Genomic DNA, 44017 nt, shown 5'->3' with positions numbered 1-44017 from the left:
TTGGCTTGTATACTTTGTTGCCGATTCTTGATTTAGAGTGACTAGATCTTTAAATCGTCGCCGCGTCTACAAACCAAGTCATTCTCGCTGAACCTAGCAACTCGAGGTTACTTGGGTATAGTCTAAGAATGTTAGAAATGAAGGTGGTGGAAACCGGGGAACGAGACATCGAGTCGGTTCGCCGGTATTGGGGATAAACAAAAGCCCGCAGTATGACCAACGGGCTTAATGTCTGGGTCTGTAGACTGTTTAAACAGCTTCCTCAAACTGTTTGTCATCTTCCTCTTCAAGTTGCTGAATATGTCGATTTGCTTGCTGAAGCTGGTACATCTGCGCGTATCGTCCATTGTGTTTTAACAGCGCTTTGTGCGTGCCACTTTCAACCAAATCGCCATGATGCAAAACGATAATCTGATCGGCATCTAAAATAGTCGATAATCGGTGCGCAATGACGACAAGCGTCATATCTTGGCGCAGAACTTCTAAGCTTTTTTGAATCAGAGCTTCAGTACCCGAATCGATGTTCGCGGTTGCCTCATCCAAGATAAGGATTTTTGGTTTAGCCACCAAAACACGCGCCAGCGCAAGCAACTGCTTTTGACCTGCAGAAAGATTCGTTTCGCCTTGTCCAAGTTGTGTGTCTAGACCATTCGGATAACGACGAATTTGTTCTGCCAATCCTACCTTTTCTAGTGCATCCCAAACTTGAGTATCTTCGACCGCTCTACCTAAAGAAATATTTTCTTTTACGCTAGCAGGTAAAATATGCGGGTCTTGTTGAACCATGGCAACGTCTTTACGAAGTACGTCTTTTCCTAGGGACTTTAATGGGCGACCATCGATGCGTAACTCACCGATGTTCGTTGGATAAAAGCCCATCAGTAGTGATGCGAGGGTACTTTTACCACTGCCGGTATGACCAACAAGAGCGATAAAGTCTTGGTGAGCAGCTTTGAGAGAAATGTCTTTCAACACGTCTTGTTTGCCATCGTAGCTGAAAGTGAGGTTGCTCAATTCGATTGCACCCGTTTGGAGTGGGCGGTGATCGTCACCATAGGTTTGTTCTTTCGCATCCATCAACTCGAACACTCGCTCACTCGATACTAATGCTTGCTGAAGTAATGCCAACTGCTGAGTCATTTCAATCAAAGGTTCAGTTACGCGCGCTAAGTAGCTTATGAAGGCATAAAGAACGCCGACACCAATCATTTCTACGCCATTAAAACCAAAGATAGCAACGAGTGAGAGTAGTGCAAGACCCGCGAGTAAATCCATGAGCGGACGCAGTAGGAAGCCGTTCAAACGAATAACTTTCTTTGATGCGACTAAATGATCTGCGGTGAGCCCGTTGAATTGCTTGTTGAATCGTTCTTCTTGCTGCATCAACTGCACTACACTCATGCCTTGAATAGACTCACTCAAGTTGGCGTTAATGTCTGTCAGTAAATCACGCATGTTGCGGTAGCTTTCGGTACTTAGTTTTTTGAACAGGTACATGAAGCCGATAACGATAGGTAGGAGCACTAACACCACGATCGTCAGTTTCCAGCTCATGTAAAACATAACCCCAAGCATTACCAAGATCATCACCGCGTTCTTCACTACCGTCGCGATTAGCAGTTCGTAAAACTGTTGCAGCGATTCCGTGTCGTTGGTGATTCTTGAAACCAACTTACCAGCAGGAGTGTAATCAAACTCGGACAAGGGTTGCTTGATGACGCCAGCGAAAACTTGTTTGCGAATCGTTTTTATTGTGTTGGTCGCCACAATGCTGAACTGCAGCGATTGGAAATATTGAAACGTCGCTGAAATAAGCTGTAATGCGATGTAGCCCGCTGCCAATGAAATCAAAATATCTCGTGAATAATCACCTTTCGCGATGTGTTCATCAATAAAGTATTGAACGAGCCAAGGTCCACCCGCGCTGGCTAACGCGGCTATAAACAGCAGTGCTAAGCCTTTTAACATCGGCTTTGGTTGCGACAATGGGTAAGACAATAACCGTTTAAACGTTGTTGATTGCTTCATTATTCGTCCTCCATTGCTTGTTCTAGTTTTTGATATTGGTACATCTCTGCGTACCAACCTTGCCGCTCAAGAAGCGAGCGATGTTGACCACGTTCTGCGATGTGACCGTGGTTGAGTACGACAATCTCTTCGGCTGCCTCTAACGCAGTGAGGCGATGAGCGATGACGATTAACGCCTGTTCACGGTAATGCGTCTCTAGGTTCTTTAGTATTTGATGCTCTGTACGCCCATCAACGGCAGATAGAGCGTCATCTAAGACCAGCACTTGTGCATTGAGCAACATGGCACGAGCAATAGCGATACGTTGTTTCTGACCTCCAGAGAGGGTAATGCCTTTTTCGCCCACTTCTGTTTGATAGCCTTCAGGAAACTTCTCAATATCGTCGTGGATACAAGCTAGTTTCGCCGCACGATAAACGTCTTCTTTTGATGCGTCAGGGTTACCTAGAGCGATGTTGTCGAAGATAGATTTAGAGAACAAGAACGGGCTTTGATTGACCACGGCAAAGCGGTTTCGCCATTCTGGTAAGAGTGCGTTTTTGATTTTGATATCACCAAATTGAATCGTACCGTTGTCCATGTCATGTTGACGAAGCAGTAGGGTTAGCAAGGTTGATTTGCCACTACCGACAGGACCTGCAATGCCGAGCATTTTTCCAGGCTCCAAAGTGATGTGAACATCGGTGAGCGCAGCGGGCAGATCTTTTGACCAGTGGAACTCATTAATCTTGATCTGCAAAGGTAATGGATCCGTGCCTAATGGTGTATCGCCACTGATGATTTCTGGCTTCTCATCAAATATTTCTTGTAGGCGATTCCACGCAGCAGAGCCTCGTTCCAGAATATTGAACAAGAACGCGAATGCCAACATCGGCCAGATCATAAGACCTAAGTACATGGTAAATGCGGTCAAATCCCCAAGTGTAATATCACCTTGGTCAACTAAATACGCACCTGATGCCACGCTTAGGAAGAAAGACATGCCAATGGTCAATTGGATTGCTGGGTCAAAACGTGCGTCAACGCGAGCTACCGCGATATTCTTCTCGCCAGTATCATCGACGACATCTTCAAAACGCTTTTGCTCTTGGTTTTCTAACCCAAAAGCTCGCAGCATACGTACGCCATTCAATGATTCTTGAGTCATGTCTGACATTGTGGAGAAAGCTTCTTGTGCGATCTTAAAACGCTTATGCAGAATGCGAACAATGAAAAAGATGATGATCGCGAGGAATGGCATCGGTAAAAGAGCCATTAACGTCAGCTTCCAACTGATTTGTGTCACCATAATAATGAAAACAGCAATACCCGTAATCACCGAATCTGCCGCGGTTAATACGCCTTCACCGGCTGTCATCACGACGTTGCGCACGTCATTGGTGCCACGAGCCATCAGGTCGCCAGTTTTGTATCTTTCGAAGAATCGAGGAGGTTGCGTGGATATATGGCGGTAGAGTCGGTTACGTAAAATAGTGCCTAATTCCCAACTCGCGCCAAATAACCAGATACGCCACAGAATTCGACAGCCATATATCGCAAAAAATAACGCAATAAGCCCGGTTAACCACATCAGTAAGGTGCTGGTTTCTAGCGTGTTATCAACCACACCATCGACAATAATGCCGACTGCTTTAGGGGGAACAAGTTGAAGGGCTGAAATGACGGCAAACAATAGGATTGACCCCACATATTGTTTCCATTTGAGTTGGAAGTACCAACGCAGCTGCCAGAATATTCTCATTTCGCCTCCTGCTTAAATTATTGAATTTGTTATAGAACTATTATTGAGCGAATTAATGAGTTTACAAGCGGAATTTTTGAGCGAAATGAAAAACAATACAATGTGTCGATTTGGAAGGAACAGTGTGGTTTGCTGCCTTATGTATCGCTGAAAGGTGTGGATGTAACGAGATAATGTGAATTTATTGTTAAATTGGAGTTTTGAAGGGTTTTGGGTTGTTAGGGGATAAAAGCTTCAAAAGTGATACTCTTGAAGCTCATTCCGAATGGTTTTAGCAGTCTCTAGTTTGAATTCCGTATTTTATTTGACCACCTGATGTTTTCGGGTAGTAAACCTCAACATAACAAAGATGAGAGATATCTACGGGCTTATTAGCAAAGCCAATCAAGAAGTAAGGTTCGTTTTCATCATCCACGCCATACCATCGATTGATAGTTAATTGAGGGTCAAAACCAGCGAGTTCTTGTGCAGGTATTACGTTCTTTATGTATCCGTAATAGCCAATTAAATCCTTAACACCATCGCTATCCAAGTCAATATTCTTGACCTCTCCACCATCGACTTGTTCTTGAGATTGCATGACTGCTTTCGCATAAACTTGATTGTTTGCGGTCATCAAAGCTTCTCTTGCGCCATGCAAGACCGCAATACGGGCGTCTTTTTGGATGTCTAAAAATTTTGGAAACGCCACAACACTTACTATTCCCAGAATGACGATACAAATCACCAATTCTATCAGAGTAAAACCTTTGGAATTACGCACAGCCAACCTCCGAATTTGCTTTTATAGACTGCTATTCTGGAACAAAATTATGGCTGGAAAGGTATTGAAAAAGAATGAAGTTATGCGATGAGTAGTCATGTTCTTATATATAAAACAAATTGCTCATTTTTTTAACTTGAAGTGTGTTTGTTTTTACATAAAAAGTTATTGAGATATCAGTAAGAAAAAGCCCCATTTCAGCTAAAATGAGGCTCGGTAAATCAGGTCGTTATGATGGATTCGTTGCGGTCTGTGAGCCTTGTTTGAAAACAAAACGCCAAATGAAAAGAACTACGGCTATGTAAGCTAGACCAACGCCAAGCGCTTGCCAGTGCATGCCGTTATACATCGCGATTGGCATCAAAGATATGATGAAGATGTCAGTGATTGAGCCTGGGACATAAGCGATGGCGTAATCATCAAGTACCTTGCTACGCATCTTTGGATCGACAATACGCAGTAGGGCAATACCCATTGCAACCGTACCCGTCAGCCAACCCCAAGAGAAGATGCCTTTTTCAAACCAATCGTCTCCCATGATGCGTGGAGCCACCCAAAAGATTAACCAAAGTGTGAAACATACGCCGCCAAGAGCTAGTACTACCATAGGCATTAAGTATTGAGCCAAGACGGTAATCTTGATTGCAGAGATACCGAAGATAATCAAATAGTCGGTGCTGATGCCCGCTGCATGTTTGAACGCGCCATCACAAAGGTAACGTGACGCTTTGGTCTGCTTTGCGACAATTCGAACCAACATACCGCCAAGGAACCCGGTTACAAACGTTGGGATCTGCACCTTATCGTGGAAGGAAGATAAATAGTTAGCAGCAACATAGGAGAACGCCGTTACTACAACCACCAATGCGGCGTGAATCGCAAAAGAATCAACCGACAGGGAAGACATAGTGTCTTTCATTACCGGTTCTTGATCATCAGGTTTAACAAGGCCTTTGCGTTCGTGTTCGTCCATGCTGTCGAATGTCGTAAAGCTACGAATCCAACCCATCTTCAATGCGAATTGCAGCATGAGCATGCCGACAGAAATCGAAATGAAGATACCCACGGTTGCGAAGGTTAAACCTAGTGTGAAGCCATCTTCCCAACCAAGCCCCGTGAATATTTCGCCAACAACAGAAGCTGAACCGTGACCGCCCATAAAGCCTGCAGACATTGTTACGCCAAAGGCTGGATTAATCTCTGGCCAGAAGAAGGTAGTGATCGCGAGACCAAACATTGCTGCAAATAACCACTGTGAAACAGAAGCGATTTGGTTGAATGCCCACAATGAGCCAGCGCGCTGTGCGACGGTCTTAGGTGATGGGACATCAGTTGCCAGACCTAACGCAGAAAAAAGTGCAGCAGTTAATAGGCTTGCGTTAGCGGTAAATGTATCGGTCCACGGCAGTATGTTTAGCAGGGCTGGTCCAAAAATCAGACCGAATAATCCCGCGAGAACCGCCGATGGAATGTACATACGTTGTAGTAGTGGCGTGTGAACGCGAATGACTTTTGCCAAAATCAATAGTAAGCCAGCAATGGCTAAGTCAGTCAGCATTAGACCTTTAGGCATTTTATCCTCCAGTAAATGCAGTCAAGGGGTAGCGTCCTTGTGACCAACCTTGATTGAAAAATCGCTCCCAACGAAAAAAGTCACATACGTGACCAAAAGTGTTGAGAAATCAATGTCGTTTTCATAAGCAAAGGAATGTGCTTATGCAGTTTGAAATGAGTGCAAATGTCGTGATTACACACGAACTTGGAGAGAAATTAGATTAAATTTCTCGATGTTATTTTGATAGTTCACTCAGGAAAGGCGGCAATCCTAGTCACTTTGTCAGGGCAATGCAATTGATGGGAATCAATAAATTATGTTCATCAAATGAGCGTTCTGTACTAACAGTATGAAAAATAAAGATAATTAATGAGAAATAATATTTGTTATATCGACAATAAAAACTAATTGCTTGGTTAAATTACAGCCGTTTTGTCTGTTTGTATTATTGGCTCACATGAGAAAGAACAAAATCGACGAAGGTGCGATTTTTAAGGGAAAGCTGTTTTGAACGGTAAAGCAGGTGGATCGGCTTTGGCTTGGGAATGTGTGAATGGAGAATTTCTACCAACGCGCCAGACTGGATTTCTTGTTCAACTAAGATCTTTGGTTGTAGAAGAACACCAGAGCCTTTTAACGCGGCAAACTTAAGCACATCACCATTATTAGACGTTAATCGGGTGTTGCTGTTTCCAAAGGTATTAGATGGCATGTTCACCACTTGTTGGCTTTCTCCTTGGTGATACTGAAATCCCAAACAATGATGATGTTCAAGGTCATCAAGCGATTGGATAGGGGCATGTTGCTCAAGGTAAGAGGGTGAGGCGCAGTAAGTCATGTCGTATTCCCCGAGTTTTCTTGCAACTAACGATGAATCGACCAACTCACCAATGCGAATAATCACGTCTGCTTCGCTTCGATATGGGTCAATCAAACTGTTATCCAACATTAACTCAACGTTCAGTTCGGGAAATTCTGCTAAGAAGTCAGCCACGATGGGCGCAATCACCCTTTTACCATAGGTAACTGGGCAGTTAACTTTTACTGTTCCAGTTGGGCGGTTGATCAGCGTCTGGATTAGGTTCTCAGCGTTGGTGATGTCTTCAATAATGCGGTGGCACTCTTGATAGTAGAGTCTGCCAGCTTCGGTCAAGGACTGTTTGCGCGTGGTGCGATGAATCAGCTGCGTACCTAAGTTTTGCTCAAGAAAGCTCACGTGTTTGCCAACCATGGTCGGTGAAATGTCAAAGTGGTGTGCGGCGTTACGAAAGCTGCCATGTTCGATCACGTAAGCGAAAACCTTCATGCTTGTTAATTTATCCATTACACACCCAGAGTTGATAAAGAAATAACTAAAGCAGAGTTTATCAATCATATGAGGTTAATTACAGTGGACGTATGATTAAGAGTGGAGAAAGAGATCCATCATGAGCAAGACGATTTTTGTTACCGCCGAACTGAAAATGAATGCCGATAAACCAAGACAACAAGTGGTTGAGGTCATTGAACAATTTTGCCTTGATATGCAGAGCGAAGCTGGGTGTTTGCAAGCGAATGCGACCTACGATTCGAAAGAACCACTGCGTGTGATTCTTTGGGAGCAATATGAAAACCGCGCCGCGATTGAAGCGCATTTTGCTATGCCGCATACACAAGCGTTTATTGCGGCTGAAATGGCGGAGTTAGTTCAAGCATTCGAAACTCAAGCTCAATAGGAGACGTGAACATGAAATGGGGCATTTTAGGCACAAGCTTTATCTCAGGTGTCATGGCAGAGGCAATCCAAGGCGATGACAAGAGTAAGCTCTACGCAGTTGCTGGACGTTCGGAACGGAACTTGAATGCATTTGCTGAGCAATATGGCATCGAGAATACCTTCACCGATTACGATGCGTTGATTGCCGATGAACAAGTCGACATTATTTACATCGCACTGCCAAATCACCTTCATCATGACTTTATCGTCAAAGCGGCAGAGCAGGGTAAAGCGATTCTTTGTGAGAAGTCACTTTCGGTAGATATGGAAAAAACTGAGCTGGCTCTAAAGGCAGTCGAATCGCACAAGGTATTCTTTGCTGAAGGCTTGATGTACTTGCATCATCCGTTGATCAGCGAGTTACTTTCGGTGCTTAAATCGAGAGAGATCGGTGAACTTCGCTCCATCCATACTTCTTATATTGCGTCGATTGCGCAGTTTGTTAATCCAGACAGCAAAGGCGCTTTGTATAATTTAGGTTGCTACCCAATATCATTGGTGCACTTGGTGGTGAAAACCATGTTGGGTGAACAAGCCTTTGGAAACCGCTCTATGACGGCGATTGGTCGACGAGGTAACGATGGGAATATCTGTGAATCGAGCTTGATGATGCAATTCGGTGAGCAACAAACGGCGAGCGTGCATACCGCCGAAGATCACGGATTGAAACACCAATTCACCATTCTGGGTAGCAAAGGCTGTATTACGTTAGACTCGAACCCATGGCTACCAACGCAAGATAACCAGTTTAGTGTGGAAATTTACGAGACGTCGAAGCGTGAAGTGTTTGTACCGGCAGCTGGGGACGCTTTCTTCTATCAAGTGCGCACTATTCGCCAAGCGGTTGAGGAGGGGCGTACCTCGTTAGAAAACCCTTGTGCAACATGGGAAGACTCTCACCGCATTATGCAGATACTGACTGAGTGGGAATCACTGGCTTCAAAGTAAGTCTGTACTTGAACCAATGAACATAAAAACGGCGCACTAAATCCAATGATCAGTGCGCCGTTTGTATTTTGGGTTTAATCTCGGTTAAATGCGATTATCGCCGGTGCTGAACGCAATAACTTGGCTGATTTCAGACAGGCTTCTACCACTTTCTTGTTGCCATTGCACAAACGCTTTGTTGGTGGCGTCGAGCGACTTTTTAGTGTCTTTGCCACCTTCAATGATCTTGCAATTACGCAGGTAAGCCTCGACGTCGCTAGACAAGATAAAGGTATCAACGCCCATTTGGCGAAGTGTGTAAGGACCGGTATTTCCACCTAGGCGATTACCGTGTTTCTTCAAATATGCCCATAGGTCGGTGATTTTCTCTTGCGGCCAATCGGCAACCATTTTGCCAAACGAGCCGTATTCGATTTTTGCTTCGTGGATCATACGAGCATTAGCAGGGATCGACATGACTTTAGTGAGATGGCGAATGATGCGTTTGTCGGTTGCTTTGGTTTCCCATTGCTCGTCTGACAGCATTAACAAGGGCTCAATCTTAAATCCGAAGAATACTTCTTCGAAGTTCGGCCACTTGTTGCGAACCACGCTCCACGAAATCCCACTTTGGAATACCTTCATCGAAAAAGCGGCCAGCCAACGGTCATCGGGAATCGCTGCCAATTCTTCTTTGCTTAGTGGATGAGACAAAAGCGCTTCAAGTTGATCTTCACCACCTTTACGCTCAGCAGCGCGCTGATAAATCGCGTCAAATTTTTCGATACTCATAAAAGAAGTTAGTCCTAGTTTATGTCGATATTTGCGAAACATACTACGCTTAAGTGGCTGAATCGTAAATTGATGGAGTGTCACAAATGAAGAAGGTCACATTAACGTTTGTCGGGGAAGGTTCGGATCGTATTGCAGAAAAATTCTATGCGTGGATGACGGACGGTGGGTTGGAAGACAGCATGATTGAGAATTTATCTGACCGTGAAATCTCAGTGGTCGGCATCAGTGATATGGATAATGAAACGCGTGATGTGGTGATCAATACGGAAATGAACTAAGTCAGCAAGTAGAATCAGACAAAACAAAGCCCTTCTCATGAAGGGCTTTGTTGCGTTTATAAGCATGGGAGCTTAGTTGTTTACCAGCGTCAGACCGCTTGGGAGTGCATCACCAAAGATACGCTTCGATTCGCTCTCAGATAGCTCTTTGACTTCTTCAACCAGTGATACCCAAGATTCAGGCACCTTACTTTGCTTCAACTTAGCCAGTACCTGCTCACGGTAGTCGTCAGAGATATCGAATAGGCGGTCGCCCGTCTTACGACAAATCATCACGGCTGCGAAAGCGATCATTGGCTCTTTCTGCCAGTTCTGCTCTAATAGCTTAGGCAACCATTGTTCCGCTTGTTCACGAGGAATTACGTTATGCTGGCTGCCATACAAAGGCGTACGCGATGCCAAACGACCCATTGCCCACCAGTGCGCTTGTTCGAATTGGTTATGGTTGATGGCTTTGCTCAAGAACCACGTAGCCAATAGAACTTTGTCTTCGACTTCTAGGTGTTCAAGCGATGCCGCTAATCGAACCATGGATTCATAACCCATGTCTTGCGCCGCTTTGGCTGATTGTGGGTTTTTCATCGCGCCAGGGTGTAGGTATTTCGCGATGTCCGCCAAGATAGTCTCTTGCTGCTCTTGGCTTAAACCACCTGCGATACGACGCCAGAATACCCACCAGTCAGTCCAACCTTGATGGTTCTTAAACTGAATGTTTTGTTGGTAGAGACCCCAAACTTGCTCAATGCGCCATGAGTCGGTTGGATCGCCAAAGCCCGGACGCAGTGCAAAACCTGCTAAACGAAGCCAGTTTTTCTCGTGCTGTTCAGAGCGGCGGCGACGCTTACGACCTTGAGCAAAGGTATCAAAAAGTTGACGTAGGGTAGTGAAATCCCACTCGTCACGTTTGCCCAGTTTCTTCTCAAGATCTTTGGCTAAGGTTTTGATCTCTTTGCTTTCTGCGCTTTTCTTGTTACCGCTGTAAAGGCGAGCGATCAGCTCCTTACATTCGTTCAGTTTAGGGTGAAGCTTAACTTGCTCGCTGTCGTCGGTTTGCTTGTTACGAACTTCGAACTCCAGCTCCCAACGTTTGCTGTCATCTTCTGCGCTGACACATTCCATCTTAAGCGTGCCGACTTCGGTCAACTGACACGCCAGTTGCACTTCTACGCGCTCTTTCTGGTTGGCTTGCAGTTCAGCGCCTTCACCTTCAAGGGTGGTGATATAAGGTGGCAGAGGAGCAAATAAGTCGGGGTCAACGTCCACCATCACGCCGTTTTGAATAGCGGTGTTATTGGTTAAGGTGTCGTGGGTAGAAGTCAGCAGGTTAAAGCGAACAGGTTCACCTAGAGTAAGCGAGAAACGACGACCACTTAAGCGGATCTCGTGACCTTCTTCTGTGCCTTTTGCAAGCAAACAGAGCGCTTTGCCCATCTTGTTCTTCTCTTGAAGATGCAAGAAGTAAGAACGCGCTGCACCACCACCAATTTTTAGCTGTGCACCACGACGTGCTTTACCAAACGCAACAGCACCTAGTGCAACAGACCAATCTGGATGTGGGTTATCTAATACCGTAACCGGAGCACCACGCCAATCGGACAGTAGGGTAGTGACTCGCTCAGTCACAAGTTCACTATTGAACACACCACCGTTAAGTAGCAAACCGACTGGAATGGCATTTTGTTTGTCGTCTTCAAGGTCAAGAGCGGCACGGGACACTTGCTGATGCTGAGTTAAGAACTCGGCAACGTGTTTGCTCACTGCTGGGTCAGCGACGTATGGAAGACCAAACTCAACAACGGCGCTGCGGCGTTTGTCTGGCACTTCACTGAAATCAGAAAGCGGGAAGAAGCCATCTAAAGCGATTTGGTGCACTTCTTGTTTGCTCAGCCCAATACTCTTTGTTCCGCCAAGAAGTTTCGAGCCGCTGCCCAGCATGGTGATCTTCACTTCTTCAGGTGCACTCGCTGAAAGTAGGTTCTCTTTCGCCTTACGAGTTTGCTGAATCAGCTTAGTCAGGCTTGCAGCAGTGAGCTTCTTACTTTGGTTGAAGCGGCTCTCTGCAAGGTGTGCTAATGCTAAGTCGAGGTTATCACCACCAAGCATCAAGTGCTCGCCAACACCAATACGATCAAGGGCTAGTTCATCTTGAGAAGAGAAACTGGCTTCAATCAAGCTCAAGTCGGTAGTACCACCGCCCACATCACACACCAGAATCAGCGGTAACTCTTTGAGTTCATCAGCTGCGGTTTGCTGGTGGCGTGCGTACCAGTCGTAACATACGGCTTGCGGTTCTTCGAGCAGGACGATTTTTTTCAAACCTGCCAACTCAGCGGCTTCAAGCGTGAGCTTACGAGCGGTTTCATCGAACGATGCTGGAACGGTCACAACCACATCTTGGTCTTCTAGCTTATTGCTAGGGTGACGGTAGTTCCATGCTTGACGAATGTGGTTGAGGTAGCTTGCGCTGGCAATAACGGGTGAGACTTTATCTACGTCTTGCGCACCAGCCCAAGGAAGAATGTCAGAGCTACGATCCACTGCTTGGTGCGATAACCAGCTTTTAGCACTGGATACCTGACGTCCTTCCACCTTTGCGCCTAATTCACGAGCCCATTCACCCACGATCACATTACTAATGTCGCCGGAAACAGGTTCGTTTTCCCAAGGGAGTGTCAGGTCAGAAGGGGAGATTTGACCAACCGCAGGATGGTAGCGGAAAGAGGGCAGCAGTGGCTTACGAACCACTTCACCCGGACCAATCAATTGGTCGATGTCGAATAGGGATACTTCGGATTGTTCAAGGTTGTCGGTTATTTCACAATACGCCACCACAGTGTTTGTGGTGCCAAGGTCAATACCAACAAGAAAACGAGGAGATGCCATACAAACCTTCGTGTATTTAAAAACGGCACCCGATTGGATGCCGTTTGATTTTCTATTTATTCTTCTTCGTTTGAGTCGCTTTTCGCGTCTTCGCGCACATCGAACTCAACATGCCATTTTTGACCGTTATCAGCGGCAATGGCTTCTAAGTAAAGCGTACCAAGCTCTGTCACGCGAGAGGCTAGGGTTACCGGAACCACTTCACCTTCACGACGACCTTCAGATACTGGCAGCGTTACTTGGATTTCTGGAAGCTCTTCAAGCTCTTCTGGTGCCCAGTAGTCTAGGTGGGTACCCGCTAGGTCATCACGACGAACCGTTGAGCCGAAGAATTGGAAGTTAACTGGCTGACCGATGATCAAACCAAACTCTTGGCTTGGTACGTCAACGCTTGAACCTTCTTCCATACCAAATGGCGCAACACAAAGTGCTTCCATTGGAGGCGCCATACCCGGAATCGCTGGCATTGCACTTTCGATACCCACGTAGTACGCCGAAGCAATACCACCACGGATGCGAACGCCTTGACCACGACGTACAGAGCCGTAGTAAGCCGCACCGCTAGCAACCGCAAGGTCGAGATCCACACCTGTTAGGCGTTTTGCCATTTCTGCATCTGCTTCAATTAGCCATTCGTTGATCGTGTCTTCTAGACGAGTTGCTAGAAGTTTCGATTTCAGAACACCACCGTTGAATAGGATTGCGGTTGGCTTGATGAAGTCAGCCGATTGCGCGGCATCCGTACCTGGCATACCAGGCATGTTAGCGAATGGATTGAAATCTTGAGCTGCTGCTTCTGCGCCATTTCCTGAAGCAGAAAGGGCATTAGCTTGCTTAGACAAGAATGCAGCAATGTGACGAGTGATGCCTGCATCTTGTGCGTAAGGCAGACCCATTTGCGTTAGTGCACCACGGTTACGTTGAACAGGGTGGTCAGTAATCGCAACTTGAGGGAAGAAGCCGTCAACCAGTGTTTGTTGTACTTCTTCTTGAGTCAGTTCTGTTTTCAGCGTTGCGCCAAGCAGTTTAGAACCACGGCTTGGTACTACGATTGGCACTGACTGAAGTTCGCTGTCGTTCAATAGCGCTTCTTTCGCGTCACGACATGCGTGCGTCATTGCCTGAACTTGCCATGGTTGTAGCTCTTTGCCTTCTTGCGCTAGCTTCATCTTCAAGCGGTACGCAAGTGCAAGGTCCATGTTGTCACCGCCAAGTAGGATGTGTTCACCTACCGCGATACGGTTCAGAGTTAGGTTGCCGTCGTCTTCAGTTACTTCAACCAAAGAAAGGTCAGTCGTACCACCACCGATATCTACTACAAGTACGATGTCGCCAACTTCAACTTCGTCGCGCCATTTGTCGTCGCTGTTATCAATCCAGTTGTAAAGCGCAGCTTGTGGCTCTTCTAGAAGCGTTAGGTGCACGAAACCAACGTTGCGTGCTGCTTCGGCTGTTAGATCACGAGCAGCAGGATCGAAAGAAGCAGGAACCGTAATAGTCACGTCTTGATCGGCAAGGTTGTGATTTGGATTGGTGTGATTCCAAGCGTCTTTTAGGTGCTCTAGGTAAAGCTCTGTCGCGCGAAGAGGGGATACTTTTTCTACTTCTTCTGGGCTACCCGCTGGTAGGAATGCATCACGACGGTTCACACCAGCGTGGCAAAGCCAAGATTTCGCACTTGCAACAAGACGAATTGGTGTTTTTGAACCTAGGTTACGTGCAATAGCACCGACCAGAGCTTTTGGCTCGCTAGACCACGGAAGAACGCGTGATTGCGGGTTCATTTCGTGCTCGTGCGGCTGGTAAAGGAAAGAGCCTAATTGGCTGCGAGTCTCTACCGTGCCCGGCGCAGTAAGTTGCGGGATAGGCATTACTTCAACGCGAGCGTCTTCGTCGTGTGTATCAACAAAAGACATGACACAGTGTGTTGTACCTAAGTCGATACCAACACTGAATTTTGGCGTCTGTTGAGTTTCAACAGACGCTTCTTGAGAATGGTTTTCTTGGTTCATGTGTTCCATTACAGCTCAACCTCAGCTGGAGCGATCACAGATGCATCGTAGTTCTCAGCCAGTTTAGGCAACGTCATTGATGTTGCTTTCCAACCTTTGTGAACTAGCGTGCCGTTGAATGGCGCGCTGCCTGTTACGTTGCCAGTTAGGCGGATTTCTTGTGGGTTGAAGCCTTCTTCAACCGTAATGCGAGTTTCTTCGTCTTCGTTACGAACGTGCGCTAGCGTCACGTAGTCGTTCAGCACTTTCTGACCGCCAGTATGGATTACGCGAGCGGCTGCGCCGACTTCTTCATCAGAGAATGATGTTAGGTCTTCTTTTAGGAAGTCAATCAGACGAGCTTCTTGTTGCATGATAGAAAGCAGCTGCATTGCAGAGTCCGTTGACGCTGTCGCAAGTTTTGATTCAACTTCTACAACACGCTCTACGACTTTCTCAACTTCCACTACTTTTTCTACTTCAACGATCTTCTCAACTGGTTTCTCAACCTCGACGATTTTCTCGACTGGTTTTTCTACCACTTTCTCAATCACTTTAGATTTACGAGATACTGCGATCAGAAGAAGCAAAACGCTCGAAGCCGCTAGACCTGCGTGAAGCATATCGAACGTTTGAGGAATTAGGTTCAAATCAATGTTCATGACATTTTTCTCTTTCTATTGATTTATTGGCGCTTAGTATTGGCTCACACATGTTTACTAAAGAGATCGGCTTTGCGACCTGCACCAAGTTTAGACATTAAAATGATGGTGGATGGTAGCATATTCAAGGCTTAAGACTGTAATAATTCGTGAATATACCGCATGATTAGCATGAAAAATCAACGATTAGATGGGGACGCAAACGTTGTTGCTTGATGTTTACCCACATGTGGCGCAGTATTTCCATCATTATCGAAGCATGACACGCAAAAAACGTGGAACAGTAAATGACATATAGCACGGCTCAACAGAGCATTTTCAAACGGTACTCTGCTTCTATTGTAGCTTTTATTGCAGTCGTTATTGTCACTGCGGGCATGGTTGGTGTCGCTTATAAAATACAACAGCGTTACACCATGACCATTTTCGATACCCTGGCAGATCGCCAAGCGGAATCTCTTAAACTGGCAGTAGAAAACGATCTTGAGTTCATCGGCGCTGGTGCAAACTTTTTCCATTCCGTTGATAAGTCATACTGGACACAATTTCCTTACTACGCAAAACAAGTCGTCGAAAGTTCACAGAGCTTGGTTGGCTTGCAATGGATGCAACGTGTTGAACCAAGTGAGCTCGACGTCTATTTGGCGAAAACTCGTCAAATTTTCCCTGATTTTGACATCTTTACAGTACCGAAAGATGGTGAGAAGACGTTTGGTTACATCTTGAAAGACCAAGCTCCTGCATACATAGCGACTGATATTTATCCAAGAACTGAAACTAACTTGTCTTTGCTTGGCTTTTATTCTTCACGTTTGCGTTTCGAACTGATCCTAGATGACATTATTACCCACGATCGAGCCAATATTTCAGACAAAGTCCGATTACTTCAAGACGGATACGACAAGTCATTAGAGAAAAGTGGTCTGTTGGTTTACCACCCGGTATTTAGCTATGACAAACACGAGCTACTTGGTGTCGTTGTTGGGGTAGTGCGCAGTACTGTCTATTTTGATCAATTGATTACCAAAACCGCGACGGAATTGGATATGTCTGTAAAAGTTGAAGACAAGGGCTTTGATGCTTACGACGACCCTCTATTGTTCAAAAGCTCAAACTGGGATGAGCTGCACGGCAAAGTTATTAGTCGCACGATTCAACTGCCAAATCGCGAATGGCGTGTTGAGTTTAAGCTGTCTGAATCCGTTTCGGCGTGGGAGCGTTCTGTCCTTTATGGGACCGGTATTGCGGGTTTAGTCATTGCTATCTTGATCAGCTATATCGTCAATCTTCAATCACGTGAAAAAGAACGTCTTGCGGTGATGCTTGATAACAAAACGGTTGAGCTAAAACGCATGGCGGAGTTGGATCCATTGACCCAATTACTTAACCGACGCGTATTTAACGATAACTTACTGCACTACATTAATAGTGGCGTTGAGTTTTCTTTAGTGGGTTTCGATATTGACCGCTTTAAAGTGATTAACGATAAGTACGGACATTTAGCCGGAGATGAAGCGTTATTGCACGTAACCAAGCTTGTGAATGCTAACTTGCTCGATGGTGATCGTTTCTACCGAGCAGGTGGCGATGAGTTCTGCATTTTATCTAGAGTGACGGACAAGGAAGAACTAGCCGCCTATCTGGAGAAGTTACGCGGTATTGTCGCAAGCTCGCCATTTGAATATGAAAGTACACCAATCATTTGTTCTTTGAGCATTGGCGCTGCGGTACATAACGACGAAGATCCTGAGAGCTTATTCCATAAAATGGACGTGCAACTTTACCAAAGTAAGAAAAATGGTCGAAACTCTGTATCGATCGGCGATTAATTCAGCGAGCAAATTCGAGTTTTGAGATTCGTTACGGTAGAATCTCACGCTTTCAAATTTACGTTAGGAATCAAGACAAACTATGAACCATAACCGTATCGTCTGCTTCGATTTAGAAATGTGCTGCTGGAATGAAAACGGCGTGGGTCGTACAGGCGAGATCATTGAAGTTGGTTTGGCGGAAATAGATTTGTCGAAAGGTGAAATCGTTAAGCGCGCGCAATACTACGTGAAACCTGAGCATGATGAAGTGTCCCTGTTTTGTGCAGAGTTAACTGGCATCACACCACGTAAGATTGAAAAGCAAGGTCGACCATTAGAAGAAGTGCTTAAGTCGATGCTAAAGAACTTTGGTGGTCGTAATAAGATCTATGCTTCATGGGGGCGCGATGACCTTATCTTGCTCGAAGAATGCCAACAAAAGGGCATTGACGCGCCATTTACCGAGTTCATCAACTTAGCGACGTTGTACCGAATCCAAAACCGTCTTAAAGATAAGCGCATTGGTCATAAAGCGGCGCAAGAAGCAAAAGGCATTGAGTGGGAAGGTCGCCAGCACTCGGGCTATGTTGACGCTTACAACTTGGCGAAACTAGCACTGACCATGCTATAAGTTTCTGTTTTCATAAATCTTTCATTGGATTTCAGTCTGCTCGTCATAAGCCAGTACTAAGTTAGTTTTAAATAACAACAATGTTGGCTAGTCTCTTGCGGAGATGACGATGTTTGACTCGACCTAATCCAGACTAGAGACACAAAAAACGCGCTCATGTAGCGCGTTTTTTATTGGTTCTTACTGTTTATGGAGACTGGGCTTCACTGAGATTGCAATTTCGCTCGAATAAAATCGCTGTGGTCTACATAGAGCAGCTCCGCTGTTTTGCGAATTACGGCATCTTCCAATGGGTCAATTTCACCGTCAGCGTACGCCACTTCCCACATACTCTTGATCAGTTCATAGCGGGTTTCTTGTGAAAGCTCACGCAGTTGGGACGTAAAGTCATAAAGGGAAGTCGACTCACTCGATCTGTTTTGAGCCTGATTTAGTAGGGTGTCGGTCTCTTCTTCTGTTAGGGAAAGCAATTTCATGATCAAAGAGCGTTTGGTTGCTTGCTCTCTTTCATCGATTTGATGGTCCGCACCAGCTACTTCACAAAGCAAACATGCTATCGCCATATTGGGTGACAGTGTGTTGGATTGGCTAAGGTCCGAGCCTTCTATAAGTTGTTTAAATAATGAAGTAAGCGAATTAAACATGTTGAGCACCAAGCTGTTATCTATTTATTTAAGATGGTAATGGTTTGAGCAAATCTCAAGGTCTTGATTGAATTTGATCAAGATCTCATACGATTGAGATGACATTTTTGCTCAATACAGTATTTGACCGCCAAAAAGCGGATTTATTCCTCAACCTTTGTAGGCGGGAAATGTATTGAATCACCTTCACCAGTTAAAATACTGATATTGCATGGCTTTCCGTCGTTATCCAATCTCAGCTCGCCAATTGCACTTTGGTTCACTAATCGGTAAAAATTGTGGTTACTTGGCGCACGCTTAAAAATCTTCAAACGCTTACGTTTTGTGAAGAAGTTTAGCGGTGAACGGGGGCTATAAAGCAAACGATCCATGGCATCACACGCTGTCAGCAGTTGCGCTGGGAACTGGTTCTTGATCCCACTACATGTGATTTGATAGATATTTGGACTATTGCGACGGAAACGCAACTTGATGTCATAAGCGAAAGAGTAGTGCACATCACCAGACAGAATGACAAAGTTAGTCGGGGTTTTGGTGTGAGTGAAAATACTGATCAAGGTATTCGCACTGCCTGGATGCGCCATCCAGTTTTCTGCGTCAATCAGCAACGGCTGACCAAAACTGGTCATGATGCGTTGCAATGTTTCAATAAACTTCACACCAAACATGGGTGCGGCAGAGACGATGATCACTTTGTCTTGATGCATCAGCTCTTGTTGGAACTCAATCAAGGCTTCCCAATCCATCAAACCCGATGGTTTATTCATGCGTGATTCTGAACGCCAGCGGCGAGTACGTGTATCCAAAACAACTACTTTTGGTGACGTGTGGATGGTGTAATGCCAATCTTCGAATCGATATAGGTATTGGATGAAGTCATCTTGGTACTCTGAAGTCAGTTCTTCAAAGTAACGACGAGCGTGCTCTATAAAAGGGGCGTTAAATTTTTCTGGCGCGTTACCCCAACCTTGGCACAACCAATAAGCGATCAGACTGTTGCCGATGATTCGGCGCGAGAAGAGATTTTCAGTCGCTGCTTTTTCCCAGCCAACCGTTAGGTTCCAATCGTCGGTGACGTCATGGTCATCAAAGATCATGTAGGTCGGTACGTGAGCTAGCAAACGCTGAACTTTATCTAACCCTGCGACAAATGCATCGATGTGAACCTTCTCATCGCGCCAACGTTGTTGCCATTTCGGCTCTAAAGCTTTTCCGCCGGTCGTGAATTTTCTATCCAATAAACGTTCACGATTGACTAATGTCCAAGGTACTGGAGACCAAACGAGTAGGTACATCGCAAAAAGCTCGGCAAAGCTGATGAGGTGGTTTTCACATTCGCGCGAGCTAAAAATGGGTGTGCCACGATGTGGGAAGAGCTTGGTGAGTATGCTTCCATCGTCAACATAGTGGGGAAGAATGTTATCCCTGCCATAAAAACAATCTGGGCTTTGATAAAGCTCTTGCGTGTTTTTAATTGGCGCTTGGTCGAACTCTTCTTCAGGCAAGCCTAATAATTTGACCAATTGTTCAATAGCATCAAGCATCGGACCTGCGACATGATCGGCATAGATTTGGTCGCCGCTCATGATGAGCATATCAGGGCGGTCTTCTATCGGTTGGCTAGCAACTTTTGCGTCAGCTTGGACCAAAGTGTCTTTACTAAAATGATGTGGGTTACGACATGAGCCATGCAGGACATAATCGGCTTTTTCACTGATTAGGAACTCGACACCTTGCGCTGAATCTGTGTCTTCACCGTAGACCAAGTGGGGCATCAATTCGGTCAATAAACCGGATTGAGTATGGAGTTGATAACGCAATGCTTTATGGGTAGGAAATTCGCCTTGTAACGTCAGCATGCAAACCCAAGCACGTTTGCCTACTTGCAATAGATGTTCTGCTGATACGGACTTGGAATAGTATTGTTCACCAGTGTTCGCATCGCTGATTTCAACCAAGCCTTCGAGAGGTTGCGTGGTCACCAACCAAATATTCACTTCCGTCGCGGTAACTTTTCTTAAAATTGGACCGGCAACAACCAGAGGAAGGGATGAAAATGCGTTGGTATTGAGCGATGTTGGCAAAGTGGTACCTTACTATTCTGGATCAGTGTTCTGAGTCTTCTTCGAGTATTTCGATAACTTGTGAGCTGCTAAGTTCATGTCCCATCAGAAATAAACCTAACATTGCGTCGGCTTTTGAAGCATTGTCGCTGTCTTCATCGAGAATTTGTTGTAGGCGAGTTCGAATCAAGTCAATTTCGTGCTCAACGAAGCCGCGACCTTCTTCTTCACCCTGACCATCTTCCGGTGCATTATCGAAGTGTAAAAACAGCATATCACCATCGAGAGTGGTGTTTTCCAAGCGTTCTGGTAGCCATTCTTCACCCATCACGATATCGGGGTCGCTACCTTCCGGCAAGTTGTTGATAATGGAGATGAGTTCAGATGCTTTCACGATTAACTGCGGCTTTGATCATTGGTTTTCTATTGTATCGGTGAATCTGGCAAAAATCTAAATCTCATTGACGAGAGAAGAGAGAAATTTGACCGTTTCCCGTTTGATTGTGTGCAGAGTAATCAACTTAGCCAAAAATGCAGTGTGTAGGAGGTTAACTTATTGCCAGTGTTAACTGGTAGGGCTTGCTCTTTGGTGTATAAAGCAAAATTTTCACAGATAGGCGGGTAAAGTCAGATATACTCTTTCTCATTCGAGACCTTCTCAAATAACAGTGACATAGAGGAACTATGAAACACGTATTAACAGTATCGCTGGCATGTTCTGGTTTATTGCTTAGTGGTGCTGCTTTAGCGGAGTCAAAAAACGCAGAGCAAGAGTGGGGGATTGCAGCGATGTACCGTACTGCTTCAATTCCATTTTATACTGCCAATGACGACTCAACAGTGAGCACGTTTGTGCCGATGATGTTCTTTGAAAACGAGCATCTCTACATTGACGGTATTGAAGGTGGGGTGTTCTTGTATGATGAGAGTGACTCCGATTGGCGTGCAAGTGCGATTATGCGCCTGCGCTTTGTAGATATCCCGAAGTCCATTCAAAATGCCTTCGAAGGGGATCGCGTCGATTTTGGTGGTCAGATTCGTTACAACTTTGACGAAAACTGGCGTGCTGAATTTGAAGTGATGGCGGATGACGAATTCCAGTTTCATTCTAACTACCGAATCGCTGCTAACTATGAGTTTGGCGATTGGGAATTAGAGCCCTCTTTTACAATTCGTTATAAAGACGCCGACTTCAACAGCTCGTACTACTCATTCAAAGATGCGACGGGAGAGAAAATTGGTGCGGGTATTGATGCTAACTTAGGTATCAAAGCACGTTACCACGTGATTTCTAACTTGTATCTCTTGGGGGAAACTAGCGTTACTCGCCTAGACAGTGAAGCATACCATAGCCAAATCGTAGAAGACCGTTACCAAGGTGAAGTCTTTGTTGGCTTTGGTTTCTTCAACGATAAAGGCAAAGAACGTAAGTCTGATTTACGAAATCGCCCATATCTAAGAGTCGCACACGGTTGGGCTACGCCTTCTAATATGGGTGACATCTTCAAACTTAATGCCGAGAAAGATGAGTACAATAACCAAATGACCTCTTTCTTCTACGGGCACCCATTGACGGATGAGTTGTTTGGCTTACCTTTGGATATTTACCTAACGCCGGGTCTTGTTCATCACTGGTCTTCTGATGTGCAATCCTCCAGTACCGAATATGTTGTGGCGATTAAGGCTTACTACACGTTCAATTGGCCGACGAAGTGGCGATTTGGTGTGGCAGAAGGTATGTCTTACATCGATAATATTACTTACATAGAAGCAACAGAAATGGAAGAGAAGGGTTATACGCCAAGTAACTTACTTAACTATTTAGATTTTTCAGTTGATGTGAACGTTGGCGACCTGTTCAACCAAAAAGATTGGGAAAACATGTGGGTGGGTTACTCATTGCATCATCGCAGTGCGATTTTCGAGAACGCTTCCCAGTTTGGTCGCATTAAAGGCGGGAGTAACTACAATACGATCTACTTCCAGTACGATTTTTAATCTCAGCTCAAAATAAATACCAAAAGCCTCATATTGACATGAGGCTTTTTTAATTTTATTAATTGGTAATTATTCTTATTCCCATTCTTCTATATTTGTATTTTTTATTTATTTAATTCAAAAATCATTTCTATATTTAATCGAATTGACATCCTTCTGACCTATTAATATTCCATTAATAAAAAAGCTCGAAATGAAATATAAGATTACGTTTAATCGTTTTTATAAATTGATGGGGGTCAAACTTATTAACCATTAAATCTACAAGGATATCGATAGTGGTAGCTCGTCATGCCTTAGTTGCTCAAGGCTTATGCGTTCTGGCTTAATTAATGGTTTTGTAGAAATGTTATTTTGATTTGCTTTGTGTATTAATCAAAATGAAATTAGATATTTTCAATGAATGCCTATTTTGAAAATACAATCTCTATGTCATTTATTTCTAATGAGTGTTCTTTCTCCACTTATAGCCATTAATTAAGCGCCACTACCAAATTCAAAAACGTAATTTAGGAAAAAACCATGAGTCAAAATGGTAAGTTTAATATTACTCGGCGTGATGCTTTAAAGGGTGGTTCTGCACTTGGCGCTTTAGCGCTAGCAGGAAACGCACTTTCTCTCCCGTTTGCAACTAAAGCAGTTGCCAAAGAAACGCCAGCGAAACCAAATGAAAAAATTGTCTGGTCGGCATGTACCGTTAACTGTGGTTCGCGTTGTCCGCTTCGTATGCACGTGGTCGACGGTGAAATCAAATGGGTAGAAACCGATAACACGGGTGATGATGTGTATAACCACAACCATCAAGTTCGTGCTTGTTTGCGTGGTCGCTCTATGCGTCGCCGTGTTTACTCGCCAGACCGTTTGAAATACCCACTTCTTCGCGTTGGTAAACGTGGTGAAGGTAAGTTCAAACGTATCACTTGGGACGAAGCCTTTGACCTCATTGGTGACAATCTAAAACGTATCATTAAAGACTACGGTAATGACGCGGTTTACCTAAACTACGGTACGGGTACCTTGGGTGGTACGGTAACTAAGAGTTGGGATCCAAGCGCGACATTGGTTGCACGTATGATGAACCTCTGTGGTGGCTACCTGAACCACTATGGTGACTACTCAGCAGCGAACATTGAATGTATGTCTGAGTATTTCTACGGCACTTGGGTAGACAACAACTCGATTGACGACGTACAAAACGCAGATCTTTGTCTGATGTTTGGTAACAACCCTGCAGAAACTCGTATGTCGGGCGGTGGTCAGGTTCATAACTACGTGGACGCAAAAAACATCAGTCACACACGTACGATCTGTATCGACCCTCGTTACACCGATACTGCCGCGGGTCGTGAAGACCAATGGGTACCAATCAAGCATGGCACTGACGCTGCACTGATCGCGGCTATCGCACATGTATTGATCAGCGAAGATAAAGTCGACCAAGACTTCCTTGACCGTTACTGTGTGGGTTACGACCGCAAAACATTGCCAGCGTCAGCGCCAGAAAACGGCAGCTACAAAGATTACATCATGGGCACAGGTCCAGATGGTATCGAGAAAACACCAGAGTGGGCACAGCCAATCACAGGTATTCCTGCTGATGTGATTTTGAAACTTGCGCGTGAAATCGGCGATGCAAAACGCATTTACATCACCCAAGGCTGGGGTCTACAACGCTCAGCAAATGGTGAGCAAGCGTGTAAAGCGATCATGATGCTGTCTCTGCTTCGTGGTCAGGTTGGTCTACAAGGTGGTGGTACTGGTGCTCGTGAGGGTAACCATTCTTACCCATTCCAACGCTTCCCGAAAGTGCCAAACCCGATCAGCGCTTCTATCCCAATGTTCCTTTGGACAGACGCGATTTTCCGTGGTACTGAGATGACCGATCTTACTGACGGCATTAAAGGCGTTCAACAGCTACAAAATAACATCAAGTTCATCTGGAACTATGCAGGTAACTGTCTGATTAACCAACACTCAGACATCAACCGCACACACGACATTCTTCAAGATGAAAAAGCGTGTGAAATGATTGTCGTGATCGACAACCACATGACGTCTTCTGCGAAGTATGCCGATATCGTACTGCCAGACTGTACAACCTCAGAGCAATCGGATTTCTGTATGGATGGTGCGGCTGCATCAATGCCTTACTTCATCTTTGCAAGCCAAGCGATTCAACCTCGTTTCGAATGTAAGCCAATCTACGACATCATGTCTGGTGTGGCGAAGCGCATGGGCGTGTTTGATGAATTTACTGAAGGTCGCACTCAAGAAGAGTGGCTACAGTGGATGTACGCTCAGACCGTTAAACAAAACAACGATCCAAACCTGCCGTCTTACGATGAGATGAGAAAGCAGGGCATCTACAAGAAGCAATTCGACCGTCCATATGTGGCGTTTGAAGATTTCCGCCGTGACCCAGAAGCGAATCCGTTGCCTTCACCGTCAGGTAAGATTGAGATCTACTCAGAGACCCTCGCGAAGATCAACGAAGAATGGGAACTGGACGAAGATGAGTCCATCAAGCCATTGCCTGAATACGTTTCGACGTTCAACGGCTGGGATTCGCCAGATCGTAAAGAGTTCCCGCTTCAGTTGACGGGTTTCCACTACAAAGCACGTGCGCACTCTACGTACGGCAACGTCGACATCCTAAAAGCAGCAGCACCACAAGAGCTTTGGATCAACCCAGTCGATGCGGCTTCTCGTAACATTGATAACGGCGATTTGGTCAGCGTGCGCAGCAAGTTCGGTGAAATGAACGTTCGTGTAAAAGTGACCCCACGCATCATGCCGCATGTGGTTGGCTTAGGTGAGGGCGCATGGTACGCACCAAACGCAAAAGGTGTTGACCAAGCGGGTTCAATCAACGTGCTGACAACACAACGTCCAAGCCCGTTGGCAAAATCGAACCCGAGCCATACCAACCTCGTTGAAGTGACGCTAATTAAGAAAATGGGGGCTAAATAATGAGCACAGCGAAGCAGTATGGCTTTTACATTGATTCAAGCAAATGTACTGGCTGCAAAACATGTCAGCTCTCTTGTAAAGACAACAAAGATCTGGGTATCGACCGTAACTTCCGTCGTGTTTATGAATACGTAGGCGGCAACTGGACAGAAGAAAACGGCGCGTTCCGTCAAAACGTGTTCGCGTACTACCTATCGATCTCTTGTAACCACTGTACTAACCCAGCGTGTACCAAGGTTTGTCCATCAGGTGCCATGCACAAGCGTGAAGAAGACGGCTTTGTTGTTGTCGATGAAAGCGTGTGTATCGGCTGTAAATCTTGTCACATGGCGTGTCCATACGGCGCACCTCAATACAGCGAAGAAAAAGGTCACATGACTAAGTGTGATGGCTGTTACGAACGTGTCGCTGAAGGCTTAATGCCAGTGTGTGTTGATAGCTGTCCATTGCGTGCGATTGAGTTTGGTCCAATTGATGAGCTACGCGCGAAATACGGTTCAAACGCGGATGTGGCACCACTGCCAGATTCTCGCATTACGAGCCCGAACCTGATCGTGAAGCTAAATCCAAATGGTCGTCCAACCAATGACCGCACTGGTTTCCTACAGAATCCAAGAGAGGTGAAATAATGTTATACGAAGCACCATTAGTTGCCTTTACGGTTCTTGCTCAAACAGCGGTTGGCGCGCACCTAACGGTTAACGCATTCGAGAAATTCGGTAAGCCACCACGCGTGACAGAACCTCGTATGAACATCGCTCGTTTCGCTATCTTGGTTGTAATGGGCTTGGGTTTCTTGTTCTCAACAACTCACTTGGGTAGCCCTCTTCGTGCCTTCAACGCATTAAACCGTGTTGGTAGTGCGGCGCTATCTAACGAGATCTTAACGGGTGCAAGCTTTCTGTCTCTAGCGGGTTTGTACTGGTTGCTGACGATTCTAAAAATCGGCAGCGAAGGCGTTCGTAAAATCGTGAACTGGTTGTCTATCGCGGTTGGCGTGATTTTCATGTTCGCGATGGCGAATGTTTACCAAATCGAAACGGTACCAGCATGGTACTCACCAATGACAACGGTTGCGTTTTGGTTCACGGTCGTGACTTCAGGTCTGATGTTTGGTTACACGCTGATTAACGTATTGGACGTGACGGCTGAGAAAACCAATCGTCGCCTAATGTGGGCTGGTGTAAGCCTGATTGCGCTAAACCTAGCGTTCTCAGTGATGCAGACGATTTACTTCGCAGGCATCTCAACGGCGATTCACAGTGGCTTAGATCAAATCACTATGCTATCTGGCTATGTTGCCGGTCACGTGCTGTTGCTTGTGGTTGCTGCTGCTCTTTGGGTATTCGCTGAGTTGTTTACCGCAGAAGGTCGTCAGAAGAACTTGCTAGTTATCGTGGCATTCGTTGCCTTGTTCGTCGCAGAGATTCTGGGTCGCAATGTGTTCTACGGTATGCACTTTACATCTGGTCTGTACTGATAGCCGTTATTTGTGCTGATAACAATTAGCAGAGTGGGGCGAGTATTCGTCCCACCTCTTTTCCGTTTTACCTAATCGAAGAATAAAAACACCAGTCATCAAAGGTACTTCATGCAAATTTCTCAACTTGAACCACAAGATACCAGCATCGTTCTTAAGCTGTTTGGTGCACTGTTTTACTACCAACCAAAAGATTACCCAGCGGCAAATCTCGATACGTTGCTGAGCAATACTGATACACCAATTGAAGCACTTAATGACATGCTGCGCAGTTTTCAAAGCGAGAGCGAAGAGGCACTGCAAATGGAGCACGATCGCATGTTTGCCGGTATTGGTGAGATGCCAGCGCCACCTTGGGGTTCGGCTTATCTAGATAAAGAAGCAGTGTTGTTTGGTGAATCAACCATTGAATATCGTTACTTCTTGCAGCGTTGTGGTTTTGCTTTGGAATCTGACCAACGTGAGCCAGAAGACCAGATCGGCTTGATGTTGATGGTGTTAGGCATGTTGATAGAAACTGAACAGCAAAAACTGGCGGCTGAAATGCTGCGCGAGCACTTGATGCCGTGGTTTGGCTTTTTCAACAAGCGCTTCAAAAAAGCAGTGACTCTTGCGCCTTACTCAAAACTGTCGAACCTTACTGAAGAATTACTTCAATCCTTGAGTGAGCAATACCAAGTCGTTGTGCCAGCAAAAAGAGATTACTCGGATGCGCCAGTCTGAATCGGTTGATCTAAGCAAGCGACGTCTGTTTTCGTTCCGTCGCGCGCCAATAGAGCAAGCTCAAGAGCCTCGTGTTAAAGCGAGACCCCCATATGCGGTGGAAGAGTCGATGTTCACTCGGCTTTGTGATGGATGCGGAAAGTGCGCTTCTGCATGTCCAAGCCAAATCATAGAAATGGTCGATGGCGTTGCCGCGTTAGACATCAGCTACTCGGCATGTGTTTTATGCGGTGAGTGTAAGTCGGCGTGCCCTACATTAGCGCTTTCAAACCAAACAGAGTCTACAGGCTTGATAGCCACTATCTCGAACAGCTGCGAAAACTTATACGGTTATTGCGGCAGTTGCGAGGACAGTTGCCCATATGATGCTTTGCAATGGCAAGATGATGTCAAACCTAAAATTGACGCCGCCAAGTGCAAAGGTTGCGGACAATGCGCGCAAAGCTGCTACAACAGTATGATCAGCTTTGACTTAAAACGATAAAAAAGGGATTGGCGCGAACCAATCCCTTTTTGTTTGTACTCAATTCTATTTAATCTTACACCAAGGTTGCCAATTGGCTTTGCGCGTCTGAAATGCCTTTCGCTGCTGCGTCTTCGCCCATGTTTAGCGCTTCTGCGTAAACAAATTCCACATCTGTGATGCCAACAAAGCCCAATACTGTGCGTAGGTATGGTGTCATGCTGTCGGTTGGTGAGTCTTTATGAAGACCGCCACGGGTGGTGACTACGATTGCTTTCTTACCTTCAATCAGACCTTGAACGCCATTTTCTGTGTATTTGAATGTCACGCCTGCACGAGCAATCAAATCAATCCAGTTTTTAAGCTGAGTTGGAATCGTAAAGTTGTACATTGGTGCTGCGATAACCAAAGTATCTGCTGCTTTGATTTCTTCAATTAAGGTATCAGATAGGTCAACCACCACTTGTTGTTCTTGCGAAAGATCTTCTGTTGCGCGAAGTGCTGTTGCAACTGAAAAGTCTAAAACTGGCAGTGGATTTGCAGCTAAGTCACGAACCGTTAGCTTATCTTGGTCTACATTTTTGATGAAGTCTTCAACCAGTTTGTTTGATTGAGAGTAATCGCCAAGGATGCTTGATTTAAGAGCTAGTACACGAGACATATGGATTTCCTTTAATAAGTGCTTTCGGCTATGTGATGCATTATAGGCAATGCTCAGCGACTCAAAACCCGATGGATTCGCTTAAGTTGTTCGAAAAAATTGAATAATTGCCGGATGCTGCTTTCCGTTATCTTGTTCTAGCCCTTATGTGCTACAATCCGCGCAGTTTTATGTAATGAAAAGAATAGGAAACGCTTTGACTTCGTCACAGCCCCCAAAAAAGAATCCCGCTGAAGAGCAAGCGACACCGTCAAATGGTGCGCAAAATGCCAAAGCGAAGCAGGCTAATGCATCTCAAGCACAAGCTTCTCAGAATGCTGCGCCTCAGGCTCAAGTAAATAACGCGGCGTCACTGCGCAAGGCACTTAACCAATGCATGATGCGTGACCGCTTCCGCTTGAGTAAACGAATCTCTGGTGCAAGCAAAATCAAAAAAGACGCAGCACGTAACGCTGTGTTTGATGAAATCGCATTAGACATCGCCAAATCCATGATGGTTGTGGAGCAACGTAGTAGCTACAAACCAACGATTGAATACCCTGAAATCCTGCCAGTCAGCCAAAAACGCGACGACATTGCGAAAGCGATCGAAGAAAACCAAGTGGTTATCGTTGCAGGTGAGACCGGTTCAGGTAAAACCACTCAGCTACCAAAAATCTGTGCTGAGCTTGGTCGTGGTAAGTTCGGTCTGATTGGTCATACTCAGCCTCGTCGTCTTGCGGCGCGTTCGGTTGCAAACCGTATTGCTGAAGAGATGGAAACCAAGCTTGGTGAGTTTGTTGGTTACAAGGTTCGATTCAACGATCAGATCTCTGAAAATACCCAAATCAAATTGATGACGGACGGTATCTTGCTGGCTGAAATTCAGCATGACCGCTTCTTGAATCAATACGACACCATCATTATTGATGAAGCGCACGAGCGCAGTCTTAACATCGATTTCATCTTGGGTTACTTGAAAGAGTTGCTGCCACGTCGTCCTGATTTAAAAGTGATCATCACGTCGGCAACCATCGACCCTGAGCGCTTTTCAAAACACTTCAACAACGCACCAATCATTGAAGTGTCAGGTCGTACTTACCCAGTAGAAACGCGTTACCGCCCACTAAGCGGTGATGACGATAATGATCGTGACCAACTTGAAGGTATCTTCGAAGCGGTAGACGAACTGTGCGATGAAGGTTTAGGTGACATTCTGATCTTCATGAACGGTGAGCGTGAAATTCGTGATACCGCTGATGCATTGTCTAAACGTAACCTGAAGAGCACGGAAATTGTGCCGCTTTACGCGCGTTTGTCGGCGGGTGAGCAGAACAAGATCTTCCAACCTCATGCAGGTCGTCGAATTGTACTGGCAACCAACGTAGCAGAAACCTCGTTGACGGTTCCGGGCATCAAGTATGTTATTGACCCGGGTACGGCGCGTATCAGCCGTTACAGTTACCGTACTAAGGTTCAGCGTCTTCCAATCGAGCCAGTTTCTCAGGCGAGTGCGAACCAGCGTAAAGGTCGTTGTGGTCGTGTGGAAGAGGGTATCTGTATCCGTCTGTACTCAGAGGAAGATTTTGAGTCACGTCCGGAGTTTACCGATCCTGAGATCCTGCGTACTAACCTAGCGTCGGTTATCTTGCAGATGACGGCACTTGGTTTGGGTGACATTCAAGCCTTCCCATTTGTGGAAGCGCCAGACAAACGTAACATCCAAGACGGTGTTCGTTTGTTGGAAGAGCTAGGTGCGATTAACGCAGAAGCGAAGGACGCGAAAAAACGCCTAACCAGCATTGGTCGTCAACTTGCACGCCTTCCAATCGACCCTCGTCTAGCACGTATGGTATTGGAATCACCAAAGCAAGGCGCACTGAAAGAAGTAATGATCATCGCGGCGGCATTGTCGATTCAAGACCCGCGTGAGCGTCCAAGTGACAAGCAGCAATCATCAGATGACAAACACAAACGTTTCTTCCATGAAGACTCAGATTTTCTGACTTTTGTGAACTTGTGGGATTACATCCAGAAGCAACAAAAAGCGCTGACAGGCAACCAGTTCCGCAAGCAATGTAAACAAGATTACTTGAACTACTTACGCGTGCGTGAGTGGCAAGATGTGTACTTCCAAATTCACCAGTCGATGCGTGAAATGGAGTTCAAACTTAACGATGAGCCTGCGTCGTACCATGGCGTACACAGCTCAATCCTTGTTGGTTTGTTGTCGCACATCGGTATGAAAGACCAAGAGAAGAGTGAATACCAAGGCGCGCGTAACGCTCGTTTCCATATCTTCCCTGCATCGGGTCTATTCAAGAAACAACCTAAGTGGATCATGTCTGCTGAGTTGGTGGAAACCTCAAAACTTTGGGGGCGCATCATTGCTAAGATTCAGCCTGAGTGGATTGAACCATTAGCGAAGCACTTGATTAAGCGCAGTTACAGCGAGCCGCACTGGTCGAAGAAACGTGCTGCGGTTATGGCACACGAGAAAGTGATGCTTTACGGCGTGCCAATTGTGCCGAAGCGTTTGGTGAACTACGGCAGTATCGATCCAACCGTCAGTCGTGAGCTATTCATTCGTAGTGCGCTGGTGGAAGGTGAGTGGGAAACCAAGCACGCGTTCTTCAAGCAAAACCGTAAGCTTCTTCAAGAAGTGGAAGAACTTGAACACAAATCTCGTCGTCGTGACATCTTGGTGGATGACGATGAACTGTTTGATTTCTACGACCAACGCGTTGGCACTGAAGTAGTCTCTGGTAAACACTTCGATACGTGGTGGAAGAAAGCATCGAAAGACAACAAAGAGCTGCTGAACTTCGAGAAAGAGATGCTGTTCAAGGGCGATGCAAGCCACGTTACCGACTTGGATTACCCGAACTTCTGGCATCAAAACAACCTGAAACTTAAGCTGAGCTACCAGTTTGAGCCGGGCGATGACAGCGACGGTGTGACAGTTCACTTGCCGTTGCCGATCTTGAACCAAGTCGAGCCTGCGGGTTTTGACTGGCAGATCCCAGGTTTACGCCATGAGCTTGTAGTGAGCTTGATTAAATCGCTGCCGAAGACAGTTCGTAAGAACTTTGTCCCTGCGCCAAACTACGCCGATGCTTTCTTGGCTCGTGCAACACCGATGGAAGCGCCGCTGCTGGACTCATTAGAGAAAGAGTTGCGTCGAATGACGGGTGTAGAAGTTCTGCGCGAAGATTGGAATATGGATCAAATTCCGGAGCACTTGAAGGTGACTTTCCGCGCGGTTGACCATAGAAATCGCAAGTTGAAGGAAAATAAAGACCTTCACGAATTGAAAGAGAGCTTGAAAGACAAAGTTCAAGAAACCCTTTCAAAAGTTGCGGATGACGACATCGAGCAAGAAGGTCTGCATACGTGGAGCTTTGGCGAACTACCTAAGGTATACCAACAAAAACGCGGTGGTTACGACGTTAAGGCGTACCCAGCGATTGTGGATGCCAAAGACAGTGTTGAAATCAAACTGTACGAGACCGAATACGAACAGGTCACGGCAATGCAAGCGGGTCAGCGTCGTCTGATCTTGTTGAACGTGCCGTCGCCAATTAAATACCTGCACTCTAACTTACCGAATAAGTCGAAGCTGGGTCTGTACTTTAACCCTTACGGTAAAGTGTTGGATCTGATTGATGACTGTATCGCGTGTGGTGTCGATAAGCTTATCGAAGAGCAGGGCGGTTTGGTTTGGGAGCCAGAGAAGTTTGACGCACTGAAAGAACACGTTCGTGCTGAGCTTGGTGATACGGTGGTGGACATTGCACAGCAAGTGGAAACCATCCTGACGACCGCTTTCAATATCAATAAGAAGTTGAAAGGCAAGATCGATTTCACCATGGCGTTCGCATTATCGGACATCAAAGCACAAATCGAAGGATTGATCTTCAAAGGCTTCGCGACAGAGTGTGGCTGGAAACGCCTGCCAGATATTCTGCGTTACATGCGTGCGATTGAGCGTCGTATGGAGAAGCTGCCGATCGATCCAAACAAAGACCGTTTGCACATGCTGAAAGTGGAATCCGTTACGAGTGACTACAAAGAGCTGCTCAACAAAATTCCGAAAGGTATGGTGATTCCAGAGAACGTGAAAGAGATCCGTTGGATGATCGAAGAGCTTCGAGTGAGCTTCTTTGCTCAACAATTGGGCACGCCGTATCCGGTTTCTGATAAACGAGTCAAAAATGCGATTGATGCTTGCTGATCGATCAGTACAATAGCGGCAGTTTTTCTTGTGGGGTTTAATGACTAATCAATGGTTTGTCCAGTGATAGACGCGATTGGTACAGTAATTGCAAATATTTTCCCACAAGTGTTTTTAAGTCATAAGGGAGGCAATGGTTCGCCTCCCTTATGTTTGCAGTACCAACCTCTGCGTGACGCAGAAGTGGGTAATAATAAAGAGTAAAGGTTGATGATGAAGAAAACTCTATTGGCAGTGGCACTTCTAAGTGCTTCTTCTGCAGCAATGGCAGATTCATGGATTTATGGTGGTGCTTCTGTAGGTCAGTCTGACTTCAAAGGTGAAACAGACACGTCTTACTCTGTGCACGTAGGTACAGGTATCCTGCCAATTATCGGTATCGAAGCAGGTATTACTCAGCACGGTGAATTCAAGATTGCAGGTCAAGAAACTAAGCTGACTTCATACTATGCAGCGCTTAAACCAAGCATCGACTTCGGTCCTCTGCACGTTTACGCGAAAGGCGGTATTCACCAGTGGGATAAGAAAGTATCTGGCGGCAAAGATGACGATGATCTAGATCTAATGTACGGTGTAGGTGCGGAATACTTCATTTTCGGTCCTATGTCTGTTGGCGCAAGCTACATGAACTACACAGCGGGCAAAGACGACATCGGTACGTTCTCTCTAAACGCGACACTGCACTTCCTATAATCGGCGAGTCTTTCGAAGGTTTGATAAACACCGGCAATATGCCGGTGTTTTTTTGTCTGTAAATCACACAAATAGACATTGAACAAAAATTATTCGTTTCTTGACCTTAAAACCATCAATCTTTCGCATATAGTAATTACCTAACTATGCATCACGTGATGTTCCGTTCTGGAATCGAACAGGAAAGGTATAACTATGAAAACAAAACTCTCGTTATTGGCTTTGGCGCTATGCTCATCTTCCGCGTTTGCTGACTCTTGGATTTATGCTGGTGGTCAAATCGGTCAGTCTGATATCGACAGCGAAAACGATACGACTTATGGCGTACATGTGGGTACTGGCATCTTGCCGCTCATTGGTCTCGAAGTGGGTTACTTCAACCATGGCAAGGTAGATTTAAATTTAGCGGGTAGCCGTGGTGATGTGGATCTCTCATCCTTCTATCTTGCGGCAAAACCAAGTATCGACTTTGGTCCTCTGCACGTTTACGCGAAAGGTGGCATCAACGCCTTTAACGTTGAATACAATGGCAACTTAAGCAACCTAGATAAAGACGATGGTGTGTCTTACATGTATGGTGTCGGCGCAGAGTATTTCTTGTTAGATAACATCTCTGTTGGGGCGAGCTATCAAGCTTTTGGTGTTGATATCAATGGTGACAGTGACACCGTAAGTAGTATCACGGGTAACGTGACTTTCCATTTCTTATAAGCGAAACAGTGGGAAGTGCTTCAACGTATTTGAAGGCTTAGAACGAAAAAAGCACGCTGCTACGTACATGAGGTAACAGCGTGCTTTTTACTTAGTCCTGAATCGGATTTGGTCGACACTGTATGTTGATCAGAGGAATAAACTTATCGCTCTTCTCGTAATACACACCGCAATCTTCACCTCGTAGTTGCAACGTATATTGATCAGGCAACTCGGTTTCAGCTCCGTTCAATGACACACCTTGCTCATCCATTAATTGTCCAGATACGATCAAAAGATGAGAGTTGGTTTCAAACGTATTTGACGCGATCTTGGGTGGAACTTGATTGCCTTGAATCGTAGTTATTGCGCGCTGAATCTCTGTTACTGTGTCACCAGAAGTCTTGATGCTCAATGCGTTCACCATATCATCGTTGTTACTTGATGATGAGCAACCCAATAGCATCACACTCATACCCGCTCCGGTAAGCAAGGTCATTGTTTTAGTTAATGTTGACATGAATAGCCTCTTGTCGAAGTGGATCAATCCCTTGATTAAGTGGAGTACCACCTAGCATTGGCATTGCTCTAGGAGCAGGAGCCACTGAAGGTGCAGCAGGGCAGTTACCTGTCGCCATATAGTTGAGAGCGGCAGAAAGCATACCTTCAGAGAGATCGCCTAACGGTGCATTCATGTCATCTGCCACAACACAGCCTTCCACTTTGTCATCTATACCAATATTAGACGATACAAGATTTTTTGCCGTAGGGATGAAGCCATCTGCAAAATCACCAAAGCCTTTTGCGTTGATCGATTTAAACTGAATAGTGTAGTAAACGCTGCCACAGTTTGCTTCAGGCGAAAACCCGTAAGGTTTACCAGTGGTCGTTGTTCCGATTTGAATTACGTCGACATCGACACCACGAAGTGCGTTGATCAGAAGCTCGCTGGAAGACGCTGTGTTGTCGGTGGTTAGGACATAAACACGTTTGGCGCTTAATGTCGGCAAAGACTTGCTTGTTAATCTGCCTGTCGCCCAGTTAATTTCTTTATCAACGAAATTGTAAACTTTACCGCCTTGACCTGACTTTGTGATTTTGTCGTTGTAAACCAATTGCCCAAAGACTTGATTCTGATTCGCCCCCGATAGCATGTAACCGACTTGTGCCGACTGCCAAATCAAACCGCCGCCGTTGTAACGTAAATCCATCACGACTTCGTCGACATTCGACGAAGACAGGCGATTAAACGCATTTATTAATGGTTGTTGAGCTGTTGCTTCGAATGCGTTGAACTGCATATAGCCAACCGTTTTATCTCCGTAGTTGAATACTTTAACGTTTTTAACCGGAGACGTTGCTACATCTTGCGCTTTGATGGTGACAACTTTCACAGCACCGTTCTTATCAAGAAACGTAAAGGTGTAGTCTTGATTGTTATTTGGAGAGAATAGGGTGTTGTTGATGTAATCAACGTCGGTTTGAAGTGGTGAATTAACCACGTCGACGTGATCAATCTTAATCAGTTTGTCGCCGCGCTCGACACCTTTAAGAGCGGCAGGAGAGTTGTCTTCGGTGTAGGCAATTCGAATATCTCGTGGCTCTGTCCCTTGAATGAACTTCCAATTAAAGCCAAACCCAGACACTAAACCAGATTGTTGAGATTTCATGAAAGCATCATAAGAACGAATGTAGTGAAAACGGTCTTTCTTTTGACCCGTTGCGGTTCTTGCTGGCGTTACTAGCGACTTAAAGTAATCGGAAACAGACGCATAGTTGCTTGGATTATTATCTGGAATTTCGTCATACCATAGATAGGTCTCGTGGCTGAAAGCGCGTAAGAACATTTTTTCGTACATGCTTGAGCCTGCTTGGTCCGGGTACGCTTTGCCTGTGTATGGATCAATCCCCGTCCTTACGTTATTACATTGATTGGCATAGCTACTTGCTGATTGAGAAAAATCGCCTGCTGTCCAAGCCGCGCTGCTGGCAGTTGTCGTGCCGTCTCCACCACCGCCACAACCCTGTAACAGTAAAATAGGGAGAGCTGCCAATACTGCTGTGTTTTTATACTTAAACATGGTTTCCCTTACATCTGTGTTAATTGTATACATAAGTCATTCGCGTTGAGCCAAGGATCTTGAGGTCGCTTGGATATAAACATTGACCTTGTATATAAATTCCTTTTACTGAGGCTTGAATGTATAAATAACTGGTTGCATACCGCAAATGGGAATCATCGCAATGTGGGGACGATCACACTCGTTTATGTTGGAAAATCAACGAGCTTCTGTGTGATACAGAAGCTGCTGAATGAAGGGGAGATCGTTATTCTGAGAGGCGGGTGGATGAATGACTCAGGGCGAAGTATAGAGTTCACTACCCATCAAGACATTCTGTCCAATTGGTACTGATATTTCTTTTCTAACGCTTCGTTTCCTGCTGCACGTTCGAGTTCTACCATGAGGCGAAGGGAAGGCTTTTTAACACCGTACATTTGGTTAAAGCGCATTAAGCGAATTCGCGCATCGGTGTAGTTGCCACTATCGATTTCAAGTTTAGCCAGTTGAAGAATAGACTTAGGACGGTGAGGGTCATGATCGATTGCGCGAGTGAAATAGTATTTCGCCTTTTCTACATCGTCTGATTTAAGCGCACAAAAACCGGCGTTCTCATAACTTGCAGGGATAAGGTAGTAATAAGGCTGCTCAATTGCACGATTAAACATTTTGTCGGCTTGTTTGTACTCCCCTTGTTTACAAAGGAATGTGCCGTAGTTATTGAGTACGTTTCCGTTCTTCGCGTTTTGGCGTAATGAGCGTTTGTACATTTGTTCCGCTTTGACATCTTCTCCGACAGTTTCGTAATAATGCGCCATAGAGAGTTGTGCACGGTAATAGCTAGGTGCATGGGTTAAGGCTTGTTGAAGGTTATCGTGAGCACGAATCATACTTCCGCTTTCAAGGTAACCTAGACCTAAAGCGATACGTGATTCAGCCATAGCCACAGGATCCGCTTTAACGACAGGGCTTTTACCGTCTTCATTTACGGTCACACATCCCATCAATCCCATCTGTATGACGAGAACTGCTGCACCAAGCTTTACGATTTTCATTTATTTTTCCTGCGTCCCTGTTCCACAGAGCATGATATGAATTACAGTGCAAAAGCCTAATGAGGAAAAATTACTATGCGATCAGGTTAGCAAACTGATACAAAAAAGCCGCCAGTTGGCGGCTTAGTTCACATTCTAATTCAGCGACTTAATCGTCTTTCGTAAATGCATCTTCACTGAAGTGGTCCAGATCATAAGGCGTTTGTTGGTAAACGCAGTAGTTAAGCCAGTTAGAGAATAGTAAGTGACCATGACTACGCCAACTCGCGCATGGCGGATTATCTGGATTGTTATTTGGGTAGTAATTGATTGGAATTGCAGGTTCCATGCCTTCACCCAGATCGCGAATGTACTCGTTATGAAGAGTATGGGAATCGTATTCAGGATGACCGGTCACAAAGACATTACGTTTGTCTTTGGTTGTTGCCAGATAAACGCCAGCAACATCAGATGTCGCGAGAATATCAAGATCAGTGTGCTCTTCTAAAAACTCCGGTGAAAAATCTGCATAGCGAGAGTGCGGCGCTAAAAATGTATCATCGAAGCCTCGTAAAAGAGGATGGTACTGGTGGTGAATGTTATGGTGATATACACCGGACAGTTTTTCTTTACGTGTTTTCTTTGGCAAGTTGTAGAGAAGCTTCAAACCAGCTTGCGCTGCCCAACACACGTAAAGAGTCGAAGTGACGTGGTCTTTTGCCCACTCCATAATGGTTTTCAAGTGGTCCCAATAGATGACGTCCTCGAACTGAACCAAGCCTAGTGGGGCTCCCGTGATGATAAGACCATCGAAGTTTTTACCTTTTACCATTTCAAACTGGCGGTAGAAGGTATCAAGGTGTTCAGTCGGTGTATTCTTGCTTGGACGATTGTCGATTCGAAGTAGCTCAACATTAACTTGCAAAGGGCTATTGGAAAGTAGGCGAAGAAACTGCGTTTCGGTCTCAATCTTTTTTGGCATCAAATTGAGAATAAGCACTCGCAATGGACGGATTTCCTGACTCGCCGCTCGACTCTCGCTCATCACAAAGATGTTTTCTGTCCTTAATACATCACTAGCGGGTAATTGATCTGGAATTCTAATTGGCACGGCTTTTTCTCCCTAAGCTTAACTTTTTAGACGTCTATACTTCTAAAGCTAACGTAATTGCTTGCGGATGTCGACATGAAATGTGACTTTGAACGGGATTTCTTTTCATATGGCTCAATCTCAGCAGAAGCTTGCGTTGTAAACCCAAGTGACTCGTTGCCGATTCTTGATTTAGACCCACTAGACCTTTAAATCGCCGCCGCATCTACAAACCAAGTCATTCTCGCGAAACCTAGCATCTCGAGGTTACTTGGGTATACATCTGAGCGACGACAAGAAATCGATAACTCATCTTGATACATCTAGTGGCGAATAATAAGACACGCTATGTTCCATGACTGCCGATGAAATTTAGCTCAGTACTGTCAGGTCATGTCGATAAGAAAACACAAACTACCAACTGTGATTGCTGCAAGATTTCTGAATACATTTTTGTGAAACACAGAGCGTAGAGTTTGAAGGCAATTATGAGATCGAGTTAGTATAATTTTTGAACCCTAATACTAAAAACACGAAAGGGTTCACCAACTCGTGCTTATGTACACAGTTTGGATAATCATCGTCAGCGGAGGATATCATGTTCGGTATTTTTAAGAGAAAAGAGACCATTCAGAGCATCGCACATCAAGTTCCTAATGTTTTACTTAGAGAGTTTGGCGATAAGAACAGCTACTCACCAGATGAAGTTGATAAGGCGCTATTAGAGCTAGGTCACGAGAAACATCGAGATATGACGCGCTATCAATATGCGTATGGGATGTTTACTAGTCTCGCGAGTTACGAGCAGTTGGGCTTAACGCAAGAGCTCGGTAATTATGGGCACTTCCAACGCGAAGTCGGTAAAATGTTGTTGAATACACCAGAACCTATTGATATGCATATTTACTTTGAGCTTGCTCAACAACATCACTTAAGTAGCGGTCAAGCCAATGTTGGTAATGAAGCCAATGTCGTCGATAGTGTTGATGGCGGTTATTAGTGCGATCATTTCAAATTCATTTCCTTGCAGGCTTTCCACACCATTCAGAGCAGAGCTAATAGCGGTATTTCGATGAGCGGGCACAAAGTTCCGAGTGTTACGCTCACTCAAGTCCGTTAGAAGGTACCGTCAAAAGTCCGTAGTCTCCTTTTTTAGCTAGCGTATTTTTAGTTTTTCATGCGTGTCTGTGTGCATATTTTGACGTTGGTCAAAAATGTGCCAGTTTCTCTCTCGCTTATATTCATCTTGTCCAATACTAATCTGAAGTTGGCTTTCAGTTTTGGAACAAAGATCATGGAGAGGGATATGCAAAGGTGGCTTAGCGCATTCACACTCGCGGGATTAGCGGGATGCAGTTTGTCTAATGAGATTTATATGGAAGGACGAACTCTTTACTTTAACGGTGAGATTACAGCAGAGAAAGTAACAGAGGCTATTGAGTTAGCAAATGTTCAACCAAATGGTGTGGTTGCCATGATGATTGACAGTGACTCTGGTGAATATCGTCCTGCTATGGAACTTGGACGCTGGGTTTATACCAACCAAGTCCATTTGATCGTCAATGGTACATGTGCGTCTGCCTGTGCGAATTATGTATTAACCGCAGCACCGAGCACCTTAGTGATGAAAGATTCTGATGTACTTTGGTTTGGCGGTGCCATGCAAGATGAATGGGATGTCGATGGCTTTGACCAGAAAGAGCTTGAGCAATGGCAACAGTCGCTCAGCTTATGGCGTCAACATGAGGACGCGTTTTTTGCCTTGGTTGATGTTAACCCTAAGATCACCATGTTTGGTCATATGAATAAACGCGAGAAATTACACAAAGCAGGGTGTGATATCGACGATGCGGCGTGGATGTACCATATTGATGATATGCAAAAGCTTGGACTGAATAATATCGTTTATGCAGACCCAGACGCTTTGATCACAGCACGGAAAGATGCACCTGGTTGCGTCATCAATTTGGAAGATTCTGACTTTTGAGTGTGATTATTACACCTGCGTAAATGTGAGTTGCATCACTTTTTATAGCGCGCTGACGGATTTTGATTATAATGCGCCGCTCAGAGATTCGATATGTCATCGAGTTCAGGTTAATTGAGCGTTGATTGCCTTATGTTCAAAATGCTTGTTTCTATGCCTCCATTGGTTGCGTTGTCTATTGCTATCGTGTGTGAGGTGATTGCAACTTCTTCTATCCCTAAAACTGAACAATTTACCAAGTTGATGCCAAGTACCGTGGTTATTATCGGTTATGGCATTGCTTTCTTCCTATTGTCTGTCACTGTGAAAAGTATGCCTGTTGGTCTTGTGTACGCAATTTGGAGTGGGGCAGGCATTGTTCTTGTTGCTGCGGTTGGCTACTTCCTATACGGACAAAAGCTCGATCTTGCAGCTATCGTCGGTATTGGTTTTATTCTTACTGGCGTAATGATTGTGAACTTGCTGTCTAAGACGGTCGGTCACTAATCCAAAAGTTTATCAATAAAAAAGCCGCGAATGATTCGCGGCTTTTTGTTATCTGAAGAAACACTTTTTTGCTATCTAAAGAAACATTGATCAGATTAATTCGCCATCGCTTCAATCAATTGACCTTGTTGGCGACGCTTACGGTTGCGGTACATCACCGCTGCAATTGCTGGCAAGCTGAAGGCGATAAAGCCAAGAATCAAAGCGTAAGCACCAGTTTGAGCACTAATGCCTGCTGGTACATCGAATGAAACGAAGATAGTTACTAAGCAACTGACCAAGCCAAGTGTTGCGACTAACATCATACCGAACTTGCCGCCAGGCACGCGGAATGGACGTTCAATATCTGCATGTTTACGGCGTGATACCAAGAAGCTTACGAAGATACAGATGTACATCACCATGTAGAGCTGAGTCATTAGAATATTCAATAGCCACATGCCTTGGTTCACGTTTGGTACCAAGATAAACACCAAAGAAAGCACACTCACAATCGCGCCTTGTAGCAAAAGAAGTGGAACCGGCGCTTGGTTCTTATTTTCTTTTGATAGCGTCAGTGGCATGAAGTGGTCTTTTGCGGCGACGTGCAGGCTCTTGGTTGGTGCAATGATCCAGTTGTTTAGGCTCGCTAAGCTGCCAAACACAATGGCAAGTGCGATAACTGGCAGCATGAATGACATGTTCAAATCATCAAAGAACGCTTTGAATGCCAGAATTACTCCCTCGCTCAAGCTGGAATGATCGCTCGATACTACGGAAGAGATGGAAAGTGAACATGCAGTCAAAGAGACTAAAATCAACACAGTTGAAGCAATCAGCGCCTTAGGGTAAGTCTTTTGCGGATTGTCGACTTCACTTGCGTAAGACGTGGTTATCTCAAGTCCTGTTAGAGAAAGCACAACTGCCGTAAAGCCTGCACCAATACCATCTTGCGAGAAATCCGGTAGCCAGTCAGACGCATGACGAAGGGAGATATGCGATTCACTAGGGTTGGTATAAGCCCAGTAGCCACCCAAGCCGATGATCAGTAGGATAGGGAAGATAAGCCCCAAAGTGCCAAACACATTGGTGATGAGCGAAGACAAGCGCAAACCAAAGATGTTGACCAAGGTCAGAGCCCAGAAAATCACGTTAATCATGATCAACATAAAGATGTTGTTTTGTGCCAGTTCAGGGAAGAAAGGATACGCACCAGTCGCGACGATGAATGAAATGAGCGGTGGGTAGTACACAATGTTCTCGGCATACTGATACCACACGGTCGCAAAACCAAAGTTTGGACCTAACGTCTCTTTACCCCATAAATACACACCGCCTTGTTGCGGATAAGTGGTACTCAATTCTGCACAAACTAATGCGGTTGGAACGAAGAAGCAAAGACCAGCCAATAGAAAGAAAGAGATGGCGTGACTACCAAATAAGGCGGCACCCGGAATGTTCCTTATACTGTCGACGGACGTAACCGTAATCATGATGACAGAAAAGACACTGAGTTTGACGGCGGGTTTGGCGATATTGCTCATTCGATACCTTTAATGATTGAGCCACGAGTTCTGGATGCGAACCCGCGTGCTACAAGTAAGACCGGCGTATTGTAGGGCTGCAAGAATCTGTGGGTATATAGCCAAAAATGGTATGTATTTACCCAAAAATGAACCGAAATCTCAGTGGCTTAATCGTAATCAATTTAAACGTTTGCTCTGGTCAAAAAACACAAAATTGAGTTAAAAAATGCATATTAATAAATGTGTTTATAGCGAATTATTTATTACCGAAAATATGGAAATTTAGCGGATTTTTGCCAATGTTTGACTCTCACCTTGGGGGAAGGTCTAGATTGGATACGACCAACAAGTTGTAGAAGATGGAGAAAATGATGGGATGTTGCAATCAAGCACCAAAAGGTGGCACTGGAAAACTATCGTATTTATTAGGTTTATTCGCAGCACTGTTTGTTGTGATCTTATTGTTGGCTGCGGTATTTGGCTAACATAAAAAGACACCGAACGTACGCTGTTGAACCAAGTCGTGCTCTTTAAATAAGCACTTCGAGGGGCTTAGGTGTAAGTTAAAACGGTATAAAATAAAAACACGCCAAAGAGCGTGTTTTTGTTCGTTCAGAAAAACTCGTTGTGTCTAAAACCGAGTATTTGCTAACCCTACGCCGAAAGAGATAAATAATGCACCGCTAACGTAGTTCAACCACTTGCTGGTTTTTGAAGAAGTAAGCAGTACTTTCAATTTCGTTGCGAAGAAAATCACGAATAAATACCAACTCGCCACGATACCTGCTTGTAGTGCTCCTAGAATCATACTCTGCTCAAGAATATGTTCTGGTTGTACAAACTGTGGGAAAATCGACAGATAAAATAGCACGATCTTCGGGTTAAGAAGGTTAGTGAGTAATCCTTTCACAAAGGCTTGTTTAAGAGTTTGTTCTTCAACTTTACGATCGAGCTTTAACTTCTGGTCAGCCAGTTTAAGACCGCTTTTTAGGTTGTTGATCCCCAACCAAACCAAATACGCAACGCCCATCCATTTAAGAATGTTGAACGCCAATGCCGATTGAGAAAGCAGCAAGCTCAACCCTTTTGCGGATACAAACGCATGAATCATAAAGCCAAGTGCCACACCAAGGATGTTAGCAATGGCAAAGCGGCGGCTCTGCGTCAGTGCAGTAAACAGTATCAACAAGGCATTGGGACCTGGAATTATCGCTAGAAAGAAAACAATTCCGCCGAAAGCCAACAAGGTATCGAGGTTCATGGTTATTCCAATAGAAAGGTTACACGCTGTTTATACACCTGCTTGTGTTTAAAAACAAACGACTATACCCAAGTAACTTCAAGATGCAGGATTCAGAGCGTTGTCATTGATTCGAGAGTAAGGAAAACAACGCAGTGTAATAGCCAGCTCTTTCCAAGTTGTTTGACGCAGCAA

Annotated in this window: 36 protein-coding genes; 17 read left to right on the top strand and 19 right to left on the bottom strand. The window is 45.2% G+C overall.

Features of this window, described 5'->3' with window-relative positions:
• Positions 1–249: 249 nt before the first annotated feature.
• From MHO32_RS22220 to MHO32_RS22200, 5 genes are all read right to left on the bottom strand, one after another.
• Positions 250–2028, bottom strand: a complete 1779-nt coding sequence (locus tag MHO32_RS22220; protein WP_005444422.1) for an ABC transporter transmembrane domain-containing protein — start codon at positions 2026–2028, stop codon at positions 250–252.
• On the bottom strand, positions 2028–3770 hold the full coding sequence (locus MHO32_RS22215) for an ABC transporter transmembrane domain-containing protein (protein ID WP_005444420.1): 1743 nt from the start codon (positions 3768–3770) through the stop codon (positions 2028–2030). The genes MHO32_RS22220 and MHO32_RS22215 overlap by 1 nt, the downstream gene beginning before the upstream one ends.
• A gap of 271 nt (positions 3771–4041) precedes the next feature.
• The gene (locus tag MHO32_RS22210) at positions 4042–4533 is read right to left on the bottom strand and encodes a type II secretion system protein (RefSeq protein WP_005451816.1); all 492 of its coding nucleotides are present in this window, start codon (positions 4531–4533) and stop codon (positions 4042–4044) included.
• A 229-nt stretch (positions 4534–4762) separates the two neighbouring features.
• Positions 4763–6106, bottom strand: coding sequence for a sodium/glutamate symporter (locus MHO32_RS22205; protein WP_047513657.1), 1344 nt, complete (start codon positions 6104–6106; stop codon positions 4763–4765).
• A gap of 427 nt (positions 6107–6533) precedes the next feature.
• Positions 6534–7412, bottom strand: a complete 879-nt coding sequence (locus MHO32_RS22200; protein ID WP_239214048.1) for a LysR family transcriptional regulator — start codon at positions 7410–7412, stop codon at positions 6534–6536.
• 103 nt (positions 7413–7515) lie between these two features.
• Here MHO32_RS22200 and MHO32_RS22195 point away from each other — a divergent pair, with 103 nt between their 5' ends.
• Both MHO32_RS22195 and MHO32_RS22190 read left to right on the top strand, forming a co-directional pair.
• The gene (locus tag MHO32_RS22195; RefSeq protein ID WP_239214036.1) at positions 7516–7803 is read left to right on the top strand and encodes a putative quinol monooxygenase; all 288 of its coding nucleotides are present in this window, start codon (positions 7516–7518) and stop codon (positions 7801–7803) included.
• Between the two features lie 11 nt (positions 7804–7814).
• Positions 7815–8792 carry a Gfo/Idh/MocA family protein gene (locus MHO32_RS22190; protein WP_239214033.1) on the top strand — a complete coding sequence of 326 codons (978 nt, stop codon included), beginning with the start codon at positions 7815–7817 and terminating at the stop codon, positions 8790–8792.
• Positions 8793–8876: 84 nt separating this feature from the next.
• Here MHO32_RS22190 and MHO32_RS22185 read toward each other — a convergent pair whose 3' ends face one another.
• Positions 8877–9563 carry a DNA-3-methyladenine glycosylase I gene (locus MHO32_RS22185; protein ID WP_017819464.1) on the bottom strand — a complete coding sequence of 229 codons (687 nt, stop codon included), beginning with the start codon at positions 9561–9563 and terminating at the stop codon, positions 8877–8879.
• 86 nt (positions 9564–9649) lie between these two features.
• Between MHO32_RS22185 and MHO32_RS22180 the strand changes: the two genes are divergently transcribed.
• Positions 9650–9844: a hypothetical protein gene (locus MHO32_RS22180; protein ID WP_005377692.1), complete on the top strand. Its 195-nt coding sequence runs from the start codon at positions 9650–9652 to the stop codon at positions 9842–9844.
• A gap of 72 nt (positions 9845–9916) precedes the next feature.
• Here the strand turns inward: MHO32_RS22180 and MHO32_RS22175 are convergent, their stop codons facing one another.
• From MHO32_RS22175 to MHO32_RS22165, 3 genes are read right to left on the bottom strand one after another with little or no spacing between them, the layout of a single operon-like run.
• Positions 9917–12727 carry an Hsp70 family protein gene (locus MHO32_RS22175; protein ID WP_239214030.1) on the bottom strand — a complete coding sequence of 937 codons (2811 nt, stop codon included), beginning with the start codon at positions 12725–12727 and terminating at the stop codon, positions 9917–9919.
• 56 nt (positions 12728–12783) lie between these two features.
• Positions 12784–14748 carry an Hsp70 family protein gene (locus tag MHO32_RS22170; RefSeq protein WP_239214020.1) on the bottom strand — a complete coding sequence of 655 codons (1965 nt, stop codon included), beginning with the start codon at positions 14746–14748 and terminating at the stop codon, positions 12784–12786.
• Complete coding sequence (locus tag MHO32_RS22165; RefSeq protein WP_005434042.1) at positions 14748–15380, bottom strand: DUF2760 domain-containing protein; 633 nt, start codon at positions 15378–15380, stop codon at positions 14748–14750. Before MHO32_RS22165 ends, MHO32_RS22170 begins: the two co-directional genes overlap by 1 nt.
• Positions 15381–15667: 287 nt before the next feature.
• Here MHO32_RS22165 and MHO32_RS22160 point away from each other — a divergent pair, with 287 nt between their 5' ends.
• Both MHO32_RS22160 and MHO32_RS22155 read left to right on the top strand, forming a co-directional pair.
• The gene (locus tag MHO32_RS22160) at positions 15668–17209 is read left to right on the top strand and encodes a sensor domain-containing diguanylate cyclase (protein WP_009698075.1); all 1542 of its coding nucleotides are present in this window, start codon (positions 15668–15670) and stop codon (positions 17207–17209) included.
• An 82-nt stretch (positions 17210–17291) separates the two neighbouring features.
• On the top strand, positions 17292–17822 hold the full coding sequence (locus MHO32_RS22155; protein WP_005451835.1) for a 3'-5' exonuclease: 531 nt from the start codon (positions 17292–17294) through the stop codon (positions 17820–17822).
• 203 nt (positions 17823–18025) lie between these two features.
• Here the strand turns inward: MHO32_RS22155 and MHO32_RS22150 are convergent, their stop codons facing one another.
• The 3 genes from MHO32_RS22150 to MHO32_RS22140 all read right to left on the bottom strand — a co-directional run bounded on the left by MHO32_RS22150 (position 18026) and on the right by MHO32_RS22140 (position 20923).
• Positions 18026–18466, bottom strand: coding sequence for a tellurite resistance TerB family protein (locus MHO32_RS22150; RefSeq protein WP_005451837.1), 441 nt, complete (start codon positions 18464–18466; stop codon positions 18026–18028).
• A gap of 143 nt (positions 18467–18609) precedes the next feature.
• On the bottom strand, positions 18610–20550 hold the full coding sequence (locus tag MHO32_RS22145; RefSeq protein ID WP_239214010.1) for an alkaline phosphatase D family protein: 1941 nt from the start codon (positions 20548–20550) through the stop codon (positions 18610–18612).
• A gap of 22 nt (positions 20551–20572) precedes the next feature.
• Positions 20573–20923: a hypothetical protein gene (locus MHO32_RS22140; RefSeq protein WP_005451841.1), complete on the bottom strand. Its 351-nt coding sequence runs from the start codon at positions 20921–20923 to the stop codon at positions 20573–20575.
• A 290-nt stretch (positions 20924–21213) separates the two neighbouring features.
• Between MHO32_RS22140 and MHO32_RS22135 the strand changes: the two genes are divergently transcribed.
• From MHO32_RS22135 to MHO32_RS22110, 6 genes are all read left to right on the top strand, one after another.
• On the top strand, positions 21214–22527 hold the full coding sequence (locus tag MHO32_RS22135; protein WP_005451842.1) for a MipA/OmpV family protein: 1314 nt from the start codon (positions 21214–21216) through the stop codon (positions 22525–22527).
• A 522-nt stretch (positions 22528–23049) separates the two neighbouring features.
• Positions 23050–25497, top strand: coding sequence for a DmsA/YnfE/YnfF family dimethyl sulfoxide reductase (locus MHO32_RS22130; RefSeq protein ID WP_239214007.1), 2448 nt, complete (start codon positions 23050–23052; stop codon positions 25495–25497).
• Positions 25497–26126 (top strand): DMSO/selenate family reductase complex B subunit, encoded by a 630-nt coding sequence (locus MHO32_RS22125; protein ID WP_005433785.1) that lies wholly within the window; start codon positions 25497–25499, stop codon positions 26124–26126. Before MHO32_RS22130 ends, MHO32_RS22125 begins: the two co-directional genes overlap by 1 nt.
• The gene (locus tag MHO32_RS22120) at positions 26126–26977 is read left to right on the top strand and encodes a dimethyl sulfoxide reductase anchor subunit family protein (protein ID WP_009703242.1); all 852 of its coding nucleotides are present in this window, start codon (positions 26126–26128) and stop codon (positions 26975–26977) included. Before MHO32_RS22125 ends, MHO32_RS22120 begins: the two co-directional genes overlap by 1 nt.
• 111 nt (positions 26978–27088) lie before the next feature.
• On the top strand, positions 27089–27700 hold the full coding sequence (locus MHO32_RS22115) for a TorD/DmsD family molecular chaperone (RefSeq protein ID WP_239213994.1): 612 nt from the start codon (positions 27089–27091) through the stop codon (positions 27698–27700).
• Complete coding sequence (locus MHO32_RS22110; protein WP_239213991.1) at positions 27687–28184, top strand: 4Fe-4S binding protein; 498 nt, start codon at positions 27687–27689, stop codon at positions 28182–28184. Before MHO32_RS22115 ends, MHO32_RS22110 begins: the two co-directional genes overlap by 14 nt.
• A gap of 55 nt (positions 28185–28239) precedes the next feature.
• On the opposite strand, the gene MHO32_RS22105 is transcribed toward MHO32_RS22110, so the two are convergent.
• Positions 28240–28824, bottom strand: coding sequence for an FMN-dependent NADH-azoreductase (locus MHO32_RS22105; protein ID WP_239213988.1), 585 nt, complete (start codon positions 28822–28824; stop codon positions 28240–28242).
• A gap of 175 nt (positions 28825–28999) precedes the next feature.
• Between MHO32_RS22105 and hrpA the strand changes: the two genes are divergently transcribed.
• The 3 genes from hrpA to MHO32_RS22090 all read left to right on the top strand — a co-directional run bounded on the left by hrpA (position 29000) and on the right by MHO32_RS22090 (position 34441).
• Positions 29000–33037 carry an ATP-dependent RNA helicase HrpA gene (gene hrpA, locus MHO32_RS22100; RefSeq protein ID WP_443088423.1) on the top strand — a complete coding sequence of 1346 codons (4038 nt, stop codon included), beginning with the start codon at positions 29000–29002 and terminating at the stop codon, positions 33035–33037.
• Between the two features lie 213 nt (positions 33038–33250).
• Complete coding sequence (locus tag MHO32_RS22095; protein ID WP_005451857.1) at positions 33251–33730, top strand: outer membrane beta-barrel protein; 480 nt, start codon at positions 33251–33253, stop codon at positions 33728–33730.
• A 195-nt stretch (positions 33731–33925) separates the two neighbouring features.
• Positions 33926–34441 (top strand): outer membrane beta-barrel protein, encoded by a 516-nt coding sequence (locus MHO32_RS22090; protein ID WP_009698056.1) that lies wholly within the window; start codon positions 33926–33928, stop codon positions 34439–34441.
• A gap of 91 nt (positions 34442–34532) precedes the next feature.
• Here the strand turns inward: MHO32_RS22090 and MHO32_RS22085 are convergent, their stop codons facing one another.
• The 4 genes from MHO32_RS22085 to metA all read right to left on the bottom strand — a co-directional run bounded on the left by MHO32_RS22085 (position 34533) and on the right by metA (position 38625).
• Positions 34533–34940, bottom strand: a complete 408-nt coding sequence (locus MHO32_RS22085; protein WP_239213972.1) for a hypothetical protein — start codon at positions 34938–34940, stop codon at positions 34533–34535.
• Entirely contained in the window at positions 34924–36501 is a 1578-nt protein-coding gene (locus MHO32_RS22080) for a S41 family peptidase (RefSeq protein WP_239213969.1), read from the bottom strand. Before MHO32_RS22080 ends, MHO32_RS22085 begins: the two co-directional genes overlap by 17 nt.
• Before the next feature lie 305 nt (positions 36502–36806).
• The gene (gene pilW / locus MHO32_RS22075) at positions 36807–37535 is read right to left on the bottom strand and encodes a type IV pilus biogenesis/stability protein PilW (RefSeq protein ID WP_009698053.1); all 729 of its coding nucleotides are present in this window, start codon (positions 37533–37535) and stop codon (positions 36807–36809) included.
• Between the two features lie 148 nt (positions 37536–37683).
• Positions 37684–38625, bottom strand: a complete 942-nt coding sequence (gene metA / locus MHO32_RS22070) for a homoserine O-acetyltransferase MetA (protein ID WP_005451864.1) — start codon at positions 38623–38625, stop codon at positions 37684–37686.
• Positions 38626–39202: 577 nt separating this feature from the next.
• Here metA and MHO32_RS22065 point away from each other — a divergent pair.
• From MHO32_RS22065 to MHO32_RS22055, 3 genes are all read left to right on the top strand, one after another.
• Positions 39203–39604: a hypothetical protein gene (locus tag MHO32_RS22065; RefSeq protein ID WP_005451865.1), complete on the top strand. Its 402-nt coding sequence runs from the start codon at positions 39203–39205 to the stop codon at positions 39602–39604.
• A gap of 306 nt (positions 39605–39910) precedes the next feature.
• Complete coding sequence (locus MHO32_RS22060) at positions 39911–40591, top strand: hypothetical protein (RefSeq protein ID WP_239213966.1); 681 nt, start codon at positions 39911–39913, stop codon at positions 40589–40591.
• Positions 40592–40744: 153 nt separating this feature from the next.
• Positions 40745–41077, top strand: coding sequence for a DMT family transporter (locus MHO32_RS22055; RefSeq protein ID WP_005451868.1), 333 nt, complete (start codon positions 40745–40747; stop codon positions 41075–41077).
• 95 nt (positions 41078–41172) lie between these two features.
• Here the strand turns inward: MHO32_RS22055 and MHO32_RS22050 are convergent, their stop codons facing one another.
• Positions 41173–42600, bottom strand: coding sequence for an APC family permease (locus tag MHO32_RS22050; protein ID WP_239213950.1), 1428 nt, complete (start codon positions 42598–42600; stop codon positions 41173–41175).
• A gap of 613 nt (positions 42601–43213) precedes the next feature.
• The gene (locus MHO32_RS22045) at positions 43214–43843 is read right to left on the bottom strand and encodes a LysE family translocator (protein ID WP_009698046.1); all 630 of its coding nucleotides are present in this window, start codon (positions 43841–43843) and stop codon (positions 43214–43216) included.
• Positions 43844–44017 lie beyond the last annotated feature (174 nt).

It is taken from the genome of Vibrio sp. MMH1-50, from assembly GCF_022347645.1.
Lineage (GTDB): Bacteria > Pseudomonadota > Gammaproteobacteria > Enterobacterales > Vibrionaceae > Vibrio > Vibrio harveyi.
Note: the sequence above shows the minus strand (reverse complement) of the source record. Positions and strands in the feature narration are given on the sequence as shown.

Bases quoted from the DNA above. Each gene is read 5' to 3' on its own strand.
- MHO32_RS22220 (WP_005444422.1), bottom strand. From the start codon at position 2,028: ATGAAGCAATCAACAACGTTTAAACGGTTATTGTCTTACCCATTGTCG.
- MHO32_RS22215 (WP_005444420.1), bottom strand. From the start codon at position 3,770: ATGAGAATATTCTGGCAGCTGCGTTGGTACTTCCAACTCAAATGGAAA.
- MHO32_RS22205 (WP_047513657.1), bottom strand. From the start codon at position 6,106: ATGCCTAAAGGTCTAATGCTGACTGACTTAGCCATTGCTGGCTTACTA.
- MHO32_RS22200 (WP_239214048.1), bottom strand. From the start codon at position 7,412: ATGGATAAATTAACAAGCATGAAGGTTTTCGCTTACGTGATCGAACAT.
- MHO32_RS22195 (WP_239214036.1), top strand. From the start codon at position 7,516: ATGAGCAAGACGATTTTTGTTACCGCCGAACTGAAAATGAATGCCGAT.
- MHO32_RS22190 (WP_239214033.1), top strand. From the start codon at position 7,815: ATGAAATGGGGCATTTTAGGCACAAGCTTTATCTCAGGTGTCATGGCA.
- MHO32_RS22185 (WP_017819464.1), bottom strand. From the start codon at position 9,563: ATGAGTATCGAAAAATTTGACGCGATTTATCAGCGCGCTGCTGAGCGT.
- MHO32_RS22180 (WP_005377692.1), top strand. From the start codon at position 9,650: ATGAAGAAGGTCACATTAACGTTTGTCGGGGAAGGTTCGGATCGTATT.
- MHO32_RS22175 (WP_239214030.1), bottom strand. From the start codon at position 12,727: ATGGCATCTCCTCGTTTTCTTGTTGGTATTGACCTTGGCACCACAAAC.
- MHO32_RS22170 (WP_239214020.1), bottom strand. From the start codon at position 14,748: ATGGAACACATGAACCAAGAAAACCATTCTCAAGAAGCGTCTGTTGAA.
- MHO32_RS22165 (WP_005434042.1), bottom strand. From the start codon at position 15,380: ATGAACATTGATTTGAACCTAATTCCTCAAACGTTCGATATGCTTCAC.
- MHO32_RS22160 (WP_009698075.1), top strand. From the start codon at position 15,668: ATGACATATAGCACGGCTCAACAGAGCATTTTCAAACGGTACTCTGCT.
- MHO32_RS22155 (WP_005451835.1), top strand. From the start codon at position 17,292: ATGAACCATAACCGTATCGTCTGCTTCGATTTAGAAATGTGCTGCTGG.
- MHO32_RS22150 (WP_005451837.1), bottom strand. From the start codon at position 18,466: ATGTTTAATTCGCTTACTTCATTATTTAAACAACTTATAGAAGGCTCG.
- MHO32_RS22135 (WP_005451842.1), top strand. From the start codon at position 21,214: ATGAAACACGTATTAACAGTATCGCTGGCATGTTCTGGTTTATTGCTT.
- MHO32_RS22130 (WP_239214007.1), top strand. From the start codon at position 23,050: ATGAGTCAAAATGGTAAGTTTAATATTACTCGGCGTGATGCTTTAAAG.
- MHO32_RS22125 (WP_005433785.1), top strand. From the start codon at position 25,497: ATGAGCACAGCGAAGCAGTATGGCTTTTACATTGATTCAAGCAAATGT.
- MHO32_RS22120 (WP_009703242.1), top strand. From the start codon at position 26,126: ATGTTATACGAAGCACCATTAGTTGCCTTTACGGTTCTTGCTCAAACA.
- MHO32_RS22115 (WP_239213994.1), top strand. From the start codon at position 27,089: ATGCAAATTTCTCAACTTGAACCACAAGATACCAGCATCGTTCTTAAG.
- MHO32_RS22110 (WP_239213991.1), top strand. From the start codon at position 27,687: ATGCGCCAGTCTGAATCGGTTGATCTAAGCAAGCGACGTCTGTTTTCG.
- MHO32_RS22105 (WP_239213988.1), bottom strand. From the start codon at position 28,824: ATGTCTCGTGTACTAGCTCTTAAATCAAGCATCCTTGGCGATTACTCT.
- hrpA (WP_443088423.1), top strand. From the start codon at position 29,000: ATGAAAAGAATAGGAAACGCTTTGACTTCGTCACAGCCCCCAAAAAAG.
- MHO32_RS22095 (WP_005451857.1), top strand. From the start codon at position 33,251: ATGAAGAAAACTCTATTGGCAGTGGCACTTCTAAGTGCTTCTTCTGCA.
- MHO32_RS22090 (WP_009698056.1), top strand. From the start codon at position 33,926: ATGAAAACAAAACTCTCGTTATTGGCTTTGGCGCTATGCTCATCTTCC.
- MHO32_RS22085 (WP_239213972.1), bottom strand. From the start codon at position 34,940: ATGTCAACATTAACTAAAACAATGACCTTGCTTACCGGAGCGGGTATG.
- MHO32_RS22080 (WP_239213969.1), bottom strand. From the start codon at position 36,501: ATGTTTAAGTATAAAAACACAGCAGTATTGGCAGCTCTCCCTATTTTA.
- pilW (WP_009698053.1), bottom strand. From the start codon at position 37,535: ATGAAAATCGTAAAGCTTGGTGCAGCAGTTCTCGTCATACAGATGGGA.
- MHO32_RS22065 (WP_005451865.1), top strand. From the start codon at position 39,203: ATGTTCGGTATTTTTAAGAGAAAAGAGACCATTCAGAGCATCGCACAT.
- MHO32_RS22060 (WP_239213966.1), top strand. From the start codon at position 39,911: ATGCAAAGGTGGCTTAGCGCATTCACACTCGCGGGATTAGCGGGATGC.
- MHO32_RS22055 (WP_005451868.1), top strand. From the start codon at position 40,745: ATGCCTCCATTGGTTGCGTTGTCTATTGCTATCGTGTGTGAGGTGATT.
- MHO32_RS22050 (WP_239213950.1), bottom strand. From the start codon at position 42,600: ATGAGCAATATCGCCAAACCCGCCGTCAAACTCAGTGTCTTTTCTGTC.
- MHO32_RS22045 (WP_009698046.1), bottom strand. From the start codon at position 43,843: ATGAACCTCGATACCTTGTTGGCTTTCGGCGGAATTGTTTTCTTTCTA.